74 protein-coding genes and 25 tRNA genes (2 of these 99 running past the window's edge) are annotated in these 50,779 nt (G+C 66.1%); 92 read left to right on the plus strand and 7 right to left on the minus strand.

Translation table 11 applies throughout. The features are described from left to right. A protein-coding gene (locus HMPREF1529_RS10665) for a hypothetical protein (protein ID WP_016464813.1) crosses the window boundary here: on the plus strand, positions 1 to 462 show its 3' portion. Its footprint begins 192 nt before the window's first position; the window shows 462 of its 654 coding nt (coding positions 193-654); its start codon lies off the left edge, out of view; it ends in the stop codon at positions 460 to 462. A gap of 54 nt (positions 463 to 516) precedes the next feature. Here the strand turns inward: HMPREF1529_RS10665 and HMPREF1529_RS10670 are convergent, their stop codons facing one another. Next, complete coding sequence (locus tag HMPREF1529_RS10670) at positions 517 to 969, minus strand: hypothetical protein (RefSeq protein ID WP_016464814.1); 453 nt, start codon at positions 967 to 969, stop codon at positions 517 to 519. A 45-nt stretch (positions 970 to 1,014) separates the two neighbouring features. After that, positions 1,015 to 1,692 carry a hypothetical protein gene (locus HMPREF1529_RS15900; protein ID WP_101306127.1) on the minus strand — a complete coding sequence of 226 codons (678 nt, stop codon included), beginning with the start codon at positions 1,690 to 1,692 and terminating at the stop codon, positions 1,015 to 1,017. 120 nt (positions 1,693 to 1,812) lie between these two features. On the opposite strand from HMPREF1529_RS15900, the gene HMPREF1529_RS10680 reads away from it, so the two are divergent. The 41 genes from HMPREF1529_RS10680 to HMPREF1529_RS10885 all read left to right on the plus strand — a co-directional run bounded on the left by HMPREF1529_RS10680 (position 1,813) and on the right by HMPREF1529_RS10885 (position 22,615). Continuing rightward, complete coding sequence (locus HMPREF1529_RS10680) at positions 1,813 to 2,157, plus strand: hypothetical protein (protein WP_016464816.1); 345 nt, start codon at positions 1,813 to 1,815, stop codon at positions 2,155 to 2,157. Positions 2,158 to 2,676: 519 nt separating this feature from the next. Then, positions 2,677 to 3,177, plus strand: coding sequence for a hypothetical protein (locus tag HMPREF1529_RS15905; protein WP_016464817.1), 501 nt, complete (start codon positions 2,677 to 2,679; stop codon positions 3,175 to 3,177). Further along, positions 3,177 to 3,488: a hypothetical protein gene (locus HMPREF1529_RS10695; RefSeq protein ID WP_016464818.1), complete on the plus strand. Its 312-nt coding sequence runs from the start codon at positions 3,177 to 3,179 to the stop codon at positions 3,486 to 3,488. The genes HMPREF1529_RS15905 and HMPREF1529_RS10695 overlap by 1 nt, the downstream gene beginning before the upstream one ends. Positions 3,489 to 3,534: 46 nt before the next feature. Beyond that, positions 3,535 to 3,672: a hypothetical protein gene (locus tag HMPREF1529_RS15910; protein ID WP_016464819.1), complete on the plus strand. Its 138-nt coding sequence runs from the start codon at positions 3,535 to 3,537 to the stop codon at positions 3,670 to 3,672. Further along, on the plus strand, positions 3,669 to 3,917 hold the full coding sequence (locus tag HMPREF1529_RS10700) for a hypothetical protein (protein WP_016464820.1): 249 nt from the start codon (positions 3,669 to 3,671) through the stop codon (positions 3,915 to 3,917). The genes HMPREF1529_RS15910 and HMPREF1529_RS10700 overlap by 4 nt, the downstream gene beginning before the upstream one ends. Continuing rightward, complete coding sequence (locus HMPREF1529_RS10705; protein WP_016464821.1) at positions 3,914 to 4,135, plus strand: hypothetical protein; 222 nt, start codon at positions 3,914 to 3,916, stop codon at positions 4,133 to 4,135. The genes HMPREF1529_RS10700 and HMPREF1529_RS10705 overlap by 4 nt, the downstream gene beginning before the upstream one ends. Continuing rightward, on the plus strand, positions 4,135 to 4,428 hold the full coding sequence (locus HMPREF1529_RS10710) for a hypothetical protein (protein WP_016464822.1): 294 nt from the start codon (positions 4,135 to 4,137) through the stop codon (positions 4,426 to 4,428). The genes HMPREF1529_RS10705 and HMPREF1529_RS10710 overlap by 1 nt, the downstream gene beginning before the upstream one ends. 21 nt (positions 4,429 to 4,449) lie before the next feature. Continuing rightward, the gene (locus tag HMPREF1529_RS10715; RefSeq protein WP_016464823.1) at positions 4,450 to 4,719 is read left to right on the plus strand and encodes a hypothetical protein; all 270 of its coding nucleotides are present in this window, start codon (positions 4,450 to 4,452) and stop codon (positions 4,717 to 4,719) included. 431 nt (positions 4,720 to 5,150) lie between these two features. Next, positions 5,151 to 5,351 carry a hypothetical protein gene (locus tag HMPREF1529_RS10725; protein ID WP_036283322.1) on the plus strand — a complete coding sequence of 67 codons (201 nt, stop codon included), beginning with the start codon at positions 5,151 to 5,153 and terminating at the stop codon, positions 5,349 to 5,351. After that, positions 5,348 to 5,659, plus strand: coding sequence for a hypothetical protein (locus HMPREF1529_RS10730; RefSeq protein ID WP_016464826.1), 312 nt, complete (start codon positions 5,348 to 5,350; stop codon positions 5,657 to 5,659). The genes HMPREF1529_RS10725 and HMPREF1529_RS10730 overlap by 4 nt, the downstream gene beginning before the upstream one ends. Before the next feature lie 17 nt (positions 5,660 to 5,676). Then, entirely contained in the window at positions 5,677 to 5,853 is a 177-nt protein-coding gene (locus tag HMPREF1529_RS16135; RefSeq protein ID WP_016464827.1) for a hypothetical protein, read from the plus strand. Further along, positions 5,850 to 6,197, plus strand: a complete 348-nt coding sequence (locus HMPREF1529_RS10740; protein WP_016464828.1) for a hypothetical protein — start codon at positions 5,850 to 5,852, stop codon at positions 6,195 to 6,197. The genes HMPREF1529_RS16135 and HMPREF1529_RS10740 overlap by 4 nt, the downstream gene beginning before the upstream one ends. 264 nt (positions 6,198 to 6,461) lie before the next feature. Then, positions 6,462 to 7,289, plus strand: coding sequence for a hypothetical protein (locus HMPREF1529_RS10750; protein ID WP_016464830.1), 828 nt, complete (start codon positions 6,462 to 6,464; stop codon positions 7,287 to 7,289). Further along, positions 7,286 to 7,558, plus strand: coding sequence for a hypothetical protein (locus tag HMPREF1529_RS10755; RefSeq protein ID WP_016464831.1), 273 nt, complete (start codon positions 7,286 to 7,288; stop codon positions 7,556 to 7,558). The genes HMPREF1529_RS10750 and HMPREF1529_RS10755 overlap by 4 nt, the downstream gene beginning before the upstream one ends. Positions 7,559 to 7,582: 24 nt before the next feature. Continuing rightward, positions 7,583 to 8,056 (plus strand): hypothetical protein, encoded by a 474-nt coding sequence (locus HMPREF1529_RS10760; protein WP_157533912.1) that lies wholly within the window; start codon positions 7,583 to 7,585, stop codon positions 8,054 to 8,056. Continuing rightward, positions 8,053 to 8,286 carry a hypothetical protein gene (locus HMPREF1529_RS10765; RefSeq protein ID WP_016464833.1) on the plus strand — a complete coding sequence of 78 codons (234 nt, stop codon included), beginning with the start codon at positions 8,053 to 8,055 and terminating at the stop codon, positions 8,284 to 8,286. The genes HMPREF1529_RS10760 and HMPREF1529_RS10765 overlap by 4 nt, the downstream gene beginning before the upstream one ends. Before the next feature lie 44 nt (positions 8,287 to 8,330). Next, the gene (locus HMPREF1529_RS15915; protein ID WP_157533913.1) at positions 8,331 to 8,504 is read left to right on the plus strand and encodes a hypothetical protein; all 174 of its coding nucleotides are present in this window, start codon (positions 8,331 to 8,333) and stop codon (positions 8,502 to 8,504) included. Continuing rightward, complete coding sequence (locus HMPREF1529_RS10770; protein ID WP_016464835.1) at positions 8,501 to 9,049, plus strand: hypothetical protein; 549 nt, start codon at positions 8,501 to 8,503, stop codon at positions 9,047 to 9,049. Before HMPREF1529_RS15915 ends, HMPREF1529_RS10770 begins: the two co-directional genes overlap by 4 nt. Continuing rightward, positions 9,049 to 9,345 (plus strand): hypothetical protein, encoded by a 297-nt coding sequence (locus HMPREF1529_RS10775; RefSeq protein ID WP_016464836.1) that lies wholly within the window; start codon positions 9,049 to 9,051, stop codon positions 9,343 to 9,345. Before HMPREF1529_RS10770 ends, HMPREF1529_RS10775 begins: the two co-directional genes overlap by 1 nt. A gap of 19 nt (positions 9,346 to 9,364) precedes the next feature. Beyond that, complete coding sequence (locus HMPREF1529_RS10780) at positions 9,365 to 9,817, plus strand: hypothetical protein (RefSeq protein WP_016464837.1); 453 nt, start codon at positions 9,365 to 9,367, stop codon at positions 9,815 to 9,817. A gap of 203 nt (positions 9,818 to 10,020) precedes the next feature. Then, on the plus strand, positions 10,021 to 10,584 hold the full coding sequence (locus HMPREF1529_RS10785; protein WP_016464839.1) for a hypothetical protein: 564 nt from the start codon (positions 10,021 to 10,023) through the stop codon (positions 10,582 to 10,584). Then, positions 10,581 to 10,871, plus strand: coding sequence for a hypothetical protein (locus HMPREF1529_RS10790; protein WP_016464840.1), 291 nt, complete (start codon positions 10,581 to 10,583; stop codon positions 10,869 to 10,871). Before HMPREF1529_RS10785 ends, HMPREF1529_RS10790 begins: the two co-directional genes overlap by 4 nt. Positions 10,872 to 10,914: 43 nt before the next feature. Next, positions 10,915 to 11,463 (plus strand): hypothetical protein, encoded by a 549-nt coding sequence (locus HMPREF1529_RS10795; protein ID WP_016464841.1) that lies wholly within the window; start codon positions 10,915 to 10,917, stop codon positions 11,461 to 11,463. 2 nt (positions 11,464 to 11,465) lie between these two features. After that, on the plus strand, positions 11,466 to 11,783 hold the full coding sequence (locus HMPREF1529_RS10800; RefSeq protein WP_016464842.1) for a hypothetical protein: 318 nt from the start codon (positions 11,466 to 11,468) through the stop codon (positions 11,781 to 11,783). A 211-nt stretch (positions 11,784 to 11,994) separates the two neighbouring features. Further along, positions 11,995 to 12,252 (plus strand): hypothetical protein, encoded by a 258-nt coding sequence (locus tag HMPREF1529_RS10805; protein ID WP_016464844.1) that lies wholly within the window; start codon positions 11,995 to 11,997, stop codon positions 12,250 to 12,252. Next, entirely contained in the window at positions 12,249 to 12,704 is a 456-nt protein-coding gene (locus HMPREF1529_RS10810; RefSeq protein ID WP_016464845.1) for a hypothetical protein, read from the plus strand. Before HMPREF1529_RS10805 ends, HMPREF1529_RS10810 begins: the two co-directional genes overlap by 4 nt. 601 nt (positions 12,705 to 13,305) lie before the next feature. Further along, positions 13,306 to 14,334 carry a hypothetical protein gene (locus HMPREF1529_RS15380; RefSeq protein WP_016464846.1) on the plus strand — a complete coding sequence of 343 codons (1,029 nt, stop codon included), beginning with the start codon at positions 13,306 to 13,308 and terminating at the stop codon, positions 14,332 to 14,334. 293 nt (positions 14,335 to 14,627) lie between these two features. Beyond that, on the plus strand, positions 14,628 to 15,284 hold the full coding sequence (locus HMPREF1529_RS16140) for a type IV toxin-antitoxin system AbiEi family antitoxin (RefSeq protein ID WP_016464847.1): 657 nt from the start codon (positions 14,628 to 14,630) through the stop codon (positions 15,282 to 15,284). Next, positions 15,274 to 16,113, plus strand: coding sequence for a nucleotidyl transferase AbiEii/AbiGii toxin family protein (locus HMPREF1529_RS10825; RefSeq protein ID WP_016464848.1), 840 nt, complete (start codon positions 15,274 to 15,276; stop codon positions 16,111 to 16,113). Before HMPREF1529_RS16140 ends, HMPREF1529_RS10825 begins: the two co-directional genes overlap by 11 nt. Positions 16,114 to 16,145: 32 nt before the next feature. After that, entirely contained in the window at positions 16,146 to 16,997 is an 852-nt protein-coding gene (locus HMPREF1529_RS10830) for a hypothetical protein (RefSeq protein WP_036283340.1), read from the plus strand. Positions 16,998 to 17,122: 125 nt separating this feature from the next. Continuing rightward, the gene (locus tag HMPREF1529_RS10835) at positions 17,123 to 17,314 is read left to right on the plus strand and encodes a hypothetical protein (RefSeq protein WP_016464850.1); all 192 of its coding nucleotides are present in this window, start codon (positions 17,123 to 17,125) and stop codon (positions 17,312 to 17,314) included. Positions 17,315 to 17,349: 35 nt separating this feature from the next. Beyond that, positions 17,350 to 17,673 (plus strand): hypothetical protein, encoded by a 324-nt coding sequence (locus HMPREF1529_RS10840; protein WP_036283343.1) that lies wholly within the window; start codon positions 17,350 to 17,352, stop codon positions 17,671 to 17,673. Between the two features lie 134 nt (positions 17,674 to 17,807). Next, on the plus strand, positions 17,808 to 18,095 hold the full coding sequence (locus HMPREF1529_RS10845) for a hypothetical protein (protein ID WP_016464852.1): 288 nt from the start codon (positions 17,808 to 17,810) through the stop codon (positions 18,093 to 18,095). Positions 18,096 to 18,241: 146 nt separating this feature from the next. Then, positions 18,242 to 18,619 carry a hypothetical protein gene (locus HMPREF1529_RS10850; RefSeq protein ID WP_016464853.1) on the plus strand — a complete coding sequence of 126 codons (378 nt, stop codon included), beginning with the start codon at positions 18,242 to 18,244 and terminating at the stop codon, positions 18,617 to 18,619. Further along, on the plus strand, positions 18,619 to 18,882 hold the full coding sequence (locus tag HMPREF1529_RS10855) for a hypothetical protein (RefSeq protein WP_016464854.1): 264 nt from the start codon (positions 18,619 to 18,621) through the stop codon (positions 18,880 to 18,882). The genes HMPREF1529_RS10850 and HMPREF1529_RS10855 overlap by 1 nt, the downstream gene beginning before the upstream one ends. Before the next feature lie 21 nt (positions 18,883 to 18,903). Then, a complete protein-coding gene (locus HMPREF1529_RS10860; protein WP_157533916.1) occupies positions 18,904 to 19,626 on the plus strand; it encodes a hypothetical protein in 723 nt (240 codons plus the stop codon). Between the two features lie 205 nt (positions 19,627 to 19,831). Continuing rightward, positions 19,832 to 20,311, plus strand: coding sequence for a DUF2690 domain-containing protein (locus tag HMPREF1529_RS10865; RefSeq protein ID WP_016464856.1), 480 nt, complete (start codon positions 19,832 to 19,834; stop codon positions 20,309 to 20,311). A 130-nt stretch (positions 20,312 to 20,441) separates the two neighbouring features. Further along, positions 20,442 to 20,834, plus strand: coding sequence for a hypothetical protein (locus tag HMPREF1529_RS10870; RefSeq protein ID WP_016464857.1), 393 nt, complete (start codon positions 20,442 to 20,444; stop codon positions 20,832 to 20,834). After that, the gene (locus HMPREF1529_RS16145; protein ID WP_016464858.1) at positions 20,831 to 21,247 is read left to right on the plus strand and encodes a DUF6283 family protein; all 417 of its coding nucleotides are present in this window, start codon (positions 20,831 to 20,833) and stop codon (positions 21,245 to 21,247) included. Before HMPREF1529_RS10870 ends, HMPREF1529_RS16145 begins: the two co-directional genes overlap by 4 nt. Positions 21,248 to 21,396: 149 nt before the next feature. After that, positions 21,397 to 21,549 carry a hypothetical protein gene (locus tag HMPREF1529_RS15930; protein ID WP_016464859.1) on the plus strand — a complete coding sequence of 51 codons (153 nt, stop codon included), beginning with the start codon at positions 21,397 to 21,399 and terminating at the stop codon, positions 21,547 to 21,549. 295 nt (positions 21,550 to 21,844) lie between these two features. Beyond that, a complete protein-coding gene (locus tag HMPREF1529_RS10885) occupies positions 21,845 to 22,615 on the plus strand; it encodes a hypothetical protein (protein ID WP_051120856.1) in 771 nt (256 codons plus the stop codon). Here the strand turns inward: HMPREF1529_RS10885 and HMPREF1529_RS15390 are convergent, their stop codons facing one another. The 5 genes from HMPREF1529_RS15390 to HMPREF1529_RS10915 form a co-directional block, all read right to left on the minus strand. Further along, positions 22,616 to 23,788 (minus strand): DUF4031 domain-containing protein, encoded by a 1,173-nt coding sequence (locus HMPREF1529_RS15390; RefSeq protein ID WP_016464861.1) that lies wholly within the window; start codon positions 23,786 to 23,788, stop codon positions 22,616 to 22,618. Then, positions 23,785 to 24,663, minus strand: coding sequence for a hypothetical protein (locus HMPREF1529_RS15395; protein WP_157831591.1), 879 nt, complete (start codon positions 24,661 to 24,663; stop codon positions 23,785 to 23,787). Before HMPREF1529_RS15395 ends, HMPREF1529_RS15390 begins: the two co-directional genes overlap by 4 nt. Before the next feature lie 368 nt (positions 24,664 to 25,031). Continuing rightward, positions 25,032 to 26,786: an ATP-binding protein gene (locus tag HMPREF1529_RS10905; RefSeq protein ID WP_016464863.1), complete on the minus strand. Its 1,755-nt coding sequence runs from the start codon at positions 26,784 to 26,786 to the stop codon at positions 25,032 to 25,034. Position 26,787: 1 nt separating this feature from the next. Beyond that, positions 26,788 to 27,213, minus strand: a complete 426-nt coding sequence (locus tag HMPREF1529_RS10910) for a hypothetical protein (protein WP_016464864.1) — start codon at positions 27,211 to 27,213, stop codon at positions 26,788 to 26,790. Further along, positions 27,210 to 28,832 carry an AAA family ATPase gene (locus HMPREF1529_RS10915; protein WP_036283661.1) on the minus strand — a complete coding sequence of 541 codons (1,623 nt, stop codon included), beginning with the start codon at positions 28,830 to 28,832 and terminating at the stop codon, positions 27,210 to 27,212. Before HMPREF1529_RS10915 ends, HMPREF1529_RS10910 begins: the two co-directional genes overlap by 4 nt. 211 nt (positions 28,833 to 29,043) lie before the next feature. Here HMPREF1529_RS10915 and HMPREF1529_RS10920 point away from each other — a divergent pair, with 211 nt between their 5' ends. The 50 genes from HMPREF1529_RS10920 to HMPREF1529_RS11150 form a co-directional block, all read left to right on the plus strand. Beyond that, the gene (locus HMPREF1529_RS10920; protein ID WP_016464866.1) at positions 29,044 to 30,291 is read left to right on the plus strand and encodes an IS256 family transposase; all 1,248 of its coding nucleotides are present in this window, start codon (positions 29,044 to 29,046) and stop codon (positions 30,289 to 30,291) included. Between the two features lie 50 nt (positions 30,292 to 30,341). Then, positions 30,342 to 30,632 carry a hypothetical protein gene (locus tag HMPREF1529_RS10925; RefSeq protein ID WP_016464867.1) on the plus strand — a complete coding sequence of 97 codons (291 nt, stop codon included), beginning with the start codon at positions 30,342 to 30,344 and terminating at the stop codon, positions 30,630 to 30,632. A gap of 171 nt (positions 30,633 to 30,803) precedes the next feature. Beyond that, complete coding sequence (locus HMPREF1529_RS10930; RefSeq protein WP_016464868.1) at positions 30,804 to 31,301, plus strand: hypothetical protein; 498 nt, start codon at positions 30,804 to 30,806, stop codon at positions 31,299 to 31,301. Beyond that, on the plus strand, positions 31,298 to 31,669 hold the full coding sequence (locus HMPREF1529_RS15935) for a hypothetical protein (protein ID WP_016464869.1): 372 nt from the start codon (positions 31,298 to 31,300) through the stop codon (positions 31,667 to 31,669). The genes HMPREF1529_RS10930 and HMPREF1529_RS15935 overlap by 4 nt, the downstream gene beginning before the upstream one ends. Before the next feature lie 28 nt (positions 31,670 to 31,697). Further along, a complete protein-coding gene (locus tag HMPREF1529_RS16415; protein ID WP_269634117.1) occupies positions 31,698 to 31,832 on the plus strand; it encodes a hypothetical protein in 135 nt (44 codons plus the stop codon). Between the two features lie 39 nt (positions 31,833 to 31,871). Further along, positions 31,872 to 32,240, plus strand: a complete 369-nt coding sequence (locus HMPREF1529_RS10935; protein WP_016464871.1) for a hypothetical protein — start codon at positions 31,872 to 31,874, stop codon at positions 32,238 to 32,240. After that, positions 32,241 to 32,855 carry a hypothetical protein gene (locus HMPREF1529_RS15400; RefSeq protein WP_016464872.1) on the plus strand — a complete coding sequence of 205 codons (615 nt, stop codon included), beginning with the start codon at positions 32,241 to 32,243 and terminating at the stop codon, positions 32,853 to 32,855. Continuing rightward, positions 32,852 to 33,304 carry a hypothetical protein gene (locus tag HMPREF1529_RS16150; protein WP_016464873.1) on the plus strand — a complete coding sequence of 151 codons (453 nt, stop codon included), beginning with the start codon at positions 32,852 to 32,854 and terminating at the stop codon, positions 33,302 to 33,304. Before HMPREF1529_RS15400 ends, HMPREF1529_RS16150 begins: the two co-directional genes overlap by 4 nt. A 9-nt stretch (positions 33,305 to 33,313) precedes the next feature. After that, positions 33,314 to 33,583: a hypothetical protein gene (locus HMPREF1529_RS10950; protein ID WP_016464874.1), complete on the plus strand. Its 270-nt coding sequence runs from the start codon at positions 33,314 to 33,316 to the stop codon at positions 33,581 to 33,583. Positions 33,584 to 33,592: 9 nt separating this feature from the next. Continuing rightward, on the plus strand, positions 33,593 to 34,120 hold the full coding sequence (locus tag HMPREF1529_RS16155; RefSeq protein WP_036283356.1) for a hypothetical protein: 528 nt from the start codon (positions 33,593 to 33,595) through the stop codon (positions 34,118 to 34,120). Beyond that, entirely contained in the window at positions 34,120 to 34,284 is a 165-nt protein-coding gene (locus HMPREF1529_RS15945; RefSeq protein WP_016464876.1) for a hypothetical protein, read from the plus strand. Before HMPREF1529_RS16155 ends, HMPREF1529_RS15945 begins: the two co-directional genes overlap by 1 nt. A gap of 14 nt (positions 34,285 to 34,298) precedes the next feature. Then, positions 34,299 to 34,469 carry a hypothetical protein gene (locus HMPREF1529_RS15950; protein WP_016464877.1) on the plus strand — a complete coding sequence of 57 codons (171 nt, stop codon included), beginning with the start codon at positions 34,299 to 34,301 and terminating at the stop codon, positions 34,467 to 34,469. 238 nt (positions 34,470 to 34,707) lie between these two features. Further along, a complete protein-coding gene (locus HMPREF1529_RS16325) occupies positions 34,708 to 35,004 on the plus strand; it encodes a helicase associated domain-containing protein (protein WP_016464878.1) in 297 nt (98 codons plus the stop codon). A 179-nt stretch (positions 35,005 to 35,183) separates the two neighbouring features. After that, a complete protein-coding gene (locus HMPREF1529_RS10965; RefSeq protein ID WP_036283358.1) occupies positions 35,184 to 35,459 on the plus strand; it encodes a hypothetical protein in 276 nt (91 codons plus the stop codon). Between the two features lie 11 nt (positions 35,460 to 35,470). Further along, positions 35,471 to 35,746 (plus strand): hypothetical protein, encoded by a 276-nt coding sequence (locus HMPREF1529_RS10970; RefSeq protein WP_036283361.1) that lies wholly within the window; start codon positions 35,471 to 35,473, stop codon positions 35,744 to 35,746. Positions 35,747 to 35,993: 247 nt separating this feature from the next. Further along, a protein-coding gene (locus tag HMPREF1529_RS10980; protein ID WP_157533859.1) for an IS3 family transposase occupies positions 35,994 to 37,186 on the plus strand; the annotation gives its coding sequence in 2 pieces (ribosomal slippage) (positions 35,994 to 36,278 and positions 36,281 to 37,186; 1,191 coding nt in all). Positions 37,187 to 37,620: 434 nt separating this feature from the next. After that, positions 37,621 to 38,406, plus strand: coding sequence for a DNA-methyltransferase (locus tag HMPREF1529_RS10990; RefSeq protein WP_198013061.1), 786 nt, complete (start codon positions 37,621 to 37,623; stop codon positions 38,404 to 38,406). A 226-nt stretch (positions 38,407 to 38,632) separates the two neighbouring features. Further along, positions 38,633 to 43,336: a helicase-related protein gene (locus HMPREF1529_RS10995; protein WP_232212114.1), complete on the plus strand. Its 4,704-nt coding sequence runs from the start codon at positions 38,633 to 38,635 to the stop codon at positions 43,334 to 43,336. Then, complete coding sequence (locus HMPREF1529_RS15670) at positions 43,336 to 43,680, plus strand: HNH endonuclease (protein ID WP_036283367.1); 345 nt, start codon at positions 43,336 to 43,338, stop codon at positions 43,678 to 43,680. The genes HMPREF1529_RS10995 and HMPREF1529_RS15670 overlap by 1 nt, the downstream gene beginning before the upstream one ends. Before the next feature lie 93 nt (positions 43,681 to 43,773). Then, positions 43,774 to 44,163, plus strand: a complete 390-nt coding sequence (locus HMPREF1529_RS11005; protein WP_101306150.1) for a hypothetical protein — start codon at positions 43,774 to 43,776, stop codon at positions 44,161 to 44,163. A 363-nt stretch (positions 44,164 to 44,526) separates the two neighbouring features. Continuing rightward, positions 44,527 to 44,599, plus strand: a tRNA-Trp gene (locus HMPREF1529_RS11010). A gap of 141 nt (positions 44,600 to 44,740) precedes the next feature. After that, positions 44,741 to 44,822: transfer RNA gene (locus HMPREF1529_RS11015), tRNA-Tyr, on the plus strand. Positions 44,823 to 44,826: 4 nt separating this feature from the next. Next, a tRNA-Lys gene (locus HMPREF1529_RS11020) sits at positions 44,827 to 44,900 on the plus strand. A gap of 107 nt (positions 44,901 to 45,007) precedes the next feature. After that, positions 45,008 to 45,081, plus strand: a tRNA-Asp gene (locus tag HMPREF1529_RS11025). Between the two features lie 115 nt (positions 45,082 to 45,196). Next, positions 45,197 to 45,272: transfer RNA gene (locus HMPREF1529_RS11030), tRNA-Gly, on the plus strand. 67 nt (positions 45,273 to 45,339) lie between these two features. After that, positions 45,340 to 45,436: transfer RNA gene (locus HMPREF1529_RS15955), tRNA-Ser, on the plus strand. Positions 45,437 to 45,505: 69 nt separating this feature from the next. Beyond that, positions 45,506 to 45,579 (plus strand) — tRNA-Leu (locus HMPREF1529_RS11035). 119 nt (positions 45,580 to 45,698) lie between these two features. Next, positions 45,699 to 45,771 (plus strand) — tRNA-Asn (locus HMPREF1529_RS11040). Between the two features lie 22 nt (positions 45,772 to 45,793). After that, positions 45,794 to 45,866, plus strand: a tRNA-Thr gene (locus HMPREF1529_RS11045). Positions 45,867 to 45,901: 35 nt separating this feature from the next. Then, positions 45,902 to 45,972, plus strand: a tRNA-Thr gene (locus HMPREF1529_RS11050). 105 nt (positions 45,973 to 46,077) lie between these two features. Continuing rightward, positions 46,078 to 46,150: transfer RNA gene (locus tag HMPREF1529_RS11055), tRNA-Ala, on the plus strand. A gap of 83 nt (positions 46,151 to 46,233) precedes the next feature. Then, positions 46,234 to 46,307: transfer RNA gene (locus HMPREF1529_RS11060), tRNA-Pro, on the plus strand. 728 nt (positions 46,308 to 47,035) lie between these two features. Further along, a tRNA-Val gene (locus HMPREF1529_RS11065) sits at positions 47,036 to 47,107 on the plus strand. Between the two features lie 73 nt (positions 47,108 to 47,180). Further along, positions 47,181 to 47,264, plus strand: a tRNA-Ser gene (locus HMPREF1529_RS11070). Between the two features lie 121 nt (positions 47,265 to 47,385). Beyond that, positions 47,386 to 47,460 (plus strand) — tRNA-Ile (locus HMPREF1529_RS11075). A gap of 34 nt (positions 47,461 to 47,494) precedes the next feature. After that, positions 47,495 to 47,567: transfer RNA gene (locus HMPREF1529_RS11080), tRNA-Gln, on the plus strand. Positions 47,568 to 47,691: 124 nt separating this feature from the next. Beyond that, a tRNA-His gene (locus tag HMPREF1529_RS11085) sits at positions 47,692 to 47,767 on the plus strand. Continuing rightward, positions 47,768 to 47,840 (plus strand) — tRNA-Glu (locus HMPREF1529_RS11090). A 1-nt stretch (position 47,841) separates the two neighbouring features. Beyond that, positions 47,842 to 47,918: transfer RNA gene (locus HMPREF1529_RS11095), tRNA-Glu, on the plus strand. 32 nt (positions 47,919 to 47,950) lie between these two features. Next, entirely contained in the window at positions 47,951 to 48,256 is a 306-nt protein-coding gene (locus tag HMPREF1529_RS11100) for a hypothetical protein (protein ID WP_016464886.1), read from the plus strand. Between the two features lie 31 nt (positions 48,257 to 48,287). After that, positions 48,288 to 48,363: transfer RNA gene (locus HMPREF1529_RS11105), tRNA-Phe, on the plus strand. A gap of 78 nt (positions 48,364 to 48,441) precedes the next feature. Next, positions 48,442 to 48,514: transfer RNA gene (locus HMPREF1529_RS11115), tRNA-Lys, on the plus strand. Positions 48,515 to 48,581: 67 nt separating this feature from the next. Continuing rightward, a tRNA-Arg gene (locus tag HMPREF1529_RS11120) sits at positions 48,582 to 48,657 on the plus strand. A 1-nt stretch (position 48,658) separates the two neighbouring features. Continuing rightward, a tRNA-Gln gene (locus tag HMPREF1529_RS11125) sits at positions 48,659 to 48,732 on the plus strand. Positions 48,733 to 48,816: 84 nt separating this feature from the next. Further along, positions 48,817 to 48,888, plus strand: a tRNA-Arg gene (locus HMPREF1529_RS15960). A 4-nt stretch (positions 48,889 to 48,892) separates the two neighbouring features. Then, positions 48,893 to 48,966 (plus strand) — tRNA-Cys (locus HMPREF1529_RS11130). A 61-nt stretch (positions 48,967 to 49,027) separates the two neighbouring features. Beyond that, a complete protein-coding gene (locus HMPREF1529_RS11135) occupies positions 49,028 to 49,540 on the plus strand; it encodes an HNH endonuclease (RefSeq protein ID WP_016464887.1) in 513 nt (170 codons plus the stop codon). 19 nt (positions 49,541 to 49,559) lie between these two features. Continuing rightward, a complete protein-coding gene (locus tag HMPREF1529_RS11140; protein ID WP_016464888.1) occupies positions 49,560 to 50,234 on the plus strand; it encodes a metallophosphoesterase in 675 nt (224 codons plus the stop codon). A gap of 10 nt (positions 50,235 to 50,244) precedes the next feature. Next, a complete protein-coding gene (locus HMPREF1529_RS11145; RefSeq protein WP_016464889.1) occupies positions 50,245 to 50,514 on the plus strand; it encodes a hypothetical protein in 270 nt (89 codons plus the stop codon). Between the two features lie 30 nt (positions 50,515 to 50,544). Next, positions 50,545 to 50,779, plus strand: the 5' portion of a protein-coding gene (locus tag HMPREF1529_RS11150) for a hypothetical protein (protein ID WP_016464890.1). It continues 74 nt past the right edge of the window; the window shows 235 of its 309 coding nt (coding positions 1-235); it begins with the start codon at positions 50,545 to 50,547; its stop codon lies off the right edge, out of view.

The following is a 50,779-nucleotide window of genomic DNA, read 5'->3' on the forward strand; positions in this document are numbered from 1 at the left end:
CGCCGCCAATCTGGGGAGTTGCAGGTGTCGCTCCTGGTTCGCGCCGCATCCGGCGATGTGGACCGTGTCATCACCGCTTGTGAGAAGCGTCGAGTCGAGCAGGCGCCGAAGATCGAAGGCATCTCTCTGCCTTCCCGTTTCGTGGTCCCCGTGCTCACGCCCACCGGAGAGGCGAACAACCCTGTCCTTCGTCTCGCAGTCTGCTACGCGTACCGTGAGGTGTTTCAGCTTCGCCAGCTCGCCACGTACGAGGCCGGGGTCGTGCGCAACCATGACACTCCGTCGGGTCCGAAGGCGGTTCGCGCGATCCTCCAGAACATCGACATGGATCTGCTGTGGGCGGCCCGTGATCCTTCAGCGACGCCGCGGAGCGCCTATGATCGCGCAGACTCGCTCCGCCGTGTCGGAGTGCCGGAGTACCTGACTCGTTCGAGCTACGAGAAGGAGCTTGGACTCAACTGATCTGAAGCATCGCGCTTGATGCTGGACGTTTTTCGTTGCGGGTGTGGTGGCAGGTCAGTACAGCTGAAGACCGGGGTGATGGAAGCTGTCTGCCTGGCCGAGCGGACTGGACCAGTGCACATCGAACCGCGTGTCGCGCCTGTCGAGGACGGCCGCTGCGATTGTGCCGCTCAGCTGCGAATGGAGGCCTGCGCGTGCCGAGGCGCCGGCCTCGATGTTCCCAAGACGGAACGCCTGTGGCCCTCGCGGAAAGTCGATCACCAGTGTGACGTCTTGCGCGGCGGTGAGACCCGTGTTGGTCAACTCGAACGTCGGCGGATCCGCGGCCGACACATCATCTGCCCACTTCCCGTGCCAGCTGACCGCGCGAAACTCACGCTCTCGAGCATCGATGCGATCCTGCAACCGGAAGGCATCGCCCGCTCGCTGGTCCGCTCGCCACGCAGCCGCAAGCGAGCCGACCGCGACGAGCAACGCGACGAGTGCGATCCAGTCTGAGAGTGTCATGGTCGCGAGCGTACCCTCGGACCGAAAGTGGCGACGATCATGAGGTCAGTCGGCGTGTGGGAGCCGTTTCGCCGGAGGGAGCGTCTCCTGCGCCCCATCTACTCCGGCTCGCTCGACCTTCAGGTTGATGTCGTAGGCGGCAACGACAGCCATCGAGTTTCCGAGTTGATCGACGACGTTCTCACGCCAGTAGTTAACCCGTCGGCGTGACCGCCTCAACTCCTCGGCGAGCTGCGGCGGCACTTCGGGATCATCCATCAGCACATCGAGCGCTTCGGCGCCGGGCGCGTACAGTTCGGTGATTCGCTGTAACGCCATCGCGCGTTCTTCGTGCTCAAGAGTCAGCAGCTTCGTTTCGGCCCGGATCTTGCTGGCTTCAGCGTCGATCTTGCGGGCCTGGGCGGCGTCCAGTTCGATCGCTGCTTGCTCACGCTCCGCCGCCGCGCTGTTCTTGGCGGCCGCCGATAGCTTCTCCACAGCCTTGGCTACCGCCAGAATCGTTGTTGCGATGACCCCTGGGATGGCAATCACGACAAGGAAGTCACTGCCGTAACGGGTTCGTGTGACAGTGCACCTTGAGTCGTCTACACCGTTCGCACGAGCGGACACCCCTACGATGCCGCTCAAGGATCGAACCAGCTCGGCGTACTCGCCAATGGAGAGGTCATCGGGCAACTTGCGCGTGGCTGTGAGAAACGCTGTGGGTTGAGACACGTTCGACATAGTTCGAACACTATCGATGAGCCGCTCGTAAGCCTTCCGCCGACGTGTCTGCGCGTGTGGGTGTCCGGCGGATCGGTTGCGGAAGCGTTGGGTCGCTCGGGAACTGTGCATGTGCAGCTCATGGCAGATTTCAGTGACCAGCAGCTGTTGGAGGTCTTCGAGAAGCACTATCTGGTGCCGACCGACGATGAGTTCTACGATCGAGCTTCCCTCACCCGTGGGCTGCGAGAGGTGGAACGTCTTCGCGCGTCGGATGAGCAGACCGTCGAACGACTGGCTGCTTACCTCTACTCGCTGGGTCCTTTCTGGTCGTTCGCGCGGGGTGAGAACGTGCCATGGGATGATCCGGACCCTGTCTGGATCGCCAAGTGGAAGTGGCGCGAACAAGCTCGAGTCATCTTGGAGGTGGTCTTCAGTGCGGACCCTTCCGCACCGGTGGCTACTGGCGTCGAGGATGCGCGATGAATCCCGACATCTGCTCGCCTGAGTACCAGCGAATGACCCTCGCCCGGAACACGTCCGCAGCTGTTGAGTCAGCGCGACGGCATCATCTGCACCAGGTGGCGATTGCGCGACGCCGGAAGGCGAAGCGGGGTGGGCGGCGGTGAGCCAGTGCTTGCAAGTCTGGGAGCGACTTCACCCTGGCGACCGGGTCGTCTGGGGTTATTGCAGGCAGCCGCTGGGCCACTCCGGGCCGTGCGGTCCTGAGCAGGATACTGGCCGGGACTCCGCCTGATGGGTATCGGTGTTCCCCGGCTGGCTATCTCTCGGGACGGAGTCGTATCGGCGGCGGCGGGCGGCCGAACCTACGGATCCGCGCGCCGAGACGGGTCACGCTGGACCGCCAGCTGCGCGAGTTGCAGCACATCGTTCAGTGGTCCGACAATGCGTCACGTTGTGACCGCGCTCCGTGACCATCGCGAAATCGCAGACGCATCGCACCCCGAGTGACTCCTAGCCGATCGGACCGTGCATGTGAGCATCATGAACATCTGCACCGTCCACGAGGATGCCCATCACTGGGATGAAGAACAAGTCGAAGACGGCATCGTCCGTCAGCGGTGCGCGTGTGGCGAAACTCGTACCTTCCGTGAGGAGCCCGAAACCATCGCGGAAGAGGATGCCCGACTTCTCGCCGAGCAGTCCACGCACGAGCAGCTCGTCAGCGCACGTATCGCCGAGTTGGAGAACGAGGGAATCGGCGACGCTCTGCACGGCGCCTTGGACATCCTTTTGAACCCTGCAATGGTGCCGGCGGAGCGCCGCGCCGCGGAGATCGCGGCCCACGTTCTTCGCATCATCGCCGAGCGCGACGTCGCCCATCAGACACTGCATGCCCCCGATCTGTCTCGGATCGACCGCGTCGAAGTCATCGATGGAACGGGCCGCGCGTTCGCGCGCCGGTACGAGATCGTGGGCGCGTCGCTTGCCGTGCAGGACGATGGCGGCACGCTGAAGGTGCTCGCCGGCGGGAGGGCGCACTGATGGCCGAGGAACCGCAGCTGGCGAACTGGACCAGGGAGCGAGTGTCGGCGATGAATCGGCTCGCGTTCGCACGTGCGCAGAACCGTGACCTCCTGCAAGCGGAGTCTGATGCCCGCATCGACCTGGCCGCCGCGATCATGGCGATGGACGAGACGGCGGACCGGCCTGGTCGCCACAACCTCGTCGAGCAGCAGGCCGTCAACGACGCGCTCACCGCATACGGCAACGCCCTCGCGGATCTGATCAGAGGCGAGAAGAGCGAACCCGCGCCGGTGGTGGACGTCCCCAGGGCCGAGGGATCGATCGCATGAGCGTCGGGTACAGCTATCGGCTAAGGCCGCGCAGGACGCGGATATCGTGCTCGTGCTGCGAGAGGGAGCGCTCGAGATCGTGAAGCACCGGCACGGGGCGACCGCCACGATCCCCGTGCGCTGGGAACCTGAGTTCGTCGACCGGCAGCTGATGACCGTCCCCGAGGAGAGGACCGCAGGATGAGCACGAAGGACCCGTACAACCGCACCGTCCACGGCTGGGCGGCGGACGGCAGTGAGATCGCCCGCTACGACCGGACGGGGAAGTGGTACCTCGAACCGTTGCCTGCGAGCGGTCGGAAGCGTCGGCAGCTGAAGATCGCGGATGCGGCGCACATCGCGTTCCGCGGCAAGGTCGTGTTCGGCCGCCCGGGCGGGATGCAGTTCGACAAGCTCGTCCGCGACGAGCAGAGACGCGCCGAGTCGTGAAGCTGTCAAAGATCTCCGCCGGTCGCTACCTCCTTGGCCACTGGTACATCATCCGCACCGAGTGGAAGCGGGAGGGTCCGCGCGGCGGGAGCCGGTGGCTGTGGGAGCTGGGGGAGGCGGACGAGCACGGAGACGTCGTGCTCGATGGGCTCACGTCGTTCCCGACCCTCCGCGAGGCGGTCGCATGGATCCGCGCGGAGGATGGGAAGGACAGCTGATGACACTCTGCGTCTGTGATGGGCCACCGCACCCGTACGACCCGAGCTGGTGCGTCGGTGGTTTGAAGCCTGCGCGGGGTGAGCCGCGCGGGGAGTCGGGATCGGTCCCTCCGCTGGTCCGTCAGCAGTCTCGTTCGACGAGCACGTCGAGCGCCATCGAGGTGGTCGTGGTCGTCGACGGTGTCCGCTGCTCGCAGCAGATGGTCGGCGACGCGAACGACGGTCTGTTCGCTACGCAGGTCGGCCGCGCGGTGACGGCGGCCATCCTCGAGCACGGATCGCGGCGACGCTGACCTACCGTGCATGTGGAGGGTATGACCGACGACGAGCGCGAACCCCGCATCCGGTGGAAGGGCATCTCCTGCGAGGAGAGCGAAGAGCACCTGCAGCTGATGGGGGAGGAGCGCTTCGTCTACTCGTCCCTGACGGACATCGGCGGGACGTACGGTGAGCCGCGGATCGAGACGATCTGGGCACGGAAGGACGCGCCCGACGAGCCGATCCTGAAGAACGTCCGCCACCCCGACCCCGACGGCGGACCCGATGTCGCCCGCTGTGAGCACTGGTTCGCGGAGGTCGAGTGATGGCGGTCCCTTGGGACTGGATGCCGCGCCCCGATGTCGGACGCTCGCGCGGGTGCGCCCACTTCGGTGTCATCGATCGCCGGAGCGGCCACCGGCGCGAGTGCCGGGCGCTCCCACGACGCGGCACCAAGCACTGCGTCACGCACACTCCGACCGATATCAGCTGACGCGCGCCTGGTCCGCGACAAGTCGCGTGCTCGCCGGCTGGTCGTTCTCGCTCCCGTGGGCGTCATCGGGCGGCTGCACAAGGAGAAGCGGTACGCGAACCGACGCCAGTGGTTCGCCGTCTGCACGGGCGATGCCACCGAGGCGTTCGAGCCCTGCTACTGGGAGAGCAGCATCGAATTCGGTCAGCGAGACGCCGCGACCGAACTCGTCGCGCACTTTCGCCGCACCCACGCTCGGACCGCGCCACCGTGCATGTGAGGGGCATGACCAGCACACCTGCCGCGGCGCCGAGCACCGACAAGACGACCGATGCCGAGGCGATCATCGAAGTCCTCAAGCAGCACATGTCCGGCCCCAACGGATGCACCTGCGGGGACGCTCCGGAGGTGTTCTGGGAGCGGGAGCTCCACGCCCACATCGCCGAGGTAATGCTCGCTGACGGGTGGACGAGGGCCGCGCAGTGACCGCCGAGGAGAACCGCTCGTACCGCGTCACCCGCACGCGCGTGGTCGTCGAAACCGTGACCGTGCACCGCATGCCATCCCTCGAAGCGGCGATCCGCGCCGTCGACGAAGGCATCGACATGGGGACGATGCCCGTCAACGAGGCATCTACCACGAAGCCGTGGACAGCCGTCATGCTCTGCCCCCACTGCGGCCAGGAGACCCTGCGTGCATCCGACGGGTGGGCGGAGTGCACCAGCGGCTTCCTCTGCGGGTGGACCGAGTTCGACGACTCCCTCGAGCGCGCTCGCGCAGCCGGCCTCGTCTGACCGTGCATGTGGGAGACATGACCTCCGACGCCCAGTTCGACGCGACCATCGCCGCGTTCGCCCGCTACAACGCGCGGCCACGGATCTCCGAAGAGGAGCAGAAGCGGCGGGAAGCCGAAGCGCACCGCAAGGACCCGAAGCACGTGAAGGCGCTCGCGAAGCGCCGGAAGGCAAAGCGAGGTGGCCCGCGATGACTGAGCATGCCGCGGCGCGAGATGCCGCATGGGGAGAGTTCCGGGACGGCGCGGACTATCAGCCGACGGACCGCTACGACGCGCGAGCTCCGTTCAACGCCGGGTTCACTGCTGGCGTTGAGGTCGGGAAGCTCGACGGGCGGTGGGTGGCTGGCATCCTCGGCGACATCAGCGATGACGCACTCGGAATGCTTCAGGACTCGAACGCGCGGCTGTCGGCGGCGGAGGAGGGGCTCGCCCGGATCGTGAACTACTGCGAGAACCAGGGCGACAAGTTCCATCACCACGCCGACCGCGTCCTCGAGATGGTCCGCCCGACCATCGGTGGCGACGCCCGTGGGTGAGCGTGCACAGCCGAACCGGCGCCGCTGCCTGCAGGTCGGGTGCAACCCGAAACTCATCGGGGACGCCGCCGCGGCAGCGCACCGCGCCGAGACCGGCCACCGGACCGCAGCCTGGCCGGTCCGCTCTGCTGAGGGCCGCCGCCGGGCGAAGGTGCGGAACCGGACCGGATACTACGACAAGTACAACGTCGGCGCGAAGGCCCACCGGTCCAGCCGTGGCTCCGGCGGCGATGAGTACGCATTCGGCGAAGGGGATGGCCTCGGATGAGCGACGACTTCACGATCATGGGCCATGAGACCCACGGGCAGTGCTTCTGCGGCCCTCGCGCGCACTGCAACGACGACGCATCCTGCCAGGGCGGGTGCGGCTGGACCCCGCCGGCGCGCAGGTGCGAGGCGCGCGACCCGCACGCGGCCGCGACGGCACACGGATCCCGCTGCGTCCTCGACGATGACGGACACGAAGACCACCGGGACACGTTCGGGGAGATGTTCACCACTCATGACGCGGAGCCCGTCGCGTGGAGGGACCGGCACGGCGACATCTGGCGTCTCGGCGAGGACGGTCGAATGCACTCCCCGGAGACCGCACCGTTCAGCCGCGAGCACGTCGAGAAGAAGTGGGGACCCCTGGTCGCGGTCCGTCACGCACCGCCGCTGACCGAGGCGGAAGAGCGACGGATGCTGATCGAAGCGGCCGTATCCGCCATCGAGCCCTGCGTAACGAACCGGACGGCCGCCTGGAACACCTGGAACGAGATCGCCTCCAACCCGGCGTTCGTCCGCGCGATCCGCGCCGTGCACGCCGACGAGGCCGATGAGCACGCCGCAGCGATCGCCACCTCCCGCACCGCGGTGGCAGCATCCATCACCGAGCTGCTGTCGAAGCTGAACGACCCCGACCCGCAGGAACGGCCCGGACTGTTCGACCTCGTGCAGATGCTCCAGCTCGCCCGCGACATGCTCGAGGAGCCCGACACCGACGCCCGCCTCTCCGGATGCCCCGGATGCGACGCCGGCGTCCCGCCCCACACGGGCGAAGGCCCGCTGTGCGGTCCGCTCTGCCTGACTCTGCCCGGATCCGTCGGATGAAGAACGTCCGTCCCACGATGTGCCGGGACTACTCCGGACTCTTCAACTCGCCGAACACGATCCGCATCGACGGCAAGCCAATCGGGCTGTGGTGGAGGGAGCAAGTCTGGGGACCCGGCAACATCACCGACCACCTCTACCGCGCACTCTGCGCGAGGTGCGATCTGGTCCTCGACGATTCTTTCCTCCTGTGCGAGCTCCGCGCCGCGTTCGCTGGGCACTGGCAGGCCGTGCACCGGGAGACTGACCGCGGCCCCGACGGCATCTGATGGACCACTGTGCATGTGGGGACCATGATCAGCTTCTTTGACGCACCTCAGAGCTCGCCCATGGTTGTTGTGGCGCTCATCTTGGGCTCCGCTGCTGCCATCGCATTCATCGTGGCCACTGTGCGTTTCCCAGAGGGTGCTCGTCGCGGCGGCAAGGCCGTTGTGATCTTGGGTGGCCTTGTGCTCGTCCTCCTTTCCGCAGTCACCACGGCTTCCATAGGCCTGAGCGAGGAGAGACAGACCCGTGCGGAGAACTATCGGTCGCAGATCGAGGACGTGTACGGGACACAGCTGACAGTCCAACAGGTGCGCGAGCTGGGGTTCCCGATGGATGAGCCGAGCAAACCGGCTAGCTATTCCACAATCTCCGTCATCGTCGGGGAGGGCGCGCACGCCACCTCGCAGGACATCCGCCTGATCTGGGACGGCGGCGCATTCCGTCTGCTTACGAGGTTGCCGTCGAACAACTGGGTCGACCTCGCGTCGGTGAAGTCATGATCAGTTTCACGCCGCTGCACTCTAACCGACGCGAGCGGGCGCTCAAGAGACGTCTCGACCGTGAGTTGCGTCGTGTCCGCGAGCTCGGACTCAGGCTCGAGATCGCCCGACGCAGTGAAGCCACGATCCGGGGGCAGATCGCTGACGACGCACGGGCCCGGGCTGAACGGGAGCGGCTCGCGGTGCGTGAAGCGTTCCTCCGATGCCGGGCGCTCGGCGGTGCCCAGTGAGCACGCGCCGGACTCAGCCGCAATCGGCATACCCGCCGTACGAGGTGCAACACCAGCAGAAGGAGCGGGCGCGCTGGATGATGCTCGCCAGACCGGACTGGACACTCACCGTCGAGGACGCGCAGTTCTCCCACGACTTCCTCGGAAGCCCGGTCCCGCTCAGCGGCGACCTCCGCCCGACCGACATCCATCCGCAGCCGAAGGAGCTGACAGCATGACCGCTTTCCCTCAGTACGCCAAGACCACCAACCCCGACGTCATCGCTGCCGTCGCCCGTAACGTGGAAGGTGTCAGCGCCTTTCACGCGTCCGCGTGCGCGTTCGCCGAAGCCCACGGCGCAGAGAAGGGCGGCTACTACCCGAGCGCGTTCGCCGGCATGCACCGCATCCGCGCGATCGCGGCCGGAACGAAGCCCACGACAGGACGATGGAAGCGTGGGTACGCCGGGTATGGGTGGCTCCCGTTCAAGAACGACCCGCTGCATGACGAGTTCGAAGCGATCCGGTTCGACGAGGAGTCACTGCCCGGTCTCCCGGACATGCTGCGTGGACCATACCTCCCGAACGGCCAGCACATGCTGTACACCCCGCAGCCATTCCTCTGGGGTGACGCCGTCTACGTGGGGTTCAGCGGTGCGCCCGTCGAGGACGGCACGAAGCAGCCCGATATCGCTGACGGGGGCTGGGTCGAGATCCTCGCCAGCGAGTACCACGCCGCCCGTGAAGCGTTCAACGCGGCGGCTGCGGAGAAGCAAGCCGCCTGATGACCGCGCTCCCGACAGCGGCGACCGTAACCCTCGGCGCCCAGACCGTCACCATCCCCGTCGAGTACGGCACCGCCATCCGCGAAGGCGGGGGAGAACTGTGGGATCACGAGCCGCTCTGGCGCGGATACCCCGGCGCGCCGTCGGGCGCCGCCGACCAGGCGTGGGCTCGCGCGCAAGAACACTTCGCTGAGGAGCAAGCGACCAAGGATCCGAGCGACCGCGAAGGGATCGAGCTCGTGCTGGTTTGGCGGCTCGCCGCCGACGTCACGGCTTCGTGGGCGCCCTTCAACTGAGACCGTGCATGTGGACGGCATGACCAACGAGATTGCGATCATGCCTCTGGTCGCCCAGCACGGTCGGCAGACCAGCGAAGTCGACTGCGCCATTCAGATCGACGGTCGGTCCTACTCGCCGCATGCAGCGCTCGCGTTTTCTGACGCCATCCGAGGAGCCGTCCGGGACGAGGACGAGCGGCGCGTGAGCCTGGAAGTTCGCCTGCGACGCGGCCAGGCAACGGATGTCGCACTCGTCGACACGGCCGGTGCCGTGGACGAGTACCTCGCCGGTGCGCTCGCGAGAAAGACCGCAGGCTGGCGCACTGCCGCCCGCGGGGACTGGCTCCTCACCGGCTTCATGCCGCCCGTCGTCGTCACTGGCGTCGACAACGACGGCGTCACCTACCGGACCGCCGACGGCGCCGCGGTAGGCCTCATCCCGTGGACGCTGTTCGACCGGTGTCGCGTCACAAGGCCTACCGATGCCTAGCCGGAAAATCGTCCGTGCTCGGAAGGGCGGACGGTGCAGCAGTGACTTCGCCCACGCCTCCACCATCCGTCCCGGCGATCGCGTGATGGTGATCACGTACTTCCCGTCCGACGAGATGGTCCGTGGGTTCGGTATGCCGCCGTTCACCCGTGCTCGACGGTGCACCTGGTGCGTCGAGCGGGACGAATCGAAGGGAGTGGTCGATGTCTGACGAGACGACGCAGGACGAGGGCATCACGGAGATGATGTGGGATGCGCTGCGCGTCCTCGCAACGAACCGGACCGCCCTGGTCCGCCGGCACGCCAACCTCGAAGCGGGCGAGGTCCCGGTGCGCACCGCGTCTGCGTTGGAGAAGCGTGGCCTGATCGAGCGCGTGCCGACGGGGGACAAGACCACTGCCGTCCGGCTCACCGCGGAGGGCGCCGGCACGCTGGGGATCAGCATCGACGACGTCGAACGGCTGCCCACCCTGAACGCGCAGCAGATCGAGCACGTCAACCGCGCCCTGAGATACCTCGGCGAGGCGGTGCAGGCGCTCGACTGGGCAGACCTCCCGTCGCCTGGCGGCGGCTACGTGCGCGGCGTCTCCGAATGGCAGAGCGCGCTGAGGAGCGGCCAACGGCTCGTCAGCGAAGCGTCGGACAGCCTCATCGACGGGCTGGAGACCTTCAACCACTCGATGTTGTCGAGGCCGCCCGTGACTGCTTGCGACTTGCAACCGACCGGGACCGGCATGCCTGGTCAGCCAGTCATCGGCGAAGCATGAATACACGCCCGCCCAGCGATGCGCCGCTTTCCGAGGACGATCGGATCACTCGCATCGACAACGGCTTCCGGGTGCAGGTATCGGATGAGCACGTCGTGGAGGTGTGGCGGTACCTGTTCAACTGGCGCCTGGTTTCGACGCTTCCCACTCAGCGCGCAACCGCTGAGCGGGGGTACTGCTTCTTCGGCACCGGGCTCGAATCTCTGGCGCGTGCGATAGCTGCCGGTCTCGCTTGGAAAGATCCACTTCGCTCAGATCCGCCCGACTACGACAAGCGCGCTTTCTGACCGAACCGTGCATGTGGTGAGCGCCCCCGACAGAAAGGCCGCCATGACGATCCAGATCCACACCCTGTGGGGAATTCGCAAAGGCTACGAGAACGACGTACCCGAGCTGATGGCGGCGTGGGACGAGTACGCGGTCGACGCGAACCCCAACGGCTTCGTCCTCGCCTGCCAGACGGAACGTGACGCGTGGGGGAGCGACCTTGTCGCGGAGCGCTTCATCATGATCGACCTCCCCCGCGATCAGATCCTGGGTGCCTTCCGGCCGCTCACCATCCCGGCGCGCACTCCGGAGATCAGCGCAGACCTCCTCACTCGAATCGTGCAGCGACTCACGGTCGGACGCGTGGGAATCACGCCGAGCCAGGTCGAAGACCTGGATGTGCTGGGCGAGGCCTACAACACGCTGAAGGCCGGCGCTGCACCCGAGCTCACGGCGTCCGATGACGAGGCGCAGCCCCGACATGAAGAAGTGCCGGCGCCTACGGAGGCCCCGACCCTGGGCGAGATGGCTGAGCAGATGCGCCGCTGGCGCGCCGCCGGCGTCACGCAGGAGTCGCTCGGCTACGTGGCCGGCCAGGTCTGGTGGGAGTGACCATGCCCGAACTGCTTTCCCGGAAGACCGTCCGTGCACGCAAGGCCCACGTGTGCAGCTCCTGCAACGCATGGGCCGTGCACCCCGGTGACGAGTACGAGCGGTCGACGTACGTCTTCGACGGTCGCGTGTACGACTGGGTCCAGTGCACCGGGTGCGTCGCGATCACAAGCACCGTGTTCGACTGGCTCGACGGATACGGAGACGACGGCATCGGCGCCGACGACTACGCCGAATGGGCGCGCGAGCACGCGGATCACGCCGAGCACGGTGAAGCCGCACGCGCCTACATCGCCCGTCTCGCGCCCCGGGCGGCGTGATGGCGAACTCCACCACACCCGCCCACGCCACCTGCGACGAACGCTGGACGGAGACCGCTCAGGTCAACAGGCACCGAGTCGAGATCCCGCACGCGTGCGCGAAGCTCGCCGGCCATCACGCTTCCGCGCACGTCCGCACCCACCGCTGCGCCTGCGGTCAGGCCAAGCACGACGCCGCCACCTGGACACCCACGAAGGAACGAGTCACCGCATGATCTACGCCATCGCCGCACTCCTCAGCGTCGCGATCTCGCAGCTGCTCGGAAACGCTCTCGGCCTCGAGCACGGCTCCCCGGAGCGGATCGTCCTCATCGTCGTCACGGCCGCCGTGACGACCGGATCCGCACTGGCCATCGACCTGGCGCTGGACCGCCGCCGCCGACGGCAGCGCGATCTCGAGACAGCCGCAGCACGAGAAGCGCTGCGCGGACAAGCAGCCGACTACGACGGGAACACCATCGCATCATGACCATTATCGACAAGCTCGACCGCGCACACCGGATGTCCTGCAGTGACCCGGACGACCTGACTCGGACCACGCTCTACTCGGAAGCGCGAGACGCACTCCGGGCCGCACAGCCGCGTGTGCTGTCCGTGGCCGAGACCCTCGCAGGCGACCCCGCACTCGATCAGATCGCCGCACGCGACGCTGTCGCTGCGCTGCTCGACGAGCTTCCCGACGGTGCCCTCGTGCAGGTTGTCGAGGTGAACGAGATCAAGGCTGACTGGACGATCCGCCAGCGGAGCTACTACGAGCGCTTCGGCCGTGGCTGGAGCTTGCTCGACCCCTCCGACCGCAACGACGGCGAGGACACCTTCGACTCCCGACAGGTCGCCGCAGCGTCGATCCACTATGGCGCGGCCCGGCGGGAGAACGGCTTCATCCGCGTGCTGTTCGTCCCGGCCGAAGACGACCAGTGAGCAGATCCCGGCGGGAGAAGACCCCCGATCTCGTGTGCGGGTTCGAGTGGGGTGGCACACCGGAACTCGACGTCACCGACGACGGCTGGAAGTGCCCCCACTACTGCCGGCTGACGCTAGCTGAGCACGGTGACGAGCACGCATGCTGCGGTGATCGGGTCCCCGTCTGACGATACCCGGCTGTCCGCGTGGTGATCTTGGGGAAGATTTCGCCGATCTGATTTCCGGAATGTACCGGACACATCTGTGTCCAATAGGGATGATTTTCGCCTCCAGCCCGACATTCTGTTGGGCTGGAGCCCGACCAAGCCCGACACGTGTTGGGCTGGAGAGTTCCCTTGCGTCGACTGGGATCGGAGGGGATCGAGAGCCTCCAGCCCGACAAATATCTATATATCTACCTAACGTAGATAGAGAGATAGATAGAGGGAGGGGTCCTTCTCTGTGTCTCCGTATAGGTCGCTCGGCAAACGCGGGCTTGTCGGGCTTGTCGGGCTGGAGGCCCGCGATCCCAGTCGGGAGTAGCGAACTCTCCAGCCCGACATCGACATCAGCGGTTGGGCCGTGTCGGGCTTGGCCGGCGACCGTGCATGTGGCCCTCATGCGATGCATCTCCGTCGACACGACCGGCCTGGTCGTCGACACCTTCTTCAAGGCCCTCAGCATGGTCACTCCCGTCCTCAGCGTGATCCTCATCGGCGTCGGCCTCCTCTCGATGATCATCGGAGCGACCCGGTGGATGCGAGATGGCTCGTACGGGGGAGGCACCCCGCTCCTCATCTCCGGTGCGCTGCAAGTCGCTGCGGGAGCGTTCCTGCCAACGATCGTGAACAGCATCGCGAACGCCATCGCGGGCACCGACGACCCTCAGCCGGAACCTTCTGGGTCGTCGTCACCGAGCGCCCTGCCGACATCCACACCCTCGCCGACGAGCCCGCCTTCGCAGACGACCGGCGACCTGACGTGGCTCCTCACCGTCCTCGGCATCGTCGCGGCTCTGATCCTGGTGGTTGCGCTCATCGCTCTCAGCTCCCACGTCACCGGCCGCGCCCGTCGCAGCATCCGGGCATCCCGCACGCAAGCTGCCACGGAGCGCGCGACGCGCGACCGGCTCACCGCCGCATGGCAGGGGTTCCATGATCGCCACGACGAGCTGCTCCGGAAGATCCTCCACTCGGAGACCAACTGGGACTCGCTGTTCTTCCACCCAGCTCTCACTGACCCGAATGTCCCGGAGACCTACCGGATGCTTCTGGCGATGCGGGCTGCGGGCGTCCTGCGTGACACGGCTGGCGAACTGCCCATCGCGCTCTCAGAAGACACTGACCTCCTCGAGCTTCCCTACCCGAAGGCCGTCGTCGAGTTCAACCTCGCGTGGGATGCCGCAGAGCGGAATGCGCGCCGGCTCGGACAGAAGGGCATCCCTGTCGCGGAGCGGACGCTCATCAAGGAGATCCGCACCCTTCTCGACCTCGCGGAGAACAGCGCCGCATCTCAGACCGAGCGCAGCCTCTCCTACCGGCGCGCTCTCAAGCTGATCGAGTCGCTCGAATCGGTGCACGTCCCGCCGCGAGCCGTCGCTCAGCTGGAGGGGCGTCAGAAACTCGCCGTCGAAGGCCCGCGATCGTGATCGCTTTCGTGGATGAGGCGAAGGAGCCTCGCACGGTTCTGTGATGCCTCGTCGCCCTGCGCGCGCGGAAGCTACGCGAAGCCAACCGGATTACGGTGCCACCTTGGCGCCGCCCTCCCGTACATACCGTCGCGCCCCGGCGGCGCGTCACACGACGACCCGACCCTGAGTGCGGCCCTGGCGGAGTTCCTTGAGGAAACCCCCATGAGTGCAACGCCGTGCATGTGGAGCGCACGTTAGACTTATCGAAAATCTACTGTGGTGGTATATTCACGATAAGTGAAGGAGGGGCAATGGTCGACGACACTCGTGTACTGCGGCAGTTCGAGGCTGCGCCCCTGCGTGCGCTGCGCCTTCGGGACGTGAAAGATGATGACAAGGCGAATACTTGGCGAACCATCGAGCGGCTCGTCGATCGGGGAGCGTTGCGGAAGCTGACGCACGGCGTATACGTCGCGCCACCCGGAGGTCGGGATGCGCATCGTTGGCGTCCCACACTCGAAGCGGCCGCCCTCGCCGTCGCCACCGCCCGCCACGGTGTGGACGACGTTGCTCTCACCGGCATCAGCGCAGCACGTCATTGGGCTGCCGTCCCGCGCGCGATCGGGGAAGCAACGGTGGCCGTCCCGGCCGCCGGCTATGCGCCGATCACTCTGGAAACCGGCGGCCGCGTCCGCTTCGTCCCCCGCGACATGGAACGCCTGGACCTCATCCGCGAGGACACGGAACTCGGACGAGGACTTGTGACGACGCCGGAGCAAACACTGTTCGATCTCCTCATGCGAAAGCACGCCAACCTCGCTCGGGACGAGGTTGACGTAGCGACTCGCAACCTCGCTGCCCGTGCGAACCCCGCTGACTACCAGCACGTTCTCCGCGCTGCGAAGCGAGTCAATCAGCCGGCCAAGGCCATGCTCGAATGGTTGGGAAGGGACGCCCATGTGGGATGAGTCGAAGCACCCCAGAACCGGCGACGGACGATTCGACGTCGCGAAGAACCCGGCGCCGGAGAGTCCACTTGCAGGGGAGGGCCCGGTCAGCGTCGAGGATCAGATGCTCGACGTCGAGTTCCAGTTCGGTGTCGGCCCGGAGCAGGTGAAGCGCGATCATCTGATCTCTCACGCTCTGGCGGCGATCGCGAACTCGGGCACGGAGGACGTGGTCTTCTTCGGCGGCACGGCCTTGTCACGGACCCTCCTGACCGACCTTCGGCTCTCCGAAGACATCGATCTCATCGCCCTCGGCGACCGCGGGGAAATCTCCGACAGAATTGAGCAGTCGTTGGATCGTGCACTTCGTCGGCCCTTCGGGCGCGTGACGTTCACTCCACGCCTGCGAGACGCGCGGCATCCGGAGCCTTCGGTGATGACCGCCGGCGGCATCCGAGTGCAGATTCAGCTGCTGTCAGCGGAAGGCTATCCTCCGTGGCCAACCGAGGTCGTCGACATCGAGCAGCGCTACGCGGACGCCCCACCGGCACGGATGCGAGTTCTCACGCCTGAGGGGTTCGTCGCCTCGAAGCTGTCAGCGTGGGTCGACCGGGAGGCTCCGCGCGATCTCTACGATCTGTGGGCTCTCACCCAGAGGGGGAACATCACCCCAGAGGCAGCTGCACTCTTTGGGAAGTACGGTCCTTTCACCAGCACGCGCGGCATTTCATTCGTGCGCGTTCCGACGGATGCTGAATGGGATGCAGCTCTCGATCATCAATGCATCGTCGGAGTGAGGCCGCGCGAGGCCGCAGAGATGGTCCAGGCGGCGCTCAACGACCTCGGGTAGCTGATACCGCCGTGCATGTGTGAAGCATGCACATGACGCCTCCTGATGGATGGTTCGCGTTCGGCACCCACGCCGGCAGCCCCGTGGCGCTCGAGTTCTCGGACGCGGTCGGCGACGACGGCATGCCGCTCTGGGAGCGACCGGTGGCAGCGCCCAGCGATGCGAGCATCGAGCACCTTATCGATGGAGTGACGGGCGTCGTCGACCGCCACTCAGAAGACGGCTGTCATCTGATCACGAACACGGTCACGGGACCCCTCGCCGATCGGGTTCGCACCCGAGTTGGTGCCGCCCTTGACGAAGAGGTCACCCTCCGTGAAGAGCACCTGGAATGGGGCACCGACTGGACACGCGAGTTCGAGACCACCTTCACGGTGGCCGCGGGCGGCATCGAGGTCGACTTCTTCCCGGACTCGTCTCAGGCCGACGAGTGGATTCGGGGGACCCACCGGCCGGCCACTGTTCGCGACACGGTGTACGCCAGGTTCGATGCATGGCTCCGTGCCGGGGACGACCCGGCCGGGCTGGCCGAAACCTGGTTCGAACCGCATGAGGCGTGCGACTGGTGGGAGTCGTGGATCGTCAAAGACGACTCCGTTCTCTTCCGGGAGGTGCGGCGCCGGTCTCCGCGACGCTTTGAGAAGCTCGTGCTCTACCGCATCCCCGAGAAGGTCGCACGGGACCATCGCGCCCGGATCAAGCTCGGCGGCGACTTCATCGCTTGGAGACTCGATGCGATCGCGCCTGCAAACGATGACGGCTTCCGAGCGATCGTGACCCGCAACTACTTCGCGCAGGGTGATTTCGACGAGTGGGCTGGCAAGGTCAGCCCCGCCGCTCTCCTTGCGATCACCGATCACTTCATGGTGGGGGAACCCCGATGATGCGACTCTCCACTCCCGTGCCGGCAGGTCGAGTTCACTCGTATGACGGCTGTCACCGCTGCGGCCTTGAGCTTCGATGAGGGGCTCACAGCCGCAATGATGCTCGCGCCGTGCATGTGGGGGTCATGAGCGCAACGCTGACCACCCCGGACCCAGCCATCCACTTCAAGAAGATCGTCGAAGGGGAGATCGAGGTGTGCGCCGGGTGCATCAACTCTCTCGGCTACAACGTCGCGTGGGAGTTCGCCGAACCGGATCACATCGACCCGGTTGCCCTCGAGCGACACCTCCGAGACGCCGGGATCGCGCACCCGTGAGCACGGCAGCTCCCCGGAGGATCTTCTCGAGCCACGTGCCTAAGCGTCTCAACCGCGATCCGAAGCCGTACGTGTCACCGCGGGGCGTTCGATACGCGGAAGGCGATCTGTACTTCGGTGAAGGGGAGCTCGCCTACGACCCACGCCCAGAGTTCGAGCACGACCAGCACAACCCGGCGAACCCGATCCTCGCCGCCGTGCGCGCCGAAGTGATTCGTGCGTACGGCGGACACCTGGCCGCTTGGTTCAGATCGAGCATCTGGCCAGACATCCCTTACCACTACCTCGCCCATCATCAGGACCACGTCGATCATGCGCGCCCAGTGCTCGCCCGGCTCGCCGGAAGCGTCACTCCGTGAGGCAGTTCGCTTCGACCCGACCGCGCTACGACGACCCCCAGCCGTACGTGGACCGAAACGGCAGACGCAGCGCATGGCGGGATGTGCCCGCTAATGCTGCATGGCGGCACGCACCCCGGGCGGAGCTTAGCCATGTGCAGCACAACCGTCCGAACCCGATCCTCGATTCTGTCCGCAGGTACGGCCATGCGCCGGCCGATGTCCTGTGGGCGATCGATCACGGAGCACGCAAGCCCTACGACAGACGCTCCAAACGGCTACAAGCTGCCGCGCGGATCGGCAGCGCGGAACTCAAGCCCTGGGAAGGGCAATGGGTGATCCACCGGGCTCGCACCTCCGCAGGGCAGGAGCTTGAGGATTGCTTGGTTCACACGATCGCCGTGCTCACCCGACGCGAGCGAGTCTTCGCCGTCCTGCTCTGAGGAACCCAGAGTGACGAGCCGCTCGCTCCCGACCTCACCGATCCGTCTCGGCTTCGCGTCGCCGTCGTGAGCGCTAGGCGGCAAGCGTCCGGCGTTCTCCCGACTTGGTTGCCCGCCGTGCATGTGGTGTTCAGAAGGGATCGATAATGAGCGAGAAGAACAGCTATGTCGTCGTCAGCGTGAAGCTGCCGGTCGATATTTATCAGGTGCTGGACCGCAAGGCCAAGGCAAGTGACATCTCCGTCGGTGCGCTTCTGAGCGCGTTCATCGTCGCTTCGATCAAGGCCTCGCTCGGCGACGCGGCGAAGTTTGTCGTGCGCACCATCCACCCGAAGCGTGTGCGTCAGGAAGGCCGTCGCGCCTACGTGCGCGTGCGCGATGAGGATGTTCCCGAGATGCGCGCAATGGTCCAGGAGAAGGCATCTCCGGATCGGATCGCTGAGCGTTTCGGCATCTCCCGAGCCTCGGCGCTGAACTGGCGACGCAAGATCCTCGACGAGGATCAGCTCACAGACGCTGCGTGATGGCTGCCGTCGAGCACATCACCATCGACGGTATCGCCGTCTCCTGGTACTGCACGTCTTGCCTCCGGGAGCTCGGCGCCGAGGATGCGACTGGTGTCGATGATCCTCTCGGGCAGCCGTGCGATGCGTGCCCGCATTGCGGTTCCGACGCGATCGCCTGGGAGCCCTGGTCCGGACAGGTCAAGGACGGCCGCTATCTCCCTGACGGCTCGGACGGGCTGCCGGCGGTCGAATGGCGAAACGCAGAACCGTGGGGCGACTGAACTGCCGCACTCATGGTGAGCATGAGCATTTTCGATGAGGCCCTCCACCCCCGGCTAGCCACGGGCGAGTTCACGGCGAAGCGCAACAGCGCTCCGGACTGTCAGCTCATGGACGACATCATGGGCCCCGACGCTATCGTCGGGAACTACGTCAACGCCGATCGACTTGTCGGTGCTGCAGGTGTCGTAGAGGTCGACGCGGGCGCGTTCACTGGCGGCGAGGTGAAGGACGCGCGGGCTCTCCAAGAGGGTGAGAGGCTTCTGTGGCGCTCAGTCACCGACGACGGTGAGCGATACTTCGCCGAGACGGTCACGCACGTGCAGGCTGGAATCAACGACAAGTACCAGCGGGTCGTGATCGTGGAAACCGCCCGCCTGCCCGGAGGAAACAGACACCTTGAGTTCCGCAGCTCGCAGACCGTCGGTGTCCTCGCGGACAGGGAGGAGCCCGTCCCGTTTCCGCAGCTCCGCTTCGGGCACACGCCCGAGGAGCTCACCGTTGAGGTGGAGTCTTCCGACAGCCACGGCTCGACAATCGTGCTCCGCAAGAACGGCACCACCACTGCACTCGACCGGTTCCGAATTGCGAGCAGGCTTCGTCCGGGCGCGATCCCGCTGATCGAGAGCAGCCGCGACATCCAGGAGCTGGTCGCGAACCGCTTCATCCCGCTCGCAGGGTTGAGCCTTGACGAAACCCTCGCGCGGGAACCGGCCGGACACGGCGGCCGAGCCTGGAACGACTAGCCGCCCTCCCCCTCCACCGGTGCGCTCCCACCGACGGGCTGAGGCCCGCTTCTCGACCTGCGCTACAGGTTCATCCCTTTGGCGGATTCCACTCGGGTGTACGGCCACTAGCTTGAGCGATGCGGGGGAGTCCCCGCATCGCTTGCGAATGTGAGCCTCACGCAGATCCATCCTGGCGGCGTTCGCACCGGAGAAGGGACCGCTCGTGCGCATCAGCTTTGGAAAGAGGCTCACCCTCGGTGCACTCGCCGCCGCGCTATTCGTCGGAGCGAGCGCTCTGCCGGCGTCCGCGACGTCCGGGACGGGGTTCGACAACACCAACCCCGCTGCCGGGCCTGACTACTGTGCCACCGGCTCCGTACCGATCAAGACCGTGAATCTGTACGCCAACGGGGTCGGACCTCTCGTGGGGTACATGGAAGTGCGCTACTCCTCGAAATGCGGGACGAACTGGGTGCGCGTCTACAACATCAACACTCCGGATGCCAGGAGCCAGACCTACATCCAACGGCCCGCGCAGGGCTCACTCCCGGCTTCCGTACCAATCACCAGCGACAACGTCTTCCCGGGCGGCTGGGCCTACGGGTACCAGCTGTACGCCGCCGGCTCGACGTGCATCAACGTCCAGGGGCGACTGTCCGCCAGTGCCTTCACCGCCGACTCAGGAGTGATCTATCTCTGCTGAGACGTGTTCCCCGGCGTGCCCGCACGGATCTGTCTCGGCACCGCACATCTCACCAGCATCCATGCGAGCGGAGACGCGGACCTGACTCGACGGGAACGCGATACGCGGACGGACCGTGCATGTGTGAAGCATGACGAACACGCGCCGTGACGAACTGGTGTCTTTCCTTGAGGAAGCGCACCTGCGAGTCTCCGACGGCTCCCGCCCCATCTCATCCGAGGACGCCCGCGGAGTCGCCGACGAGTTGCTCTTCGGTGACGGCTCTCCGGAGTGGGTCGCTCACATCGAGCCGCACGCCGAACAGGCGGTGGTAGTCCTCGCGTACCATGCCACCGCTGAGTGGGTTGATGACGCGGTGGATGATGGGCCTTGGGGAACCGGAGCGTGGGTGTGTCAGTGTGGTGAGGTGATCACAAACGGTGACCTGTCTGTTCCCGAGGGGACGGTCGGCGAGGTGTCCCCGAAGAGCATCTGGCTCGCTCGTCACCAGGTCGGAGTACTCGGGATGCGAGGTGCGCTATGACCGGCGCTACGCCAAGAAGGGTGCCCTGCGCGAGCTGCCCTTACCGTCAGACCGTGCCTTCTGGGATCTGGCACCCCGACGAGTACGACAAGCTCCGGCGCTACGACGGTCCGACGCACGAGCAGTCCTCACTGAACGTCTTCCATTGTCACCAGGGCGCCGGGGACATCTGCTCCGGATGGCTCGGACATCGTGACCCCGCTGACCTTCTCGCTGTGCGCGTCGGTATCGCCAGCGGCGCGGTGGACCCGTCATGCGCCGAATACACGACGGACGTGCCACTGTTCTCGTCCGGGGCGGAGGCTGCCGATCACGGCATCCGCGACTTGCAGAACCCGGACGAGCGCGCCAGTCAGACGATCGCCAAGATCGTCCGCGCGCGACAGATCGCCGGCAACCCGGTGACGACGTGACCCGCAACAGCCCACGCGTCATAGACGTCCACGAGGCCCGTCAGCGACTTCTGACTGCTTTACTCGAAGAAGCTGATCTCCGGAGCTCGCGGAATGGCTTCGATGACGAGTCCGGAGAGCTCGAATGGGTGGTCTCGGAGCGACAGAGGATGCTCGCGGAGGTGAACGACATCCGTCGATCCACCGGCGCCGATCCCGTGACAGCGGAGCAGATCAAGAACGCTGAGCGGCCCGCCATAGGCCACTCCGACTACGCCACCAAGTTCGCCCTGTACTGCGCGGAGCTCGCGCTACGAGGTTGATCCTGGCGCCGTGCATGTGTGAGGCATGGCGGAGAACTGTTCAGTGGATGACTGCACGAAGCCCATCTCCCATCGGGACCTGTGCGGCGCCCACTACCAAGCTGCCTGGCGCGCCGGAACCCTTGCCCCAATCCCGAGGAACGTGCGCCGCAAGTGCCCTTCAAGTCACCGGCATGCCCAGAGCACCACGTGCTACCGGCAGCACCGGTGCCGGTGTGATGACTGCGCCGCGCGCCGCTCGGCGGAGAATAGCGCCGTCTCGAAGGCGAAGGCGTACGGTCGCTACGACTCCGGCATGGTCGACGCCGCGCCCATCAGCGAGCACCTTCGCATGCTTGCCGAGCACGGAGTCGGCCGGCGCCGAATCGAGGCGCTCTCTGGAGTGTCCGCGTCTACCGTCACGCAGCTGCGCACGGTGTCGCGAAAGACCGGTGAGCCGATCGCTCGCGTCAAGAAGAGCACCGCGGAGGCGATCCTCGCCGTCACGCTTCAGCGCGCCAACGAGCGCTCTTCTTGCGTGAACGCTCGAGGTACGGTCCGGCGCCTTCAGGCGCTGATCGCCCGCGGATGGTCTCAGCAGCGGCTGTCGCGTGAGCTTGGACTGTCCTCCGACAACATGGGCGGCTGGTTCCAGCAGGATGCGGTGACGCGTGCGAAGGCGAGCATGGTCGCGACCATCTACGAGCGCCTCTGGGATGCGCTGCCGCCCACTGACACCCCAGCGCAGCGTGCCGCCGCAGCACGTTCGATGAATCGGGCGCGCCGCGAAGGCTGGGTTCCTCCGATGGCATGGGATGACATCGACACAGACCCTGAGCCTCCCGCAGCTACAGATTCGACTGAGATCGACCATGTTGCAGTGACTCTCGCTGTGCGTGGGGAGCAAGTGCTTCTGACGCCATCTGAGCGGCGTGCGTGCGTGCGCGAACTGCACGCATTGCGTTGGTCTGATGTTCGGGTCGCTGAGTGGCTGCGCTGCAGTGAGAGGACTGTGTTGCGGATCCGTGAAGAGCTCAACCTCCCGGCATTCGCGCAGGGCGAGCTGGTTATGCGCAGCGCAGCCTGACTACACCGCGGCGAGTCGCAGCAGAAGCCGCGCCGTCGTAGCTGCGTCCTCGCCCGCGTCATGATGGGTGAACGCACCAAGATCCAGATACTCGGCGAGGTAGTCGAGGCGATGCTTCGGGAGGTCGGGAAGCTGCTGCCGGGCGTACTTCAGGGTGCAGAAGTAATCGTCGTTGCCCCATGGGGACGTTACCCCGGTGATCTCGCTGATCTTGTTGATCACCGACTTCTCGAACGCGGCATTGTGGGCGACGAGTGGCAGGACGGTCCCGTCCGACATCGACGCAAGTCGCACCAGTCGGAGCATCACGTCCGGCCATTCCGGTGCGCCGACGATGTACGCCGTCGGCAGCCCGTGGATTCTGAACTGGCCCGGATGCCACGATCGGTGACCATCCGGCGGACGCACGGGGCTGGTGTGCGGCCTGCCAACCACGCCGTCGAGGACACGAGTCACGCCAATCTGAATGACGGACGCTCTGGACGGGTTCGCGGTTTCGAAGTCGATCGCGACGAAAGATCGCGGGGGGACCATCGATACGCCGCGCTGGTTCCTCCTCGCTGGACGCTGGGTCGTAGTCAGCGGCGTCTCGAGCGCGAGCTGGAGCTGCGTCTCGTTCATCTCCGCGTACCGGGCGAGTACATTCCCATGGCAGGGGAGCGGGGCGCAGAAGCATCCGAGCCTGCGGCCACGGAGCTCACCCAGTCGCGCGAGTAGGTCTGGCCTCTGGCGGAGGTGGGCTTCGAACTGTTCGATGACTGATTGCCGACTGCCATGCTCGCCGATGCGGAACGGGTTCCCCCAGTCCGATCCGCGCCCGATGTACACGTCGTACTCGTCGCTGTTGCGGTTCACGACGGTGGTCCCGTCCGCTGTGGAGAGAGCCGCACGACGCAGGCTGAGACGTTCGACAGTCATCTCACGCCAGTCGCGCTCCACTGCGCCGGCTGCTACGGCTGCTACGGCTGCGCGGCGCTTCGGCTCCGTGACGTCGTAGTGCTCCCGCGATGTCCCAGGGTGCTGGATCCAGTCGCGGCGCAGGCCGATCCGGTCCGCCATCGCGTCGAGTTCGGCACGTGAATCCGCGGTCATGTGGCACCACCGACCGGAGACCACGCGCGCGCCATTCGGCACGTCGGCGGCGATGAAAGCGTTGTCCACGAAGACTGTCACCGCATCATCTCCAGTGCGGGAGCGACCCGAGCCTCGAGCTGGGCGAGCGCGGTCTTCGGCACGTGAATGGTCGTGAGCTCTCCGATGAGCAGCTGGGCCTTCCGGTAGGCGAGCGCCCGCTCTGTGGCGGACGCGGCCGCGTTCTCGGCGATGTTCAGAAGCGTGCGGATCTCGGAGATCATCTTCCGCTCGCGCGGCGGGGTTGCCGCCTGCCCGATGCGACGGGCGTTTCTCTCCGCCACGTCCCACGCGAGGTCGAAAGCTTCGACCGCCTGCGGGTAGGGAAGGGTGGTGACGTCGGCTTCGATGGGCAGATCCGCGGGGAGGATGCCGGCGGTGTCGCGCAGGTTGCTTGCGATGCGCATCGCTTGCAGCATGCGAAGCGTCTCCGGCACGGAAGGGTCGTTGATCGCGGGGGTGAAGAACAGAGTGTCCCAGTCGGTTTCGGCGTGGACGATCTTGCGGAGCAGCTCATTGTGACGGTCCACGAACAGCTGCCATGCGTCGAGTTGGCGACTTCGGGCTTCGGCTGCATACGCCGAACGGCGCCGCGCGGCGGCGATGGCGGGGACAACCTTCGACCCGATCAGAATGAGGACAGCGATACCGGCAACGACGGTGAGCGTCAGCCACACCACAGTGAGATCGAGGGGTGCGGCCGCTACGCCAGGTCCAGCGGGCGTGGCCGTCGCGGTCGCGGTCGGGTCAGGTGCATCCGTCTTGGCACTCTTGATCCACGCAGGAATCTGGAGAATGAGGATGCCGGCGAGAACGATGCCCACCGCCATACCGCTGAGGAGAAGGAGTGGTTCGACTTCGCCGCGCTCGTCGTGGCCCAGTCTGGTGAGATTTGCTCGGAGCTTCATGGTGCTCACATGCACGGCGTAGAACAGCGCGTCACGCGCGCGGAACCCTCACCGCATGGTCGAGACACTGAGCCGGTGCGGACCAAGATCCCCAGAGGGACCCGTCGACCACGTGCCTGTACAGCACGAGACCCGCTTCGACACCGGTGACTTGACAGAGCTGAGCCGGGGCGGCATCGGGGGTCTCTCCAGGACCCGGACTCCACGAGACATCACGCTGGAAGGGATGCTCGAATCGGTCGCCGATAGCGAGAGCACGGACCGCAGCTTGGGTGGTCGTTTCCATGAGTCTCACATGCACGGCAGCCGCCGCTGGAGACAGGGTGTGGATCGAGAATCAGGGTGCGATGCTTGGGCCACTCATGCAACGCCAGGGTCTAGCCCGCGAGGTAAGCCTCGCCGAGCGTGTCGTTCGCGAAGAGGGCGTTGCGGTCGCCATGGATGAGCTCCGCGACGTTCAGCTTCGACCGGTTGTTCGCGAACGATCCGGACCCGGAGGCATAGCCGGTCGCCTCTCCGAGCCGTTCCGCGGTGAGCCCGTCCGGGTACGCCTCGAGGAGAGCGCCGAGCATCGCCGCCTGCGCTTTCGGGAGGCGCGCCATCCACCAGTCGACGAGAGCCCGCCCAGTCGGAAGCGGGTCGTACCCGCCGTTGGCGTCCAGAGCCTTCAAACCGGCATCGGTGATCGAGATGGCCTGCCCGGTGCCTTCGATGTAGCCGCGGGTGCGCAGGCTCGACATGTTGTTCGCGAAGCTGCCGGACTTGTGCGCGTACCCGGAGTGCAGCCCGATCTGCCGGAGCGACAGGGTGCCGTGTGTGGCAAGTGCCGTCGCGATCGCCTTCTGAGCCTTCGACAGCTTGTCGTCGCCGTCGGCCGACGACGCGATGGTGAGCGCAGCACGGTGCGGGGGCACTGCAGGAGACGTCGGAGGCATGGCAACCGCATGCCGGGCCCTCGGGGCGGGGGAGTGAGCTTCGCGAACTTCCGCGACGGCGGCGCGGATCTCGGTGATGCTCAGCAACAGCTGCTCGATCTGAGTATTGAGTGCGCCCGCCACCTGCTCTAGCTGGTCTGCCCGCTCATCGAGCGCTTCGAGCGTCTCTTCACCGAGTGTCGGAACCTCGACGCGGATTTCCTTCACCTCGGATGCCGCGACGGGCGCCGGCTTCTTCGCGAGCTGTGGTTCGAGGTCGGCGATGCGACGGCGGAGCGCTTTCGGGTCGTCGTACTTCGCGCGCTCGACTGTCGCGGCGATTTCCGCGCCGAGCGCGTCGAGGTCGATCTCGGCGCGCGCGGTCGGGGTAGCAAGGCGCTGCCCGACCTTCGGCGTCGCGGATGAGTCGAAGGTCGTGACTCGGCGGAATGCGACCTTCTCGAGGACGCCGAGCCAGCCGGGAGACCACACCCACCCGGTGCCGGTGGGCAGCGAAGCGAGCGAGCTTTTGACGGCCTTCGCCTGATCCTCGGTGGCATGCAGGCTCACCCACTCGTTGATCGCAGCGACATCGCGGGGCCCGGTCAGACCCATCGTGATTAGTGTCTCGACCTGCGTGAGCACGTCCTTGTGGATGACGGCGGGACGCTGGGACACAAGCGTGCAGCCCAGTCCGCGGATGCGGCCGCGGCGGACGAAGTCTTCCATCGCTCCGAGCAGCTGGCGCCCCTCCGGGAACGGGGTCTGTGGCGCGAACTCGTCGGCCTCGTCGAAGACAACATGCATCGGCTCGCGGTTCGAGTGGTACAGCTCCTCGATGAACGCGGTGGCGAAGCGCCGCTGCCCGGCCTTTCGGAACCCGGACAGGTCGATCACCGCCGGCACTCGAGTGCGGATGAGGACCTGGGCGATGAGCGCACCGGCGGAATCTTCCAGGGGAACGTCGGCGTGCATCCCACCGAAGACGACGACGGGCAGCCCGGGCTCCTTCCCGTCCAGGCTGGTTCGCACACCCCACCATGCGCCGACGGTGTCCATGACCACTGCTTGCTGGCCGGCGCTGACGATCTCTTCGAAGATGACCTTCGCGGTGGACGTCTTGCCCCGTCCGCGAGTGCCGACGATAGCGGCTGTCTGCGTGACGAAGTCGATGGGGACGGTGAACCCGCCTCCCAAGGTCAATCGTGGTGCGGCCACGTCACTCCTCCTCCTCGTTCATCACAGCTCGTCGCTCGAGCGGGTTCGCCGTCGCCTGGGTGGCTACCTGCTCGTACTGGAGCGTCACAGTACCGGCGACGTCGGCCAATTCACTCGTAGTCGCGCGATGACCGGCGGAATGCGGGGTGGGGGCAGAGTTCAAGCTGCACTGAGAGACCCACGGGGAGGCTTGGATTGTCTCGGGGAGCTGAGGTGGCGCAAGGACACAAGAGGCATCGGAGGGTGCCGCCCAGCTGGCAGGACTGACGCCTGCGATCATGTACGCGCCGAGTGCGACGAGGATGAATCCGCCGGCGCGCCGGCCCACCGCGATCCCCGCGACTCCGGCAAGCAGGAGCAGGGCAGCGATGATCGCGACGGACGCCAGGCCACCGTGATTGGCGAGGAAACCGGAGATCAAGGTCACGGCTGTGCTCCCACCGACCGGTAGTGGAGCCCCCGGAACATGGCGCACTGGGCGAACAGTTCGATGCTGAGCGGTACGCCACGGCTGGCCGCAACTCGCATAGCGAGACGCAGGAGCATTTTCATGTCGCGAGGCGAGATGTCCTCGAACCCGTCAGTCAGCTCATCGACGAGCGACTTGGGAAGGGGCGTGTCGTGGATCTTCGCGAGCGTCAACCAGACCTGGCGGGCACCTTGTCGGTCCGGCATCCGGTAGTCGATGATCGCGGCGCAGCGGGACAGGATCGCATCGTCGATGTCATCGGCCCGGTTGGTGGTCATGAAGAGTAGGCCGTCGAAGTATTCGAGAGTGCGGAGGAACTCCGCGACGATCGCGTTCTGTTCCAGGTCGTCCCCACGAGTGAGGACGAAGACATCGGCCTCGTCCAGGAGGAGGACCGCATTCCAGCGCTTGGACCGCTTGAAGACCTTCTCCAGGTTGGCGCGCACGTCGGGCGCGGTGATGCCGAGCGAGCCGGAGTGGATGGAGTACAGCGGGCGCTTGATCACCTCCGAGTAGACCTCAGCAGTCAGCGTCTTTCCGAGACCGGGCTTCCCCTTGGCGAGGATCGTGTTGCCGCTTGACTTCCCCTCGATGATGTCGCCCGTGAAGGAGTCGATGTCTGTGGTCAGGATATCGAGGAGCTCCCGCTGATCGGCGGGGAGGATGATTCGCTCGCGGAGGTCCGGATCGTACTCGTACGCGGTGAGGTCTCGGGCATTCACGGTCATGTAGTCGTGGGATCCGAGGTCGAACACGCGAAGCCGCGTCAGCACAGGCACGGGGGCGACGCCGTCATCGGGGAGGAGGACGGTAGGGGATGTGCCGCGCGGCGCGGGCACCTCGCTCGGGTGGGTGTCGTTGATGACTTTCCGATTCTGGCGCGCTTCCGGTACCCGCCACGATTCCTCGTCGCGGAGGGGCGACCCAGTGAAACGGAACTGCTCCGCGAACTGCTTGGTGAGGACCGGCTGGAACGCGTCGACGGCGGCCAGATGATCAGCTTTCAACTCCTCGGTCTCCTTGTAGAGACCTTTGGACAGGAGCGCCTCCGCCGGGGTCTTCTTCGCCACGTCAGAGGGGGAAAAGTACACGTGGGCATCCGCACGTGCATCGTTCCCACGCTGGCTGGTCGCTGCAGGGTTGTCCGCGCGCAGTCGAATCCTCAGCTGCTGCTGGCTGTTCGAGTTTGAAGGCTCCTCCACCTCGACATCGACGACCAAGTACGGGTGCAGGTGCCCGTCCTGCTCGCGTCGATAGACCCAACCGTCGATGAAGCCACAGCGCAGGTACTCCACCAGGACGGAGGGAGCCGCTCTGAACGCTGGAATCTTCCCGAAGTTCCCGAGGCGCGAGGCTGCAACGGACTCAACTACGTGGCGCGTCGCCCCGTCGCCGGTGGCCGCTGCGGCTTCAGCGAGGTCGGCGAGGATCGTGTCGCCAGCTTGGCCCGAGAGTTCATCCGTGGACAGATCGACCTTGTCGGCGCGCCAGGAGGTTGCACGCTCACGGTGTGTCGCGAGCAGGTCGCTCTTGGTGGCTGCGATGACGCGGGCGGGAACAGTCAGTGCGGCTTTCATGACCACCACATGCACGGTGTGATGCGGGCCCGCTGCGCTGTGCATGTGGTGGTCATGTCCGATCACATTGACCCTGCAGAACGCGCCTGGCGAGTAGTGCCCCTTAAGGTGGTGTAGCCCGCGGTGGCCGGCTCGTCGTTCCCGACGTAAGCGCGGTCACCGTGTGATCCTTCGAGAAGTCTCTTACCTCCACTCGAAAGGCATCATCACGATGACCGCACTTCATATTGTCGACCCTGCGAGCGTGCTCGCTGAAGCCCTGACCGACGCGTCGCCGGATCTGATGCGCAGCCTGCTGCAGTCCACGATCAACGCGCTGCTGTCCGCCGACGCGGATGCCGTCGTCGGCGCGGAGTGGGGTAAGCCCTCCCCGGACCGCGTCGCCCAGCGCAACGGCTACCGGCACCGCGACCTGGACACCCGGGTCGGCACCATCGACGTTCAGATCCCGAAACTGCGGCAAGGGACGTACTTCCCGGAATGGCTGCTGGAACGCCGCAAACGGGCCGAGACCGCGCTGATCACGGTCGTCGCGGACTGCTACCTCGCGGGCGTCTCGACGCGTCGGATGGACAAGCTGGTGAAGACCCTCGGGATCCACTCGCTGTCGAAGTCGCAGGTCTCCCGGATGGCGGCCGACCTCGACGAGCACGTCGACCAGTTCCGGCACCGGCCCCTCGGCGACGCCGGCCCGTTCACGTTCGTCGCCGCCGATGCGCTGACGATGAAGGTCCGTGAGGGTGGCCGCGTGATCAATGCGGTCGTGCTGGTCGCGACCGGCGTGAACGCCGACGGGCGCCGCGAAGTCCTCGGGCTGCGGGTCGCAACGTCGGAGACCGGAGCGGCATGGAACAGCTTCTTCGCCGACCTCGTCGCTCGTGGACTCGGCGGGGTCCGCCTCGTCACCTCCGACGCTCACGCAGGTCTCGTCGAAGCGATCGCCGCGAACCTGCCCGGCGCGGTCTGGCAGCGATGCAGAACCCATTACGCGGCGAACCTGATGTCGGTGACGCCGAAGAGCATGTGGCCGGCGGTGAAGGCGATGCTGCACTCCGTTTACGACCAGCCCGACGCTGACGCAGTGAACGCGCAGTTCGACCGGCTCCTGGACTACGTCGACGGCAAGCTCCCTGACGCGCACGACCACCTCGATACCGCCCGGGCGGACATCCTCGCGTTCACCGGGTTCCCCGAAGGGCTCTGGCAGCAGATCTGGTCCAACAACCCGAACGAGCGATTGAACCGCGAGATCCGCCGCCGCACCGACTCCGTCGGGATCTTCCCCAACCGTGACGCGATCATCCGCCTCGTCGGCGCGGTCCTCGCCGAACAGACCGACGAATGGGCCGAAGGACGCCGCTACCTCGGCCTCGACATCCTCGCCAAGTCCCGCCTCACCCTCGTCCCCGACACCGGAACGGAGGCGACCACCGACACCGTCCTCGAACTCAGCGCCTAACCGAAATCAACAGCAGAAGGATCACCGACCGCTACACCACGTCCCGGGGCTTGACCGCCTGGCGCGCGTACCGTGATGGGCCGGCGCGTTACCATGCGCGCCGCGCACTCCGTAAGCGAGAGTTCATCGCGGGATGGCGGGCCCGTTCTATCCATCAGATCGCGCTCGAGCACAACGCGCGCACCGAGGGTGCCGTCGTGCCGCCAGCAATCGTGGAACTGATCGCGACCGGGAAGATCATCCAGGCGGTCAAGGAACTGCGTTCTGCGAACGCAGGCATGCTGCTGTTCGATGCGAAGCGCATTGTCGAGCGCCTCCGAGACGAGCTCGAGCATGGCTAACGCTGCGTCGGCATCAGGGCATCGAACCGGCATCGCACCGGTCAAGGGGACGAAATGAGCTGGCTTCGCGAGGGCGCGAAGGTCACCGCGACTCATCCGGATAGGCATCTTCGTGAACACCACGGTGTCGTCCCTCGTCGGACGATCGGAACTGTGCTGAGGCGGAGTTCGTTGCATGCAGATGACACGGGCTGGCTCGTCGACTGGGGCGTGGGCGGAGACGTTCGCTGCGAAGAGTCGGAGCTCGCGCCGCCACCTCCGGACGCCGGCGACCTGCTGGGCATCTCGCGGGTCACACGCTTCACCGAGTGCCGCTCGTGCGGCCGTCCCGGGGAGTGGGTCGACTCGCCGACCGGCGCGTGGTGGTGCCACCTCGACCACCCGGGTGACGGTCACGACTTCGAACCGATCCTGCACTACACCGACGAACGCGCTCGGCACGATCCCGGTTGGTGGTCGGATGTGCGTCCGAAAGACCGCGACGGACTGATCCAGGTACTCTGGCGATCCGCCAGGCCCGGATTCCCACCGCTCGAACCGGACGACCCCGACTGGCCGGCCTACAGCAGTCGCGCCGAGCAGATCATCAACGCGCCATTCGGCGAGGTGAGTCGCGCTGTTCCGGATCACTCCGGCGCGGAAGCGCTCTCGACGAGGCCGACGACATGAGCCGGAATCGGCTATTCAACTCCCGCGACCAGATGGTCTTCAGCAGCGACCCAGAGCCGTTCGTGCGGCTGTCGGATGGGCGTCGCGGCGGCTGGGATCTCCTTTCCAATGCCGACGAGTGTTCATCCGTTGTTGTCTGGCCTCGGCGCGCGTACATCCCAACGCCGCACAACCCCACAAGCAGGCTGTTGGCGGATTTCCGTGCCTTGCACGGTGCGAAGCGAGGCAGGATCCTCACGGACGCCGCGCTCGCATGGCGAGGGAACGTCGGGACCGCCGTGCTGAACGATGCGTACACGACCGAAGAGGCCGTGCACGCTTGCCGCGTGCTCACCCGCATCGCCGGACGACACGTCACTGCATCATGATCCATCCGAGGCCGTGCATGTGAGTTCCATGAGCACCTCGCACTCGCCTCAGTACCTCCGCCGGCGCACCATCGTGCGCACCATTTTCTGGACCCCGATCACCTTGCTTGGTTTCGGAATGATCGCCCAGGCCGTATCCAACTGGATGGCCGCTGGTGCCTGAGGAGCCTCAGCGGCGTCACCCGCCGGAGGTGCGGGGGCGGTGCAGCGCATGATCGGCGAGGCCGCACCGGCCCCCTCTGATCGTCCAGGGGTCATGCTGCCGATACACCTGACCGCCATCGTCGAGTCCGCGAGTCTCGGCATCACGTGCGGCAGCGTCTACCGTGCCGCGCGGTGGGATGGGACCGCATCTACGGCGGCTGACATCATCGACTGGGTTGAAGGCAACGGCGGAGCCGCCGCGTTGTCCGAGAACAGTCTGGTGGTGGTTGACCACGGTGACCTCGCGTTCGCGAGCCCTGGAAGCTGGGTGGTTCATTTACGGGGCCGTCAGTTCACGACCCTTGGAGACACCGTCGTCGATCGGGTGTTCGCTTCGCTGGTCACACCGAACGTGGAGGACGAATAAGTGAACGCCGCTGCACTGCTCGCCACCGAGACCCGGGAGCATGAGATGACAGTCCTCCACGAGGATGGTCTCTACCGGCATATCCGCTTCGGCAGGCCGGATACTGCACTCTGGTCGTTCACTCTCACCACCTGGCCCCACCATCTCGCGATCTCTGGCGACATTGGCGACGGGTGGACGTTCTCCGATCGAGACGACATGTTCGAGTTCTTCGGCTCCCGAAGCGACGCTGGTGTGAACCTGGCCTACTGGTGGGAGAAGCTCCCCGCCTCGCAGCGCACCGCAGCGCGGGCGTTCAGCGAGGACCGCCTACTTCGCCTGGCCGTCGAAGACATCACTGGGTGGGGGATGGTAGAACGCGACCGCGCGAGCGCCGTCGAGCATCTCCGGATGCTCTGGGCGGACTGCTCCGGAGACGAGCGAGACTATCGAAAGATCGTCAACGAGTTCACGTGGGTCCCCACCATCACCACGCACGAGGTCATCTCCGGCACGCCGATCCGGTTCCGAGACTCAGACGATTGGGACTCAGAGGAGTTCTGCCACAACTACCAGATCGCCTGCCACGCCATCGCGTTCGGTGCGCGCCGCTACCGGGAGGCACGGGGCGCATGACCAGCGAGCCGAAGATCCGGATCTACCTGAACACGAGCGCAAAGATGAGTCGTGGGAAAGCCGCCGCTCACGCCGTCCACGCCGCGCTGACCGCGTTCGACATCCATCCTGGGCATCCCGTCGTGGTCCTCGGCGCGAAGCCTCAGGACATCGAGCAGATGCGGACCGTCATCCGCGACGCCGGGCGCACCGAGCTTGAGCCGGGCACTCTCACCGCCGGCACCGACTACAGCCCGTTCGTGCGCGACGACTGTGAGCGCGAGGACCGCACCTTCCATGAGGAACCGGGGGAGTGGACGTGCGACCACGGGTGCGGGGTCATCGACCGCGACTCCCCGATAACGGCACCGATCGACCCTTACGAGCGCGTCCGCCGCATCCTCGACAACACGCGGGGCCACCCCGTCGAGGAACAGGCAGCGGAAATCGTGGAACGGCTCGGGCTGTAGCCTCGACGCATGCGTGGCACCATCCGATCCCTCGAACAGATCACCATCGACCAGTTCGGGGAGTCGGCCGCGCAGGCGCGCGCACACATTCAGGCTGCCGTGCCCGCTGGGTATGAGCTCATCAGTGCCGTCGCTACCCAGTCGCGCGGCGGCGGTGACGTCTCCGCGCATGGGATTGCGCGCTCCACAGCCACGCGTGAGATCGAGGCGCGCGACTTCGGTGCGTTGCGCACGGCGACCCCCGAGGGGTGGCAGCTGATTTCCGTGCGCTCGGACTGATCAAGCGCCGTGCATGTGCACGGCATGAGCATCTTCGATAGCGGCGAAGTCACCTTCTTTCTCGCCTCTGTCTACTTCGCCGTGTTCATAGCCGTGCACGTGCTCGTCATCGTCATCGGTCGGCGGCTCGAGACCACGCCGCCCCGGGAAGGATCGGCGCGTGCGAGAGCGGCTACGCAGATAGCCTGCCTGCAGACGGCGAAGGCGGGATGGTTCGCCGTACTGTTCACGGTCGCCGCGATCACGGTAGTCGATGCGACGCCGAAGCTTCCCCTGCTCGAGGTCATCACTGTCTACGGCGGCCTGATCGGCGTTTTGATCAGCGTTGCCCAGGCCGTTGACTGGTTCCGTGTGAGCGCTCGCGCGCGCGCCGCGCACCGTGAACTGCGAAGACTCACAGTCCATGAAGGTGAGGTCGCTGAGCTGGTTACGGTTCAGATGCCACGCTCCGTCCTCGATCGGCTCCTCGACGGCGGCCGTCTCAGCACCGCTGATCTCGCAACGATCGACGCGATTGAATCGAAGGGCCAGCATTGATGCAGCCGGGATTCTCCATCCTCACGATCCTGGGATTCGCCCTCGTCGCAATCGGCGCCGTGATGGCGCTGCGCCGCGGTCGTCCGATGTGGTGGATGGTCGCCTTCTTCGGGATTGTCCTTCTGGCGGCCGCCGCCTTCGCCGCCGTCGTGCACGCGCTCTGATCTGGAGGAGATTCATGGACGTCCGCACTGCCACCGAGATCGCTACTCGAGCCCACCAGTTCATCTCGAAGATCAGCGATATTCTCACCGACGAGCCAGAGTTCGCTGCGACGAAGATCTCAGACCTGTTCGCCTCCGACGGGACGCAACTCGCGGCAGATGCGGAACTGCTGAACGCCAGCTGAAACCTTCGGCATCCGCCGGACCGTGCATGTGTGAGTCATGAGCACTCACGCCCAGGGCGCGACTACCAAGCGTGCCGACCAGAACTTCCTGCACCGTGTTGAAGAGATTGCCTCGTTCCGAACGACCCACGGACGGCTACCATCCAGCCGAGCCAAGTCGACGCCTGAGCGGATCCTTGGCCGGTGGCTGAGCAGCGTGCGCACTACCCACCGCGGCAAGTCCGGCAAAGGACCACAGGTGGGCGCTGCACGAGTCGAGATTCTCGACAAGCTCATCCCGGGGTGGAACGACGTCGCCCCCGGTCAGGTCGCCGACGACGCGACATTCCGTGACCACCTGGATCAGGTTGTCGCCTACCTCGCGGAGCACGGTCACATGCCGACCTTCTCGTCCGTGGACGGGAGCGCCCTTGCCAGGTGGCTCTCCCGCGTGAAGGGCGCATCGAGAGGGCGAGGAAACATGGCCTGGAGCCCGGAGCGGGAAGTGCTCATCCGCGAGAAGCTCCCGGGCTGGTTGAGCGGAGGCCCGGAGTGACCCCCGCTGCGACCTCAGCGGCAGCGCTGATCATCTTGCTGGCTATCGCCGGCGGCCTATCCACCTATCGTCGACAACGAGCAGCACGCCGAGGGGAGGACCATCCACAGGCGGTATTCCGGGGCCTCCGATGGGCTGCCGCGCTCCGCGGTTTCGCGGTGGCGACCTCGATAGCGTTCATGACGCTCATCACGCTTGCCAACCCCGAACCACTCGTCGATCGGCTCTTTCCCGGCGTAGGTGAAATCGACCGGGTTCATATCGTGCTCGCGTTCCGTGAAGTCCTCGCCATCGTTGTCGTGGGAATCGCCGTGTTCGCCGCTCTCGCTGATGGTGCCGTGACTTTCGTTCGGCCTGCGCCACTTCGCCGCGCATTCATGGGAGTCTTCAGCCTCGCCCTTGCCGGATGCACAGCGTACGGGGGGCTGTTCGTGTTCGCGCTTGCGATCAGTTGACCGCCGTGCATGTGGCTGACATGACCGACGCTTCGGAACAGTCCAAGGCAACCATCGAGCGGCTCGCTAGAGCGTTTGCTCAGACCGCCACTGCGCGAGAGGAGCTCGACTCCGCAGAGGACAACGTCCGCGCCCTCCTCTCGGAAGCTCTCGCGCACGGCGTCACTTGGTCGGAGATCGAGGCGATCAGTGGTGAGAGCGATCTGACAGTCCAGCATCGCTACCGGCCGTCGAACGCGCCCGGCATCACGGCCACACCTACGGTCGACCCGCTGATTGCTCTCTGATGCCGCAGGGGTGGAACCCGTGACTGCAACGATCCAGACTTCAACGGATCGCCCTTCGCATGTGCCGCGGCTTCTCCTAGGGCTGCTCACGATGGGAGTCCTGGCCGCACTGTTCGCATCAATGAACGCGTTGGCCCCTACGCTGATCGCTGCTCGCACGGCTGCCCTTGAGGGCAGGGGACTGCTGCACGAATAGGTGACATCTGATCTGGCTTGCCCGCGGGGGTGGGCCTGGAAGGATGTTGCTGTGCCCAAGCCCTACCCGTCCGAGTTCCGTGACGACGTCGTGCGCGTCGCGAGTAACCGTGAGCCCGGAGTGACGATCGAGCAGATCGCGAAAGACTTCGGTGTTCACCCGATGACGCTGCAGAAGTGGATGCGTCGCGCCGACATCGACGCAGGTGCGAAGCCCGGCCAGTCCCGGACCGAGGCGGCGGAGATCCGTGAGCTGAAGAAGCGGAACCGTCTGCTCGAGCAGGAGAACGAGGTCCTCCGCCGCGCGGCGGCGTATCTGTCGCAGGCGAACCTGCCGGGAAAAGGCTCTACCCGCTCGTGAGCGAGCTCGCCGACGCAGGGATCCCTGTGACGGTGACGTGTCGGGTGCTCAAGCTCTCCCGCCAGCCCTACTACCGGTGGCTGACGAACCCCATCACCCCAAGTGAGGTGGTCGAGGCGTATCGCGCGAACGCGCTGTTCGACGCCCACCAGGACGACCCCGAGTTCGGCCATCGGCTCCTCGCCGACGAGGCCCGCGACAACGGGGAGGCGATGGCGGACCGGACCGCGTGGCGGATCGCCTCCAGCAACGGCTGGTTCAGCGCGTTCGGCAAGCCCAAGCGGAGCAAGGCCCGCCGGCCCGGCCCGCCCGTCCACGACGACCGCTGCGCCGTCATCGACGAGCACGGCCGAACCCGGCACGTGTTCACCGCCGACGCCCCGAACCAGCTCTGGTTGACGGATATCACCGAGCACAAGACCGCCGAGGGCAAGCTCTACCTCTGCGCGATCAAGGACGTCTACTCCGGCCGGATCGTGGGGTACTCGATCGACTCGAGGATGAAGTCCCGTCTGGTCGTCCAGGCGCTCGAGAACGCCGCCCTGATGCGCGGCGACGTCGCCGGCTGCGTCGTGCATTCGGACAGGGGATCTCAATTCCGCAGCCGGAAGATGCTCCGCGCCCTCAGCCGACACCGCATGGTCGGGAGCATGGGAAGAGTCGGGTCGAGCGGCGACAACGCCGCCATGGAATCGTTCTTCGCGCTGCTTCAGAAGAACGTCCTCGACCGCCGCCCCTGGACCACCCGCGAGCAGCTGCGCATCGCGATGGTGACCTGGATCGAGCGCACCTACCACCGCCGACGACGGCAGGCCCGCCTGGGCCGTTTGACGCCCATCGAGTTCGAGACCATCATGAACACGACCGTCGCACTGGCGGCGTGACTACAACCTGTCACCTATCCGTGCAGCAGTCCCAGTGGCTCGTGATTGGCGTAGCTCTCGCTGCGATCCTTCCGCTGGTTGCTTCTCTCGCCGTGCCTCTCCTTGAAGTCAGTTGATGGCTGCTGTTTCAACGACGGTGCGACGCTGGGTGAGCCGCGACGTCGAATGGTACGTCCACGGTAGGAAGCGACCGATCGCCTACTCGACCGTGGCAACCAGCCGCATGTTGGGACTTCTGGCTGAGGCTGGACACACGTTCGCATCCGCCCGGCAGGAGGTCGGCTTTGATCAAGAGGCGCGGGACGTTCTCGACGCGCACATCGATCGTGGGCTCGGTGACGTGAACATGGCTGAGCACGGTGTGCGATATTGAGCCCCCATCGCCGCTACGCCCACGGTTCGACCCAGATGACCGCGCCGTGCATGTGGTGGTGGTGACCGAAACTCTCGCCGCGCCAACTCTCGCCGCGCCCATCAGCACCGTTCGTCCGAAACCCGTTCTCGTCCACGAGTCTGAGTTCGCGACGATCTGGCATGGCGATGCTCGGGATGTTCTCGCGACGGTTCCGAAGGAGTCGATCGACCTGGTACTGACCGACCCGCCATATGGGGTCGAGTGGCAGTCGAACCAACGGTCCGAGCGTTTCCCGCCCCTCATGGGCGACGGTTCGTCTGAGGACGACCGGGAGATCATCGCGGACATCATCGAGCACTGCGTTCGCATCGTCGGGCAGCATCGCCACCTCTATGTGTTCGGCCCTACGGACGTCCTCGAGGGGCAGAAAGTCTCCGAGATCGTCGAACTCATCTGGGACAAGGGCGTCATCGGCTCCGGCGATGTGACTGCACCTTGGGGCCCGCAATTCGAACGGATCTCCTTCTGCGTCTCCAAGTTCCGCCACGCCGGTAAGACTGGCGCCTCGACGCTGCCGACTCGAATGCGCAAAGGCTCCGTCCTCCGCTTCATGCGCCCCACAGGACGCGCCGTCCGGCATCCGTCTGAGAAGCCCGTTCCGCTCTTGCGCGAGCTCATCGAGTCATCCAGCCGAGGAGGTGACCTTGTCGTCGACCCGTTCGCCGGCACTGGCGCAACCGGAGTCGCCGCAATTCTCACTGGACGCCGCGTGGTCCTCGTAGAGAAGGACGCGCAATGGATCCCCGACATGGTCGACCGCGTCAAACGCGCCGAGGAGCTCGCCCGAGCCAGCCGCGACATCTGAACGCACCTGCACCCTCTTGCGATCCTGGATTCGCTACGGCGCCCGGTCGCACTGAACGGTGCACCCTCCCAGGAGCGGACGACGAATCCTGTGTGTGGACGGCGCGCTGCACATCGTCGAGGCCGTGCATGTGTGCAATATGACGCCCCGTATCGCTTCGCAGCTTGCCGCCATTGAACTCGCTTGGGCCCTACCGGAGGATCACACGCCCACAGCTGAAGAGCGTGTGACTCTCACTGCGTTCACCGGCTGGGGTCAGCTCGCTCATGCGTTCGATGCGACACCCGAAAGGCAGTGGGCTGAGGTCGCGGACCGTCTGGAAGCCGCAGTGCCGGCCGCCGCACTGGGTGCAGCAAGTGAGCAGGTCGACACGTCGTTCTTCACTCCGGTGTCCGTGACCGCTGCGATCTGGGACATCCTCACCGCGGCAGGCTTCGACGGAGGTCGCATCCTCGAACCTGGCTGTGGCGCGGGCGCGTTCATGACCACGACCCCCGTCGGCATCGACGTCGACTGGACCGGTGTGGAGATCGACCCGACCTCCGCCCGGATCGCGCGGCTGCTGAACCCAGGAGCGAAGATCCTCGAAGGGAAGCTGCAGTCAACACCTCTTCGTGACGGGTGGTTCGATGCGGCGATCGGCAACGTGCCCTTCTCCGACGTCACCGTGCGCGACACGGACGGTCGCACCGGCGCGCTCCACAACTACTTCGCCTGGCGCTCCGTCGACGCAGTCCGACCCGGCGGGTACGTCGTGCTCGTCACCAGCCGTTACAGCATGGACGCGAAGAGCGGCATCCTGAACGCGATCCGCGAGTGGAGCGGTGCTGCCCTCATCGGTGCGGTCCGCCTGCCCTCGGGTGCGTTCAATGGCGCAGGCACGCAGGCGGTCACCGACATCATTGTGATCCGGAAGAACGACGCCGAAACACACCTTCCGCGTTACGCCGGACAGCCTGACTTCGAGCTCGTCGAAGATGGCTGGGGTTACTACGGTCACCGCACCCGCCAGATCGACCTCCGCCACGAGATCACCGACCGCGCAGCCTCAGCACCCGAGGGCGCAACAGTAAAGGTCTCCCGCTACTGGGCGGACAACGCCGCTCACATCGCCGGCCGGATGCTCGCGACCGGGTTCGACCGCGCGCCGCTCATCGTCGAGTCCACCGACCCCACAGTGGACATCACCAGAGCCGTCCAGTCTCTCACTCGTGACCTCCCTGCCATGAGCAAGCGCATCGGCGAGACCGACGACCTATCTGACGTGATCCTCGCCGACGCTGAAGGGCGCAAGAACGGGTCGTACCATCTGATCGACGGCAGCCTGTTCCGCGTCGAGGGCAGCAAGCTCGCCGCGGTCCGTCAGAGCAAGGAGCTCATCGCGCTCGTCGGGCTCCGTGACCTCGCACTGCAGTTGCTCCAGCAAGAGTCGGACACGTCCGCTCCCGACGATGAGGTCGCGCCGGTCCGCGCGCTCGCCCTTAGCGCCTACGAGGCGTACGTGAAGTCGTTCGGGCACCTTAACCGGGGCACTCTCGTCGAAGGTCGGGTCGACGAAGAAACCGGCCTGCCCGCGCTCTCCTGGCGCCGCCCTGCGATGGGTGGTTTCCGCAAGGATCCAGACTCCGCACTCGTCATGGCCCTCGAAGTGTTCGACCAGGAGACGGGGGAGGCCCAGCCCGCCCCGATCCTCCTCCGCCGCGTGAACCGCGCACCAGAGCCGGTCACACACGCTGACACCGCTGCGGAGGCCCTCGCCATCAGCATCGGCGAGACCGGTCGGGTCGACCTCGTCCGGATCGCCGGTCTCCTCAGCCTCGGAGATGACACCGCAGCCGCGGTCACGCTCCTCGGGGACCTCGTGCACCTTGTCGACGGTCAGTGGCAGCCCGCAGCCGAAGCGCTCTCCGGCAACGTCCGTCACAAGCTGGAGCGTGCCCGTACGGCCGCCGGCCGTGGCGATGAGAACGCCGCCCGGTACGCCGCAGCGCTCGAGAAGGTCGTCCCCGTCGATCTCACGCCCACGGATATCAACGTCACCCTCGGATCCCCGTTCGTGAACGCCGAGGACATCACCGAGTTCCTGAAGAGTGTCCTCGGCGCACGCTGGCCGCGGGTCAGCCACACGCCTTCTCAAGCCGTCTGGGAGGTCGAGGACTCGTCCTACGACCACACCGTCTCGATGCAGTGGTCTGTCCCCGACATGACCGCCGGCAAGCTCGTCGAATGCGCGCTGAACAACAAGCTCCCAGAGATCACGGACCGGGAGTGGGACGCGAACCGTTGCGACTGGCGCAACGTCCGCAACCCGCAGAAGTCCGCCGCGGCCGCCGCGAAGCTCGAACTGATCCGCGACCGGTTCAGCGTGTGGGTCTGGGAGGACGCCGACCGCTCCGCACGCATCGTCCGCGACTACAACGACAAGCTCAACTCTCACGTCACCCGCACCTACGACGGTTCGGGGCTCATGTTCCCGGGCATGGCGGAAGGGTTCACCCCGTGGGCGCACCAGCGGGCTGCCGTGGAGCGGATCGTCAGCACCGAGCGCGCGCTGCTCGGCCACCCGGTCGGCGCCGGCAAGACGAGCGAAATGACTATGGCGGCCCGTACGCTCCGACAGTTCGGGCTCGCGCAGAAGCCGATGATCGTCGTGCCCAATCACCTCCTCGACCAGATCGCTCGCGAAGCGCAGCAAGTCTTCCCGACGGGCCGATTCCTGATCGCGACGAAGGATGACCTCGCCCGCGACGCACGCCGGCTCTTCGCCGCACGGTGCGCGACCGGAGACTGGGACGCCGTCATCATTACCCATTCCGCCTTCGGGTCGATCCCCGTCCGCCCCGATCTGGAAGAGCGTTGGATCGAGGAGCAGAAGCACGCCCTCCGCTGGGCCATGCAGTCCGAGCCCGGCGATCGCACGAAGGGCGCGAAGGCGATCGCACGCGCTGTGCGCTCGCTCGACGCCCGCATCCACAAGCTTCGGGACGGCAAGAACGACTCGGACGCGATCTTCTTCGACCAGCTCGGTGTCGACTACATCATGGTCGATGAGGCGCACCTGTTCCGCCGGCTGGACACACAGAGCCAGTCCCGCGACAACGGCATGGGTTCAGGCTCCTCCAAGCGGGCCACGGATCTCCTCATGAAGGTCGAAACGCTCGCGGACCGGCGCCCCGGTAAGCCCATCTGCGCGTTCTTCACCGGCACCCCCTGGTCGAACACTCTCGCCGAGACGTGGGTGTGGCAGCGATACCTGCAGCCGGACACGCTCGACGCGATGGGTCTTCTCCCGTTCGACGCCTGGGTGTCCGCGTTCATCCGCTATGAGCACAACATCGAGGTCGCACCGGACGGCTCCGGCTTCCGCATGTACCGCCGGCCCGTCGGCGTCGTCAACGCCCCCGAGCTGAAGACGATCCTCGCCCAGGTGGCCGACATCATGGACCCCGCCCAGCTGGGCCTCACCCGTCCCGACCACACGGTGGTCAACGTCACCGTGGAGGCGACGCCCGGGCAGCGGAAGTTTGTGCGCGACCTCGCCGACCGTGCCGACGCGATCCGCAACGGAAACGCTCGCGGAGGTGACGGCACCGTCGACAACATGCTGCTGATCTGCAACGACGGCCGGAAGGTCGCCCTCGACCCGCAGCTGGCCGGCGTCGACGAGGAGTCTGCGAAGATCGCTGAGGCTGCCCGCCTGATCGCGGCCGCACACCGTGAGGATCAAGACCGCCTCTTCGGCCACCACGCGACCCCCGGCAACTTCCAGCTGGTGTTCATGGACCTCGGCACACCCCACCCCGGGGACTCGCAGACCTACGGCCGGCTGCGCCGTCAGCTCGTGGATCACGGCGTGCCGGCCAACAAGGTCCGGTTCGTCCATGAGGCGACGACGGACAAGGCTCGCGCAGCACTGTTCGCGGCGTGCCGAGACGGCGATGTGTCGGTGCTTGTCGCTTCCACGGCGAAGGCGGGGATGGGTACGAACATCCAGACTCGCCTCACGCATCTCTGGCACGTCGACGCCCCGTGGCTTCCCTCCGACGTCATCCAGCGTGACGGCCGCGCGGTCCGTCCCGGCAATCTCTCTGGCCACGTGACTGTTACGCGACTGGTCACCGAGGGTACCTTCGATGCTTACATGTGGCAGGCGCTGGAGCGGAAGTCCCGCGCGTTCGATGCCCTGTACGCGACCGGTACGACCGCCCGCGAAATCGAGGACGTTTCCGGCGCGACGATGAGCTACGGCGAGGTGAAGGCTCTCGCGTCCGGTAATCCGCTGCTGCTTGACCAGGCGAAGGTCCGGGCGCAGGTGAAGCAGCTTCAGGTTCTGCGTGCCATGCACCTGCAGGGTGTTAACCAGGCCCGTCGGAGCGCGGAGCAGCACCGCCGTCGCGCACAGAGCGCGCGGTCCCGCCGTGACGCGATGCTTTCCGCCCAGGACCGGGTGGAGTCCGCGACGGTCGAGCAGCGCACCGCCGCGGTGTCGCGCATCGCCGAGGGCGTCCGCGTCGTCTGGCACGAGCGCAACGCCCACAACGCCTACTACACGTCACGCGTTGCCTACAGGGGCATCACCGCTCAGCTCGTCGACCGTGAGCGCGAGCTTCCCTCCGTGCGCGTGCGACTACTCTCCGGCTACACCGAGTTCGCGGAGCTGACCCTTCGAAACGGAGACGTGCGCCGGAAGCCCGCCGACGTCGCGGCGAACATCGCCGAACACCTCGACCGCGTCCTGGACGAGATGGGTACCCGCATCGCCGACGCCGAACGAGACATCGACTCGCACCTGGCCGAAGCGGCAAATCTCGACCAGGCAGCCGGCGCCGCCACGTTCGACCAGCAGGACGAGCTTGACGATGCCCTGACGTGTCTGGCGGAGATCGACGCTGCGATCGCGGAGGAGGCCGCCGAGGTTCAGGCCGCGTAATGAGGAAGCACGACCGAGTCAACGCGTTCATCCCGCGGGCGCCGGCCCGCGACAGAGACCCCGTTGCCATCGCGTCGGGTGTCGTCACCGTCGCGTTCGGCAAACCGATAGCCGCCGCGGCACGCTGCCACTACTGCCCGCGCCCGGCAACAACGAGGGACCACATTGTCGCTAAGACCCGAGGCGGAGCTGATTCCTGGTGGAACCTCGTGCCAGCCTGCGCCGACTGCAACTCGAAGAAGGGATCGGACGGGTCGGGATGCTGGTGCGCATTCTGCGAACGCGCTCGCTTCCTCTATGACCGAGGCCACCGACCCAGCGGCTCCGGCGTGGCCGGCAGATGAGTGCCGCCTGGCGTCACCGTGCATGTGTCAGCCATGGAGATCGTGACCAGCGAGAAGACAATTCCCGTTCACTCGGTAGGAGGCCAGGAGTTCGTGAATCGAGAGGACGCAGAGCGGCACCTCGCACAGCTGACCGCCCGTATCCGCTTCGCCTACTACCTGGTGCGTTCCGGCTACGACATGACAGAAGGTCGTGGCTACTTCAACGAGAGCATCGTCGGCATCCGGTTGAACCAGCACGGTGGGTATGAGCAGAACGCGATCACCGCCTACTGCCTGGGGGCGCTTGGCCAACCGCTCGACGACTTCTACGGTCGGCCGGTCAACCGTTGGATCACGGGAACGGCGCGCATCTTCGACGATCCGGAGGAGCTGGACGTCTGGATCGAAGAGGCTCGAGCACAGGCTCGTCGGTGGAGCAAGACGTTCGAAGGGCCGATCGTCTGTGACGAGTTCGGCCGCCCGAAGACACCTTCCAGCTGATCCCCGGAAGTTGCCGCAGGGGTGGACGACGCAAGAACGGCGAGGACCGTGCATGTGGAGGCTGATGAACAATTTGACGAGTCGCCGAATACATGTATCCTGAAAGGCTGCCCCACGCAGCATCAAGAACCGGAGGAAGACCGTGAGGTCATTGCAAGCAATGCACGAGACGCAGGTGGCGTACGCCATCCGCGGTGTCGATGCTGCGCGCAAGCCGGGGAACCTGAACCAGTGGATCCTCTTCGGGTCGAGGCAGGTGGGCGACATGTAACGGGATCTCATCCCGAAGCATTGGGAGCCCACCGTAAGTCCGACCTAGGACCCGGTGGGCTTTCTGTTTGCCCGCCCACCACAACAGCACATAGGGACGTAGCTCAGATGGAAGAGCGCCGGTCTCCAAAACCGGATGTCGCAGGTTCGAATCCTGTCGTCTCTGCAAACGCCCCGGGAAACCGGGTGCGCACGAAGAGGGCAACCTCACTCACAAGACCACAGTGGAAGTTGACACCGAGGCCCAGCCTCGGTCGGTTCGGGGCGCCATCCCCGGACCACGCCCTGCCAACCCGGCAGGGCACACGGGAGTGTCGCGTAGCGGCAATCGCAGCGGACTGTAAATCCGCCGTCTTCGGGCATCGTGGGTTCGAGTCCCACCGCTCCCACTTCGCGCCTCTAGCTCAGCTGGTGAGAGCATCCGGCTCTTAACCGGAGGGTCCTGGGTTCAAGCCCCAGGGGGCGCACAAGCGCGAGAGCGCGGCGGGATGGTTCCCGAGCAGAACTGGGGTTCGAGTCCCCGACGCGATCGGTTCGATTCCGGCCGCGGAGCGTAGGACCGTGATCTGCACACGACCCTGTAGCTCAGATGGTGAGAGCGCCGCCCTGTCACGGCGGAGGTCGCCGGTTCAAGTCCGGTCAGGGCCGCGGTTGCGCTACGGGGAGTACCCATCGCGCGCCAGATGGAAGGCGAACCCGTTCGGCTCGGGACGCAGGCACGTGAGCAGCTGCACGCGCCCCGACCGGTGTCGGCGCCTTCTCTGCGAACGTCATCTAGTGGCCCAGGATCTCACTCTTCCAAAGTGATGACGCGAGTTCGAATCTCGCCGTTCGCTCCACCCAGCACGCCTGATGAGCCCTGAAGGGGCGAAACGCGGCATCGCGCCGCGTCGCGTGAGTACGCATGGAGAGCCCAGCCGAGTTTCGGCCTGCCGGCGTCCCTCTCGAAAAGGGTTCGGGCATGTGAATGCCCGTGGGGGTTCGAGACCCCCGCTCTCCGCCACCGTCGCCTGACGAGTCCCCGATGCTGCACGGGGCGAAACGAGCTTCGCTCGTCGCGACATCGCAGCATGCCCTTCTAGCCCAACTGGTAGAGGCGCCGGATTTAGGATCCGGAGGTTCGGGGTTCGACTCCCCGGAGGGGCACGCAACGGCGGCTCAGGCCGCCTTTGAGCACGACGGCGCGCCTGGTGACGCGAGCATCCTGATGAGATGCCGGAGCGAGGTCCGATTCCTCGGTCGTGCACTGCGCCGCAAGGTGCTGATCCCCTGTAGCTCAGTTGGCAGAGCACTCGACTGTTAATCGAGCGGTCCCTGGTTCGAGCCCAGGTGGGGGAGCTCACCCGCATAGCGCGGGTACGCCGCGGTAGCTCAGCCGGCAGAGCGCGTTCTTGGTAGGAACGAGGCCGCCGGTTCGACGCCGGCCCGCGGCTCACGAAACCGTGCATGTGACGGTTGAACCAGACCCGCCCCCTTAGCTGAGAGGCCTAGCACCGCTCTTGTAAAGCGGCGACGCCAGTTCGAATCTGGCAGGGGGCTCGCGAACCGCCAAACGCGCGCTATCAATCGGCGGCGAAGACGTCACGTCACGACGAGCAGGCTCCTTGCACCTGGCACCTCGCCAGGCGAGGAGGGCCTGCGCATGGGGCCGTAGCTCAGTTGGTAGAGCGCCTGCTTTGCAAGCAGGATGTCGCAGGTTCAATTCCTGTCGGTTCCACTGCGGTGTCGGGCGACAACAGGAGCCCGCCGGGCTCACGCTCGGAGCCGTATCGATATCGACGAGTCGTAGCGCGTCGGTAACGGGGTGTAGCTCAGCTTGGTAGAGCGCCCGCTTTGGGAGCGGGAAGTCGCAGGTTCGAATCCTGTCACCCCGACCCTTGATGCCTAGTTACCGGAAGGGCTTGTCTGGGCATCCTCCTCAGCCGGGTCACTTTGGTCTCTCGCCCGTGTCTGGCGGCCACACCTTCAAACAGGAGGGGAGATCTAGCGTAGAGAGCGCTCTCCTCCTTTACATCTCGCCGGTCGCTCCCGTAGAGTCCCCACAAGAAAGTCCAGTCGAGGGGGCAAAAATGATCAAGCGTCGGAACATCATGGTAGGACTTGCTTCGGTTGTCCTCGCCGCGGGAGCGGTGTTCACCGGAACGCCTGCGTTCGCCGCTTCAGACATCGGTGGCTTGAACATCGACGCGGCCTGTAAGGCGATCCTTGGCAGCGCCTGGTCGGCAACCACCGTCAACCCGGCCGATCCTTACGGTTGGCGGTGCGTAAAGCCGGGGTCCTCGGTCGCGCTCTCGAGCCAGGCCTCCATGAACGATGTCTGCCGTTCCAACTACGGGGCAGGAGCCTACGCAGTGCTCACCCATAGTTCATCGTACGGTTGGCGGTGCTATCGCTAGCTGTACGCCACTTCTCTCGGAGGCGGCGTCCCAAACCGTTGGGGCGCCGCCTCCGCCCGTTGTATAGACAGGTCCGTCATGCCGACGAGGGGAACGCATCACGATTGCACCTCCCGGCCACTCACGGTCCGCGCACGACACGTGCGAAACGCCGCCGGCGCACTGCCGGTCGGAAGTGGGGCCTACGCCAAGTGGGCCCCACGCATGCGCCTCTAGCTCAGCGGCAGAGCATCTCGCCTACACCGAGTTGGCCGGGGGTTCGAGTCCCTCGAGGCGCACAAACTGTCGTCATAGCCCCCGGAGCAGACGTGCACGACGGGGAAGCGTGGCGCAGCGGGGGCGCGAGCCCCTGGAGGGGTGGCCGAGCGGTAAGGTAGCGGCTTGCTAAGCCGTCGAGGTGAGAGCCTCGCGCAGGTTCGATTCCTGTCCCCTCCGCGCTGTCCTCGTGATGGAACTGGCAGACATGCGGTGCTCAAACCACCGTGCCCTCCAAGGGCGTCCGGGATCGACACCCGGCGAGGACACGACGGCTGCACGGAGCCGCGATCCGCGCGACGGTCGGGTAGCTCAGCGGTAGAGCCCCGGGCTCATAACCCGGTGCGCAGAGGTTCGATCCCTCTCCCGGCCACCAGCCGCGCCCATGCGGCTCATCCCAACAGGGCTATTCCCCGCTGGTGTAACTGGTAACACACCTGATTCTGGTTCAGGAGAGTCGAGGTTCGATCCCTCGGTGGGGAGCGCAGACATGAAGGCCGCCGGTCAGGTGGCAACCGGACGCAGGGCTATGACCCGTCGTCTGCTCGCGGGCGTGTTGCCGCGGCGAGAGCTCGTGGGGGAAGACATCTCCCGCGACGGGCGCGTGGTGGATGTAGCTCAGCTGGCAGAGCGCCGCGTTGTGATCGCGGATGCCGCGGGTTCAAGCCCCGCCATTCACCCCAGACCCCATGGAGTAGCGGCAATCTCAGCGCCCTTTCACGGCGAAGATCACGGGTTCGAGTCCCGTTGGGGCCACGGTCGGGTTGCTCTGCTGGCAGGGGCCGCTTCGTTCTCAACGAAGACACGACGCGGGTTCGATTCCCGTCCCGACTACGCATACAAACGCATACCGGAGGGAGAATCCCATGACCACCGTGATCACACTGCCACCCGCGCTCGTGAACCGATCGGATGCGCGCGCCACCATCGGGCCGCACGATGCCGACGTCGTGCTTGACGCGACGTCGACCAAGCGATTCGCCTCTGCTGCGGTCGACGAGCTCACCCGTGCTCTACTCCGTGATGCGCCGCAGCGGGTGATCGTCGTGAACGCATCGGACTCGCTGGAACGTGCCCTGCGACTCGTGCATCGGGCGCGCGCACGGCCCGAGCGTACCTTCCTGCTCACGTTCCGTCAGGTCGCCGCAGAGGCGCTCCTGCGGGCAGTGTGAGCGCACCGGACACGCTTGCGTGGCCGGTTTCGGCACCGTAGCTCAGTTGGGAGAGCGTGCGACTGAAAATCGCAAGGCCACCGGTTCGACACCGGTCGGTGCCACCATGCCGTCGAGGCCCCTGAGGAGGAGCGCCCGCCTCGTATACGGGAGTGAGCAGGTTCGACTCCTGCCGTCGGCACCACGGGCCTCTAGCTCAACCGGCAGAGCATCCGCCTTTTAAGCGGAGGGTTCTGGGATCAAGACCCAGGGGGCCCACGCGGTCGGCGCCGGCCGAAACGGCGTCATCTTGAGGGGGCAGTTCCAGATCCGCCGCTCGCTCCACGCCTTCGTAGCTCAACGGATAGAGCACCGGATTACGGATCCGGGGGTTGCAGGTTCGAGTCCTGCCGGGGGCACCATTCCCTGATGGTGTAACGGCAGCACGACGGCCTTTGGAGCCGAGAGCCCGGGTTCGAACCCTGGTCGGGGAGCCAACCTCGTGCTGGCAGCTCAGCAGATGAGCACTGCCGCCCTGATGCAGAATCCGCGGGTTCGGCCCCTGCCGAGCGCCCGCCCTTGCCGTCGACGCCGAACGGACCGGCACCCGCCCCCTAAGCGGACACCTGCGGGTTCGAATCCCGCCGGCGGCTCTCTGGTGCCATGGCCGAGAGGCGAGGCGACGGCCTGCAAAGCCGTAGACGCCGGTTCGATTCCGGCTGGCATCTCCACGTCAACTTCCGCTGTCCAACTGAACACCATGCCGCGCATATGTGAGGAAAGGAGCCTGCCGTGCGAATACAGAACCGGTCCGCCGTCGTCGTCCTCAACGCGTCGTTCGAGCCGTTGGGAGTTGTCCCTGTCGCGCGCGCGGTGGCTTTCCTCATGCGTGAGCGTGCGGTGATCGTCGACGCGATACCGGGGCGGACGATCCGTTCTGCCGAGACAGAGTTCCCGTTCCCTCGCGTGGTGCAGTTCCGCGAGATGATACGAGTCCCGTACCGCTTCGGTCACGCCGCATGGTCCCGACGCGGAGTTCTGGAGCGCGACGCACACGAGTGCGCGTACTGCGGTGCACGCGGCCTGACGATCGACCACATCGTGCCGCGCAGCCGGGGCGGCCGCGATGAGTGGATGAACACCATCTGCTCCTGCGCAAGGTGCAACGGGCGGAAGGCGGACCGGACGCTGGCGGAGTCGGGCATGACCCTCCGATACCAGCCACGGATCGTCACGACCCGCGACACCATGGTCCTCGCGATCGCGTCGGTCGGCGCCGACCCCGTCGCGCTCGGGCTGGCGTGATCCTGTGCATGTGCAGATCATGACGCAGATCCTCTACACCTCCGACCCGCACGTGCAGCACCCCATGCTTGCGCGCCTGCGCGGGTTCCTGACCGCAGACGGCGAGGCGGACACGACTGCGCACGACGCCTGGTACGCCGAGATGTGGCGGGAGCACGTGACCAAACGTGATCTCGTGTATGTCGCGGGCGACCTCACCGTCGGCGGGGTCGCCCGCGAACGGTACGCTCTCGAACTGATCAGATCGCTTCCCGGCCGGAAGGTGTTCGTCGCAGGGAACCACGACCGGACGCACCCCGCGCACCGCGACAGCGTGAAGGCGGGGATGCAAGCCGAGTGGCTCGAAACGTTCGACGCCGTCCTGCCGTTCGCGGTTCGTCGGGTGATGATCGGTGGTGTGAAGCGCCAGCTCGCCGTGTCCCACTTCCCGCTGTTCGGCGATCACACGCGTGAGGACCGCTTCGACGAGTGGCGGCTGAAGGACTCTGGCCGGTGGCATCTGCACGGTCACACGCACAACCCGGAGCAGCGCGTCCACGACGGGCACCAGCTGCACGTCGGGATCGACGCTTGGGGTCGCCCGCTGACCGAGTCCGAGGTCATCCGGATCATCGAGGCGGCTGAGGCAGGACGTGAGCACGACGTGTCATTCCGTCAGCTGATCGACGCGGCTGCGGCCGCTCAGGCGGACTAGGCTCACGGCCATGCCATCTCTGGCGGACATCGTCACCACCGACGATGGGGTGTTCCTCATCGTCGGTGGTGCCTCCGGGGCCGACATCGTCTACGGGCACCCGGTCGGTGCCTCGGACCCCACCGCGCTCGTTGAACTGCGCGAGCTCGGCGCCGTGCGGATCACGCCCGCGGGCGATGCGAGCCGCGGGCTGGTCGAAGCGCTCCGCCGGGGCGTCGCACCGTCGGCGCTGCCGGCCATCCATGCGGCAGTGGTCGCAATCGCCGCGGAGGACGCCTGACCTCACCCGGGCACTGTGCATGTGCAGGGCATGAACCTGCGCCTTCCTGCCATGTCGGCATCCGCCCGCGAGCTGAACCGCATCGCGGGGATCATCGAGCGTGTCCCAGGCCCGGAAGGTGACGGGCTGCATGAGCGGCACCGCGCCACCGTGTTCGCGTACGTCAACGACCCGACCTCAGAGAACTGGCGAGAGCTTCGCCGGATGCCACTGACCCGCACGCTCACCGTGTGGGTCGCCGTGATGCGCACGTGCGGCCTTGGCC

It is taken from the genome of Microbacterium sp. oral taxon 186 str. F0373 (assembly GCF_000411455.1).
Lineage (GTDB): Bacteria > Actinomycetota > Actinomycetes > Actinomycetales > Microbacteriaceae > Microbacterium.

Excerpts from the sequence above, each read along its gene's own strand:
- HMPREF1529_RS10670 (WP_016464814.1), bottom strand. The coding sequence starts at position 969 with ATGACACTCTCAGACTGGATCGCACTCGTCGCGTTGCTCGTCGCGGTC.
- HMPREF1529_RS15900 (WP_101306127.1), bottom strand. The coding sequence starts at position 1,692 with ATGTCGAACGTGTCTCAACCCACAGCGTTTCTCACAGCCACGCGCAAG.
- HMPREF1529_RS10680 (WP_016464816.1), top strand. The coding sequence starts at position 1,813 with ATGGCAGATTTCAGTGACCAGCAGCTGTTGGAGGTCTTCGAGAAGCAC.
- HMPREF1529_RS15905 (WP_016464817.1), top strand. The coding sequence starts at position 2,677 with ATGAACATCTGCACCGTCCACGAGGATGCCCATCACTGGGATGAAGAA.
- HMPREF1529_RS10695 (WP_016464818.1), top strand. The coding sequence starts at position 3,177 with ATGGCCGAGGAACCGCAGCTGGCGAACTGGACCAGGGAGCGAGTGTCG.
- HMPREF1529_RS10700 (WP_016464820.1), top strand. The coding sequence starts at position 3,669 with ATGAGCACGAAGGACCCGTACAACCGCACCGTCCACGGCTGGGCGGCG.
- HMPREF1529_RS10710 (WP_016464822.1), top strand. The coding sequence starts at position 4,135 with ATGACACTCTGCGTCTGTGATGGGCCACCGCACCCGTACGACCCGAGC.
- HMPREF1529_RS10715 (WP_016464823.1), top strand. The coding sequence starts at position 4,450 with ATGACCGACGACGAGCGCGAACCCCGCATCCGGTGGAAGGGCATCTCC.
- HMPREF1529_RS10725 (WP_036283322.1), top strand. The coding sequence starts at position 5,151 with ATGACCAGCACACCTGCCGCGGCGCCGAGCACCGACAAGACGACCGAT.
- HMPREF1529_RS16135 (WP_016464827.1), top strand. The coding sequence starts at position 5,677 with ATGACCTCCGACGCCCAGTTCGACGCGACCATCGCCGCGTTCGCCCGC.
- HMPREF1529_RS10740 (WP_016464828.1), top strand. The coding sequence starts at position 5,850 with ATGACTGAGCATGCCGCGGCGCGAGATGCCGCATGGGGAGAGTTCCGG.
- HMPREF1529_RS10750 (WP_016464830.1), top strand. The coding sequence starts at position 6,462 with ATGAGCGACGACTTCACGATCATGGGCCATGAGACCCACGGGCAGTGC.
- HMPREF1529_RS10755 (WP_016464831.1), top strand. The coding sequence starts at position 7,286 with ATGAAGAACGTCCGTCCCACGATGTGCCGGGACTACTCCGGACTCTTC.
- HMPREF1529_RS10760 (WP_157533912.1), top strand. The coding sequence starts at position 7,583 with ATGATCAGCTTCTTTGACGCACCTCAGAGCTCGCCCATGGTTGTTGTG.
- HMPREF1529_RS10765 (WP_016464833.1), top strand. The coding sequence starts at position 8,053 with ATGATCAGTTTCACGCCGCTGCACTCTAACCGACGCGAGCGGGCGCTC.
- HMPREF1529_RS10770 (WP_016464835.1), top strand. The coding sequence starts at position 8,501 with ATGACCGCTTTCCCTCAGTACGCCAAGACCACCAACCCCGACGTCATC.
- HMPREF1529_RS10775 (WP_016464836.1), top strand. The coding sequence starts at position 9,049 with ATGACCGCGCTCCCGACAGCGGCGACCGTAACCCTCGGCGCCCAGACC.
- HMPREF1529_RS10780 (WP_016464837.1), top strand. The coding sequence starts at position 9,365 with ATGACCAACGAGATTGCGATCATGCCTCTGGTCGCCCAGCACGGTCGG.
- HMPREF1529_RS10785 (WP_016464839.1), top strand. The coding sequence starts at position 10,021 with ATGTCTGACGAGACGACGCAGGACGAGGGCATCACGGAGATGATGTGG.
- HMPREF1529_RS10790 (WP_016464840.1), top strand. The coding sequence starts at position 10,581 with ATGAATACACGCCCGCCCAGCGATGCGCCGCTTTCCGAGGACGATCGG.
- HMPREF1529_RS10795 (WP_016464841.1), top strand. The coding sequence starts at position 10,915 with ATGACGATCCAGATCCACACCCTGTGGGGAATTCGCAAAGGCTACGAG.
- HMPREF1529_RS10800 (WP_016464842.1), top strand. The coding sequence starts at position 11,466 with ATGCCCGAACTGCTTTCCCGGAAGACCGTCCGTGCACGCAAGGCCCAC.
- HMPREF1529_RS10805 (WP_016464844.1), top strand. The coding sequence starts at position 11,995 with ATGATCTACGCCATCGCCGCACTCCTCAGCGTCGCGATCTCGCAGCTG.
- HMPREF1529_RS10810 (WP_016464845.1), top strand. The coding sequence starts at position 12,249 with ATGACCATTATCGACAAGCTCGACCGCGCACACCGGATGTCCTGCAGT.
- HMPREF1529_RS15380 (WP_016464846.1), top strand. The coding sequence starts at position 13,306 with ATGCGATGCATCTCCGTCGACACGACCGGCCTGGTCGTCGACACCTTC.
- HMPREF1529_RS16140 (WP_016464847.1), top strand. The coding sequence starts at position 14,628 with ATGGTCGACGACACTCGTGTACTGCGGCAGTTCGAGGCTGCGCCCCTG.
- HMPREF1529_RS10825 (WP_016464848.1), top strand. The coding sequence starts at position 15,274 with ATGTGGGATGAGTCGAAGCACCCCAGAACCGGCGACGGACGATTCGAC.
- HMPREF1529_RS10830 (WP_036283340.1), top strand. The coding sequence starts at position 16,146 with ATGACGCCTCCTGATGGATGGTTCGCGTTCGGCACCCACGCCGGCAGC.
- HMPREF1529_RS10835 (WP_016464850.1), top strand. The coding sequence starts at position 17,123 with ATGAGCGCAACGCTGACCACCCCGGACCCAGCCATCCACTTCAAGAAG.
- HMPREF1529_RS10850 (WP_016464853.1), top strand. The coding sequence starts at position 18,242 with ATGAGCGAGAAGAACAGCTATGTCGTCGTCAGCGTGAAGCTGCCGGTC.
- HMPREF1529_RS10855 (WP_016464854.1), top strand. The coding sequence starts at position 18,619 with ATGGCTGCCGTCGAGCACATCACCATCGACGGTATCGCCGTCTCCTGG.
- HMPREF1529_RS10860 (WP_157533916.1), top strand. The coding sequence starts at position 18,904 with ATGAGCATTTTCGATGAGGCCCTCCACCCCCGGCTAGCCACGGGCGAG.
- HMPREF1529_RS10870 (WP_016464857.1), top strand. The coding sequence starts at position 20,442 with ATGACGAACACGCGCCGTGACGAACTGGTGTCTTTCCTTGAGGAAGCG.
- HMPREF1529_RS16145 (WP_016464858.1), top strand. The coding sequence starts at position 20,831 with ATGACCGGCGCTACGCCAAGAAGGGTGCCCTGCGCGAGCTGCCCTTAC.
- HMPREF1529_RS15930 (WP_016464859.1), top strand. The coding sequence starts at position 21,397 with ATGCTCGCGGAGGTGAACGACATCCGTCGATCCACCGGCGCCGATCCC.
- HMPREF1529_RS10885 (WP_051120856.1), top strand. The coding sequence starts at position 21,845 with ATGGTCGACGCCGCGCCCATCAGCGAGCACCTTCGCATGCTTGCCGAG.
- HMPREF1529_RS10915 (WP_036283661.1), bottom strand. The coding sequence starts at position 28,832 with ATGAAAGCCGCACTGACTGTTCCCGCCCGCGTCATCGCAGCCACCAAG.
- HMPREF1529_RS10920 (WP_016464866.1), top strand. The coding sequence starts at position 29,044 with ATGACCGCACTTCATATTGTCGACCCTGCGAGCGTGCTCGCTGAAGCC.
- HMPREF1529_RS15935 (WP_016464869.1), top strand. The coding sequence starts at position 31,298 with ATGAGCCGGAATCGGCTATTCAACTCCCGCGACCAGATGGTCTTCAGC.
- HMPREF1529_RS16415 (WP_269634117.1), top strand. The coding sequence starts at position 31,698 with ATGAGCACCTCGCACTCGCCTCAGTACCTCCGCCGGCGCACCATCGTG.
- HMPREF1529_RS16150 (WP_016464873.1), top strand. The coding sequence starts at position 32,852 with ATGACCAGCGAGCCGAAGATCCGGATCTACCTGAACACGAGCGCAAAG.
- HMPREF1529_RS10950 (WP_016464874.1), top strand. The coding sequence starts at position 33,314 with ATGCGTGGCACCATCCGATCCCTCGAACAGATCACCATCGACCAGTTC.
- HMPREF1529_RS15945 (WP_016464876.1), top strand. The coding sequence starts at position 34,120 with ATGCAGCCGGGATTCTCCATCCTCACGATCCTGGGATTCGCCCTCGTC.
- HMPREF1529_RS15950 (WP_016464877.1), top strand. The coding sequence starts at position 34,299 with ATGGACGTCCGCACTGCCACCGAGATCGCTACTCGAGCCCACCAGTTC.
- HMPREF1529_RS10965 (WP_036283358.1), top strand. The coding sequence starts at position 35,184 with ATGACGCTCATCACGCTTGCCAACCCCGAACCACTCGTCGATCGGCTC.
- HMPREF1529_RS15670 (WP_036283367.1), top strand. The coding sequence starts at position 43,336 with ATGAGGAAGCACGACCGAGTCAACGCGTTCATCCCGCGGGCGCCGGCC.
- HMPREF1529_RS11100 (WP_016464886.1), top strand. The coding sequence starts at position 47,951 with ATGACCACCGTGATCACACTGCCACCCGCGCTCGTGAACCGATCGGAT.
- HMPREF1529_RS11140 (WP_016464888.1), top strand. The coding sequence starts at position 49,560 with ATGACGCAGATCCTCTACACCTCCGACCCGCACGTGCAGCACCCCATG.
- HMPREF1529_RS11145 (WP_016464889.1), top strand. The coding sequence starts at position 50,245 with ATGCCATCTCTGGCGGACATCGTCACCACCGACGATGGGGTGTTCCTC.